Consider the following 57,671-nt stretch of genomic DNA (forward strand, 5'->3'; position numbering starts at 1 on the left):
GGTGAGCAGCTGTTCACCCCCAACGGCATGATCGACCACCCGGAGCCCCGGGAGATGACCGCCGAGGACATCACCACCACCATCGCCGACTTCGTGGCCGCCGCGCGCAACGCCATCGCCGCCGGCTTCGACGGTGTCGAGGTCCACGGTGCGAACGGCTATCTGCTGCACCAGTTCCTGGCCGACAACACCAACCTGCGCACCGACAACTACGGCGGCTCGATCGCCAACCGCATCCGCTTCGTCACCGAGGTGGTGGCCGCGGTCGCCGAGGCCATCGGCGCCGACCGCACCGGTATCCGGCTCTCGCCCGGCAACCCGTTCAACCACATCGTCGAGGCCGACCCGGCCCCGCTGTACGTCGAGCTGCTCACCAAGCTGTCCGACCTGGACATCGCCTACGTGCACATCATGGAGGGCGGCGACCGCGAGCTGACCACCAAGCTGCGCGCGGCCTTCTCCAACAGCATCATCCTCAACCCGCACGCCACCCCCGAGGCCTTCCCCGCGACGGTCGACGCCGCCAAGGAAGCGCTGGAATCCGGTGTGGCGGACGCGGTCGCGCTGGCCACCCTGTGGCTGGCCAACCCCGACCTGGACGCCCGCATCAAGGCCGGCGGCCCCTTCAACACCCCCGACGAGGCCACCTTCTACGGCGGCGACCACGTCGGCTACACCGACTACCCGACCCTGGGCTGAGTCACCCCATAACTGAATTCGCAACGGCCGCCCCGATTTCCGATCCCGGCCGGGACGGAATCGGGGCGGCCGTGCGCCCGGACCATATCCGCCGATCCCCTGAGAAGAGGAGCGCTGAAGATGAAGGCACTCGTCCACGACCAGGCCGCCCCGCACATGCTGCGCCTGGGCGACGCGCCCGCCCCGACGCCGGGCCCGTCGCAGGCGCTGATCGACGTCGCCGCGTTCTCGTTCAACTTCGGGGAGGTCGCCTTCCGGGTCCCAGACCTGCCGACCGGCACCATTCCGGGCTGGGACGCCGCCGGCACCGTCGTCGTCCCCGCGGCCGACGGCTCCGGTCCGCCCGCGGGCAGCCGCGTGGTGACCTTCGGCTGGGGCGGGGCCTGGGCCGAGCAGCGCGCGGTCGACACCGCGGAGCTGGCCCTGGTGCCCGACACCCTGGATCTCGGTGCGACAGCGGCGCTTCCGGTCGCCGCGGTCACCGCCCTGCAGGCGATCCGGCGGCTCGGTGACATCGCCGGCCGCCGGGTGCTGGTGACCGGAGCGTCCGGTGGCGTCGGCCGGTTCGCGGTGCAGCTCGCGCATCTGGCCGGTGCGGAAGTCGTTGCCTCGGTGGGCAGTCCGGCCCGCGGCGCGGGTCTGGCCGAGCTGGGCGCGACCGAGGTGATCCTCGGTCCCGCGGCCCTGCGCGGCCGGGTGTTCGGCGCGATCGACAATGTCGGCGGCCAGCAGCTGGCCGACGCCTATCTGCGGCTCGAGACCGGCGGCACCGTGGTGGCGGTCGGCAAGGCCTCCAAGCAGCCGACCCTCATCGATTTCGAGGAGGCGCGCATCCGGGTCGATCGCGCGCGGATCGAGACCTTCGTCATCGGCACCCCGCTCGGCGGCGAGCTCGCCGAACTGGTCGGCCTGGCCGAGCGCGGGCAGCTGGATCTGGCCATCGGCTGGCGCGGCGACTGGACCGACTACCTGCGCGCCGCCGACGCCCTGGTGAGCCGCCGCGTCCCCGGCAAGGCGGTGCTCGACGTGCGCCGCGCGGACTGAGCCGGATCCTCGAAAAGCCGCTCGTACCAGCACTATTCGTGCCCAGTGTCTCGACGATGACCGATCGGTGAGCCGCCCGTGGATACGTTCACCCCGTGGCCGCGCGCGAACGGGCGGAGAGCCACTGGCACGAGCGGTACGAGCAGAGGAGACAGGCCATGACCACCCGAGAGAACCGCGCCGTCGTATTGGGGGGTGGGCTCGCCGGTTTGTTCGCCACCCGCGTGCTCGCCGAGAAGTACGAGCGGGTAACCCTTGTCGACCGGGACCACCTGACCGGTCCGAACCTGCTGCGGCGCGGCCTGCCGCAGGGCCACCACCTGCACGGGCTGCTCTCGCGCGGCCAGCAGATCGCCGAGGAGCTGTTCCCCGGCGTGACCGACAAGATGGTCGCCGACGGCGCGGCCATCGGTGACGCGTCCAAGGACGTGCGCTGGATCATCAACGGCAAGAAGCTGGTTCAGGTCGACTCGGGCCTGGTCTGCCTGACCGCCAGCCGTCCGTTCTTCGAGGGCCACATCCGTGAGCGGGTGCTGGCGCTGCCGAACGTGGAGCTGGCCGAGCAGTCCGACATCAGCCGCCTCGAGGTGGTCGACGACGGCAAGCGGATCGCCGGTGTGTGGGTGTTCCCGGAGAACTCGCACGAGACCCTGATCCCCGCCGACCTGGTGGTGGACGCCTCGGGTCGCGGTTCGCGCGCCTCGGTGTGGCTCGACGACCTCGAGTTCGGCCGCGTCGAGGAGGAGAAGCACAAGATCGGCATGGGGTACGCCACCCGGTACTACCGCATCCCGGACGAGGCCTTCGGCGACGACATCTCGATCAACACCGTCGCCTCGGCCGGTGTGCCGCGCGGCTGCATCTGCCAGAAGATCGACGGCGGCCGCGCCATCGTGACCGCCTACGGCATCCTCGGCGACCACCCGCCGACCGATCCCGAGGGCTTCCTGGCGTTCATCAAGACCCTTGCCGCGCCGGACATCTACGAGACGCTGCAGCAGGCCGTGCCGCTCAACGACCCGGTCGCCTACAAGTTCCCCACCAACCTGCGCCGCCACTACCAGCGCATGACCGCCTTCCCGGCCGGCTTCCTGGTGATCGGTGACGCGGTGGCGAGCTTCAACCCCAGCTACGCGCAGGGCATGACGGTCGCCGCCATGGGTTCGGCCGTGCTGCGCAAGCACGTTCAGGCCGAGGGCGAGATCGACCCGCTGGCCTACTTCCGCGATCTGGCCGCCGAGGCCATCGACGGCTGCTGGGACATGGCGATCGGCGCCGACCTGAGCTACCCCGAGGTCCAGGGTGAGCGCACCCCGGAGATCCTCGAGGCGCACGCCTTCATCGCCAAGGTCCAGGACGCGGCCGCCCGCGACGGCGACGTGTCGCGTGCCTACCAGCGCGTCATCGGCCTGGCCGATCCCGCCACGGTGCTGCACGAGCCGGCCCTCGAAGCCAAGATCTTCGCGGAGTAGTCATGACCGTGGAACGAATCAGCCTGGGTGAGTTCACCTTCGACGTCGATGTCGCCGGTCCCGCCGACGGCCCCGCCGTGCTCCTGCTGCACGGTTTCCCGCACAGCCGCGAGTCCTGGAACGACGTGGCGCCCATCCTGCACGAGGCCGGGCTGCGCACCATCGCCCCGGATCAGCGCGGGTACTCCGACGGCGCGCGGCCGGCCGAGGTCGCCGACTACGCGCTGCCGAACCTGGTGGCCGACGCGCTCGGCATCCTGGACGCGCTGGGCGTCGAGTCCGCGCACGTGGTCGGTCACGACTGGGGCGCCGCGGTCGCGTGGTATCTCGGTGCGCGCCACCCGGATCGGGTGCGCAGCCTGGTCGCGCTGGCCATCCCGCACCTGGACGCTTACCAGCACGCCTACCGGGTCGACGAGGAGCAGCAGCACAGCTCGCAGTACGTCGAGTTCCTCATGTCGGCCGACTCGGGCGCGCAGTTCCTCGCCGACGACGCCGCCCAGCTGTGGGCGTGGTTCGCCCAGGCGGGGGAGGGCGTGCTGACCCCGGAACAGGTGAGCCGCTACGTCACCAAGCACAGCGACCCGGCCGTGCTCGAGGCCGCGTTGAACTGGTACCGCGCCAACAACCTGCTCGGTGAGCCGTTCGGCTTCGGCCCGGTGACCGTCCCGACGACCTTCGTCTGGAGCGTCACCGACACCGCCGTCAGCAAGCTCGCGGTCACCGAGACCGCCCAGCACGTGACCGGCCCGTACCGGCTGGTCACGCTGGAGAAGACCTCGCACTGGCAGCCGCAGCAGGCGCCGGAAACCGTTGCGGGAGAGATCTTGAACCTGGTGCGCGCCGGAGAGGTCCAGAGCCGATGACCACGATCGAGAACGCACAGGACTACGCCGAACCGTATCTGCTCGGGGTGCTGGCCACGGCCGGACTCGATGTCGAGTACACCCGCGGTGAGGGCGACACCCTGTACTACCGCAAGGACGGTCAGGAGATCGCCGTCCTCGACTTCGTCGGCGGCTACGGCTCGACGCTGCTCGGGCACAGTAATCCCGAGCTGATCGAGCACGCCCGCGGACTGCTGGCCGCGCAGACGCCGATCCACGCCCAGTTCTCGCGCCACTCGTACGCCAATCGCGTGGTGTCCCAGCTGAATTCGATCATCCGGCGGGAGCTGGACGATGACGAGAACTACTTCGCGATCTTCGCCAACAGCGGTGCGGAGGCCATCGAGGCCGCCATGAAGCACGCCGAGTTCGAACGCTTCGCGCGGATCGCCGGGCTGCGGGCCGAACTCGAGGCCAATGTCGAGGCCGCGCGCGCCGCCGTCGCGGACGGGCGGGCGTCGGGCGACATCGAGGCCCTGGTGGCCGCGGCGACCGCGCACAACGACGCGGTGTTCGCGAGCACGCCGCTGTTCCTGAGCCCCGTCGGATCCTTTCACGGCAAGCTCGCGGGCAGCGTCCAGCTCACCTACAACCCGATCTACCGGTCGGTGTTCTCGGCGCTGGCCGCCCAGGCCCGGTTCGTCCCGATGGACCAGCCCGGCGCGCTCGACGAGATCGTCGCCGCCGAGCGGCGCGACCTGCACGACCTGGAGATCGCCGACGGCCGGGTGCGGGTGACGCCGCGGTCGTTCCCGGTGTTCTGCGCCCTGGTGCTGGAACCGATCCTGGGCGAGGGCGGCATCCACGAGGTGCCGGTGGAATTCGCCAAGGACGTCAATCGGGTCGCCGCCGACCTCGGCATCCCGGTGGTCGTCGACGAGATCCAGTCCGGCATGGGCCGGACCGGCGCGTTCCTGTCCAGCAGCCACCTGGGCCTGCGCGGCGACTACTACGCCATGGCCAAGAGCCTGGGCGGCGGCATCGCCAAGGCCGCGGTGCTGCTGGTGCGCGAGTCGCGGTACCTGCGCGACTTCGAGATGATGCACAGCTCGACCTTCGCCAAGGACAGCTTCTCCTGCCTGATGGCGGAGAAGGTGCTCGGCGTGCTCGAGGCGAACGACGGCGAGGTGTATCGCACGGCGGCGCAACGGGGTTCGGAACTGCTGACCGCGCTGCGCGGGCTGCGGGACGAGTTCCCGACCGTGATCGCGGACGTGCGCGGCCGCGGCCTGATGGCCGGACTGGAGTTCGCGAACCTGGCCGAGGCGGACTCGCAGGTGCTGCGGGAACTCGACGGCAGCGGCTTCTTCGGCTACTACGTGTCGGGTTTCCTGTTGCGCGAGCACAACATTCGCACCTTCCCCACCTCGAGCGCGGTCTACACGCTGCGGTTCGAGCCGTCGGTCCACCTCACCACGTCCGACATCGAACGCCTGATCGTCGCCCTGCGCGACGTGTGCCTCGAGATTCGCGACGCGGAGGGCGCCCGCCTGGCGCCGATCGCCTGACCGGACAGAAGGAGAGACACCCCCATGAGCGAAACCTTCGACGTCGAACGGGTGACGCCGGACGATGAGCGCTACGGCGTACTCGCGGCCAGCTTCAACGGCCGATGGAGTGGCGCGCCCGAGTACGTGCTGCTGCCCAAGACGGCCGACGAGGCCGTGGCGGCGGTGCAGCACGTACTCGATCGCGGCGTGCGGTTCGCGCTGCAGAGCAGTGGCGCGTGCTACGAGGACCTGATCGTCAACGCCGACATCCAGGTCATCATCAGTGCGTCGCAACTGAATTCGGTCGAGTACGACGCCGAGCTGTCCGCGTTCGCGGTGGGCCCCGGCGTCAGCACCGCCGACCTGTACCAGAAGCTGTACGACGGCTGGCATGTCACCGTCCCGGCCGGGATCGGTCCGCCGGTCGCGCTGGGCGGGCAGATGACGAACGCGGGCTACGGTCCGCTGTCGCGTCAGTTCGGGCATCTCGTCGACTACCTCGAGGCCGTCGAGGTCGTCGTCGCGGACGCGGACGGCAAGGCCCACAAGGTCGTGGCGACCCGGCGGGCCGACGACCCGAACCGGGACCTGTGGTGGGCGCACACCGGCGGCGGTGGCGGCACCTACGGGCTGGCCACCAAGTTCTGGCTGCGCGCGCCCGGCGCGACGGGCGCCGAACCGGCCGGCCAGTTGCCCTCGGCGCCGCGGGAACTGATCGTCTCCGAGGTCGTCTGGTCCTGGGATCAGCTGACCGAGGACGCCTTCGGCAAGCTGCTCACCACCTTCACCGCCTGGCACGAGAAGCACGCGGGCGTCGACTCGCCGTACGTGAATCTGTTCAGCGCGCTGAAGCCGCGGCACATCTCGGCCGGCGAGTTCCTGATGTCCTCGCAGATCGACGCGGCCACCCCGGACGCCGACCGGCTGCTCGACGAGTTCCTGGCCGCCATGGCCGAGGGCGCCGGCATCACCTACCGGGTCGACGCGCGCAAGCGAGTCGAGTGGATCTCCCACGTCACCGCGTGGGCGGATCTGGGCGGCGGCGGCTGGGAAGGCAAGGGGCGCTTCAAGGCCAAGTCGGCCTACCTGCGCACCGCGCTGCCCGCCGACCAGGTGGCGGCGCTGTACCGCAACCTCACCGATCCGGCGTTCGGCAACCCCGCCACCCTGGTGGAGATCGCCGGGTACGGCGGCCACGTCAACACCGTCGAGGCCGCGGAAACCGCGTCCCCGCAGCGGGATTCGATCATCAAGATGCTCTACATCGTGATGTGGGCGACGCCGGAGGAGGACGCGGCCCAGCTGGCCTGGCTGCGTCGCTTCTACGCCGACGTCTACGCCGCGACCGGTGGCGTGCCGGGACGGGGCGGCGCCAACGACGGCGCGGTCCTGAACTACACCGACACCGATCCGCTGGACCCGGCGCTGCACACCGCGCCGATTCCGTGGCAGGAGCTGTACTTCGGCGCCGCCCTGCCGCGTTTGCGGGAGATCAAGGCGACGTGGGATCCGCGCGGCCACTTCACCCACGCCCTGGCCGTTCGCGGCGACAACTGACCGCACTACCGGATCACCCTGGAGGCATCCGATGACATCGCTCGAGAAGATCGAGTACTTCGACGACCGCTACCGCAAGGCCCGGGCCGGGCTGGGCGGCGCGCTGCCCGACGCCGACACCATCGGCGACTTCATGGGCGCTTGGTACAAGGCGGTCAACTCCGCCGACATCGACGCGCAGCTGGCCATGTGCACCGACGACATCCTGGTCGAGGACCCGGCCATGTTCGGCCGGTTCAGCAAGGGGCACGACGACTTCCGCCTCTTCGCCCAGATCACCTACAAGGCGTTCCCGGACATGCGGTTCGAGGCCACCGGCGCGCCGCTGGTGTCTCTCGACGGCAACCGCATCGTGGTGCCCTGGCACGGCACGGGCACCCTGTCCGGCGGCATCTCCGGCTGGCCGCCGGAGCACCCGGAGGAGCCGGTCGCGGCCACCGGGCGCAAGTTCGATCTGGAGGGCATGGACACCTACGAGTTCCGTGACGGCTTGATCAGCTACTGGCGCATCAGCTACGACAACTTCGAGATGTCGCAGCAGCTGGGCCTGATGGGCTGACACTCCTCCTGATCGGTTCGCGCCGGGCACCGGGTACCCCTCCCCGGTGCCCGGCGCGAAACCGTTCGGTATACGACAAGGGAATTCGTGTGATGGAAAAACGTCTGTCCGGCAACCCTTCTCCGAACGCGTGGATTCGCCGATTCGGTCCGGCGCCCGACGCCCCGCACCGATTGGTTTGCTTTCCGTACGCGGGCGGATCCGCGAGCTATTTCTTCAAATGGATGCAGGCCCTCGCGCCCGAAATCGACGTGCTCGCCGTGCAATATCCCGGCCGCCAGGAACGCCGCACCGAAACGGTCGTCGACGATATCGATCGGCTCGCCGATCACATTGCCGCGGAGTTGCTTCCGTGGCTGGACCGGCCCACCGCGTTCTTCGGGCACAGCATGGGAGCCATCCTCGCCTTCGAGGTCGCGCTGCGACTGGAACGGTCCGGGACCCGGCTCACCGAACTGTTCGTCTCCGGCCGGCGCGCACCCGCCACCAGCCGCGACGAGCGCACCTACCTGGCCGATGACGCCGAACTGCTCGACGATGTCGTCCGTCTGGGCGCGACCGACGCCGCCGCGCTCGCCGATCCGGAGATCGCCGCCATGGTGCTGCCGGTCATCCGCGGCGACTACCGCGCCATCGAACGCTACCGGTGGACCGGCGGGCCCCGGGTGCGCTGCGGGATAACGGCGTTCACCGGGGACCTCGACCCCAAGGCCACCGTCGCCGAGATGGCCGAATGGCGGGCGCACACGCACGGCGAGTTCGAGTTGCGCGAGTTTCGCGGGGGCCATTTCTTCCTCAACGAGCACGTCGCCGCGCTGCACGCGGAGATCCGGGACCGGGCCACCGGTACCGCGATGTGGTCGAAATAACTGAATTACCAACGGATTACCAACCTGTTCCGACCGCGCGGCTACGTTGAAATCACGCCTTCTGATGGCGTCACTTCCACACCACGTGCCGAATAGGCAAGGGGGAGAGCCGTTTTGAGTTCCATCAACGCCACCGATAATGCCGGGATCGCCGTCATCGGATTCGCGTGCCGCCTACCCGGCGCGGGCAACCCCGCCGAGTTCTGGGAACTGCTGAGCTCGGGCATCAGCGCCATCTCCTCCTGGCCCGACGACCGCGCCGCGTACGCCGGGGCGGGCGACCGTCCCGAGCGGCGCGGCGCGTTCCTGGCCGATGTCGAGGGCTTCGACGCGCCGTTCTTCGGGATCTCGCCGCGCGAGGCGGCCGCGATGGACCCGCGGCAGCGGCTGGTGCTCGAACTCGCCTGGGAGGCACTGGAAGACGCCGGCACCCGGCCCGAGCAGCTGCGCGGCGGCGACACCGCGGTGCTGGTCGGCACCCACCGCGACGACTATGCCGCCCTGCTCGGCACCCTGCCCGAGGACGCCATCACCCATCACAGCCTGACCGGCGCCAGCCGCGGCGTGATCGCCAACCGGGTCTCCTACTTCCTCGGCGTGCACGGGCCCAGCCTGAGCGTCGACTCGGTGCAGTCCTCGGCCCTGGTGGCGGTGCATCTCGCCTGCCAGAGCCTGCGCACCGGCGAGGCGTCCACGGCCCTGGTGGCCGGCGTCAACCTGAACCTGTCCGCGGCGACCGCGGTCGCGACCGAGCGTTTCGGCGGGCTCTCGCCCACCGGTACCTCCGCCGCCTTCGACGCGCGCGCCGACGGATTCGTGCGCGGTGAGGGCGCGGTCGCGCTGCTGCTCAAGCCGCTGGCCGACGCCATCGCGGCCGGTGACCGCATCCACGGCGTGATCCACGGCAGCGCGGTCAACAACGACGGCGCGACCGAGGGACTCACGGTGCCCGGGCAGGCCGCCCAGGAACAGGTCCTGCGGGAGGCGTACCGGCGGGCCGGGGTGTCCGTGGCGCAGGTCCAGTACGTCGAGACGCACGGCACCGGGACGCCGGTCGGCGATCCGATCGAGGCGGCCGCGCTGGGTGCGGTGCTGGGGTCGGGCCGGACCCGGCCGTTGCCGATCGGCTCGGTGAAGACCAATATCGGGCACCTGGAGGGCGCGGCCGGGCTGGCCGGACTGCTCAAAGTGCTGCTGTGCCTGCGGAACCGGCAGCTGCCGCCGAGCCTGAACTTCTCGGACCCGAACCCCGCGATCCCGTTCGACGAGCTGAATCTCGCTGTGCAGACGGAGCTTTCGGAGTGGCCCGAGCCCTACGGGCCGCTGCTCGCGGGGGTGAGCTCGTTCGGCATGGGCGGCACCAACTGCCACCTCGTGGTCGGCGAAGCGCCGGAGACCGAGCCGGCGGCCGAGACGGGCCGTCCGCTCGCGGTCGCGCCGTGGGTGCTCTCGGCGCGCACGCCCGAAGCGCTCGCCGACCAGGCGACCCGGCTCGCGGAACTCAACTCGCAGGATCCCGCCGATGTGGGCTGGTCGCTGGCCACCACCCGGACGACGTTCGACCACCGCGCCGTGGTCGCCGCGGGCGACGGCCCGGCCCGCAAGCGCGCGCTCGAGGCGCTCGCCGCGGGGCTGCCCGCGCCGGGGCTGGCGACCGGCTCGGTCGAGCCGGGCGAGCTCGCGGTGGTGTTCTCCGGCCAGGGCGGTCAGCGGATCGGGATGGGCCTGGAGCTCTACCGCGAATTCCCGGTCTTCGCCGCGGAATTCGACGCCATCGCCGCGCACCTGGATCCGGTCCTGGACCGGCCGCTGCGCGACCTCATCGCCACCGGCGCGGACCTGGACCGGACCGGCTACGCGCAGCCCGCGCTGTTCGCGCTGCACGTGTCGCTGTATCGACTGATCGAATCCTGGGGCATCGCACCGGATTTCGTCGCCGGGCACTCCATCGGTGAGATCGCCGCGGCGCACGTCGCGGGGGTGCTGTCGCGCGCCGACGCGGCCACCCTGGTCGCGGCGCGCGGACGGCTCATGCAGGCGCTGCCCAGCGGCGGGGCCATGATCGCGCTGGAAGCCACCGAGGACGAGGTCGCGCCACTGCTGGCCGGACTGCCGGAGCTGGGGATCGCCGCCGTCAACGGGCCGCGCGCGATCGTCATCGCCGGACAGGAGCGCGGTGCGGTCGAGGTCGCCGCCCTGGTGACCGCCATGGGCCGGAAGACCAAGCAGCTCAATGTCTCCCACGCCTTCCACTCGCCGCTCATGGAGCCGATGCTCGACGAGTTCGCGGCGGTGGTGCGTACCCTGACCTTCGCGCAGCCGACCCTGCGGGCGGTGTCCTCGGTGACGGGGGGACCGGCGCAGGAGTGGGCGTCGGCGGACTACTGGGTGGAGCACATCCGGCAGCCGGTCCGATTCGTGGACGCCGTCCGTGCGCTCGAAACCTACGGCGTGACAATGGCATTCGAGCTCGGCCCCGACGGGGTGTGCTCGGCCATGATGGCCGACGCGGCCCTCGACGCCGAGCGGATCACCGCCGTCCCGGCCCTGCGCCCGGACCGCGACGAACCCGCCACCATCGTGAACGCGGCGGGGCAGCTGTTCACCCGCGGCGCGCGGATCGACTGGACCGCACTGTTCTCCGGAGCCGGTGCGCGGGTCGTGGATTTGCCGACATATCCGTTCCAGCGCCGCCGGTATCCGCTGCTGGGCGGTGCGGTCGTACCAGCTGTCGCGTCGGCGGCGACCTCGCGGGCGACGGCCACCGCCGCGCCGGAGGGGGCGGCGGTCGCCGCTCGCGCCACGGCGGACATCGATGTGAATGCGCTGGTCACCGGCCACATCCGGGCCGTGCTCGGCTTCGACGCCACCGAACGCGTCGACACTCACGCCCGCTTCCGTGACCTCGGTTTCGATTCCCTGCTCGGCGTCGAGCTGCGCAAGGCCCTGGCCCGCGCCACCGACCTGAGCCTGCCCGGCGGACTGCTGTTCGACTACCCGACGCCCGCGGCCCTGATCGACTACCTGAACGCCGCGCTCACCGGCACCGCGAACGACGGTGCGGCCGAGGCGTTCACGGCCGCCGGTGACGAACCCATCGCCATCGTCGGCATGGCCTGCCGCTATCCCGGCGGCATCGCCGGACCCGACGACCTGTGGCGGGTGGTGGCCGACGGCATCGACGCCATCACCGAATTCCCGGCCGGCCGCGGGTGGGACGAGGCCCTCTTCGACGGGGACCGGCCCGGCGGCAGCTACGTGCGGCTCGGCGGCTTCCTGGAGCACGCCGACGAGTTCGACGCGGGCCTGTTCGGCATCTCGCCGCGCGAGGCGCTGGCCATGGACCCGCAGCAGCGGCTGCTGCTCGAAACCTCGTGGGAGGCCATCGAACACGCGAGCATCGATCCGCAGTCGCTCGCCGGTTCGCGCACGGGCGTGTTCGTCGGCGCGACCGTCTCGGACTACGGCCCGCGCATGCACACGCCCGCCGCGGGCACCGAGGGCTACGTGCTGACCGGTACCGCCAACAGCGTGATGTCGGGTCGCATCGCCTACCAGCTGGGCCTGCTCGGCCCGGCGCTGACCGTGGACACCGCGTGTTCCTCGTCGCTGGTCGCGATTCACCTCGCGGTGCGCTCGCTGCGGGCGGGGGAGTCCGCGCTGGCGCTGGCCGGTGGCGCGGCCGTGATGGCCAATCCCGGCATGTTCGTGGAGTTCTCGCGCCAGCGCGGCCTCGCGCCCGACGGCCGCTGCAAGCCGTTCGCGGCCGCCGCCGACGGCACGGCGTGGGCCGAGGGCGCGGGCGTGCTGCTGCTGGAACGGCTCTCCGACGCGCGCCGCCATGGCCACCGGGTGCTCGGTGTCATTCGCGGCACCGCCATCAACCAGGACGGCGCGTCCAATGGTCTGACCGCGCCCAACGGTCCCGCGCAGCGGCGCGTGATCGGCGCGGCCCTCGCCGACGCCGGGCTGACCGCCGGCGTGGTCGACGCGGTGGAGGCCCACGGCACCGGCACCGCGCTGGGCGACCCGATCGAGGCCGACGCCCTGCTCGCGACCTATGGCGCACAGCGTGACTCGGGCCGGCCCCTGTACCTGGGATCGCTGAAATCCAATATCGGCCACGCGCAGGCGGCCGCCGGTGTGGCCGGTGTGATCAAGATGGTGCAGGCCATGCGGCACGGCGTGCTGCCCGGCACCCTGCACCTCGACGCGCCCACCCCGCACGTCGACTGGTCGGCGGGCAGCATCGAACTGCTGGCCCAGCGGCGCGACTGGCCGCGCGGCGAGCAGCCGCGCCGGGCCGGCGTGTCCTCCTTCGGCATCAGCGGCACCAACGCCCACCTGGTGTTGGAGGAAGCCGAGTCCGAATCCGGCCCAACCACATTCCCCGGAACCAAGCCTGCCGCGTCCACGGCCGGTGCGGTCGTTCGGCCGGTGGCTTGGGTCGTGTCGGGTCGCGACCGTCAGGCCCTGCGGGGGCAGGCGGGGAAGCTGGACGAGTTCCTGGCCGCGCGGCCGGACGCTTCGATCGGCGCGTTCGCACACTCGCTGGTGCGGACCCGGGCGCTGCTGCCCGAACGCGCGGTCGTGGTCGGCCGCACCCACGCGGATTTCCGGGCCGGTCTGGCTGCCCTGCGCGATGGAACCGATGCGCCGCAGCTGGTTTCGGGACGGACCGCACGTGCCGTGCGCACGGCGTTCCTGTTCACCGGTCAGGGCGCGCAGCGTCTCGGCATGGGGCAGGAGCTCTATGCCGCCTTCCCGGCGTTCGCCGCCGCCTTCGACGAGGTGTGCGCGGCCTTCGACCCGTGGCTGGCGCTGCCGCTGCGCGAGGTCGTCCGCGACCACGCCGTCGCCCTGGACCGGACCGAGTACACCCAGCCCGCCCTGTTCGCGGTGGAGGTGGCGCTCGCCGCGCTGTGCCGTGAGCTGGGCCTGATTCCCGATGCGGTGGCCGGTCATTCGATCGGTGAGCTGGCGGCGCTGCACGTCGCCGGCGGCATCGGACTCGCCGACGCCGCGAAGCTGGTCGCCGCACGCGGTCGGCTGATGCAGGCGGCGCGCGCGGGTGGGGCGATGATCGCCATCGGCGCGCCCGCCGACGAGGTGGCCGCCTCCCTCGACGGGTACGCGGTGGATATCGCGGCGGTGAACGGACCCGCCTCCGTGGTGATCTCCGGTGACACCGACGCCGCCGAGGCCGTCGCCGAGCGCTGGCGGGCCGCGGGTCACCGCACCCACACGCTGCGGGTCAGCCACGCCTTCCACTCCGCGCACATGGATTCCGCGCTGGCGGAGTTCCGGGCCGTCGCCGAGTCGGTGTCCTTCACCGAACCCGTGATTCCCGTGGTGTCCGCGCTCTCGCCCGAGCAGGCCGACCTCAACTCGCCCGACTACTGGGTGCGTCAGCTGCGCGGCACCGTGCGCTTCCTGGACGCCGTGCGCCGGCTCGAGGACGACGACATCCGGCTGTTCGTGGAGATCGGCCCCGACGCGGTGCTCACCGCCATGGCCCGTGAGTCCTTCGCGACCCCGGCGTCGATCGCGGTGCCCCTGCTGCGCCGCGGCCGCTCCGAGGACGACACCTTCGTGACCGGTCTGGCCACCGCGCACGTCCACGGCGCGCCCGCCGACCTGACCGCCCTGGTCGAATCGCCTTCGGCCACGGTCGAATTGCCCACCTACGCGTTCCAGCGCGGCAGCTACTGGCTGCGCGGCGGTACCGAGCGGCCCGCCGCCGGGCATCCGATCCTCACCACCCGGGTGGATCGCGCGGACCGGGGCGAGGTGCTCTTCAGCGGCACCCTGACCACCGCCGAACACGGCTGGCTGCGCGACCACGTCATCGCAGGTGCGCCGATCCTGCCCGCCGCCGCCTTCGTGGACTTCGCGGTCGCCGCGGCGAATCTGCTGGGCGCCCAACAGGTCTCCGAAGTTGTGGTGGAAGCCGCACTGCCGCTCGACGGTTCGGTCGAGGTGCAGCTGATCGCCGGCACCGTCGGCGCGAACGAGCGGCGGCCCTTCACGATCCACGCCCGCACCGCCGAGGACGCGCCCTGGTCGCGGCACGCCTCCGGCTTCTTCGACCTCGCCGCCGCGCCCGCCCCCGGGCTCGGCGACGAGTGGCCCGCGCCGGATGCCGTCGAGGAGCCGATCGAGCACGCCTACGACCGGCTCGCCGGCCTCGGCTACCAGTACGGGCCCGCCTTCCGCGGCCTGACCCGCTGGTGGCGCACCGACGACGCGCTGTTCGCGGAAGTCCGGCTGCCCGATGCCCGCGTCGACGAGGCCGGTCGCTACGGCCTCCATCCCGCGCTGCTCGACGCCGTCCTGCATCCGCTGGTGCTGGATCTGGCCGATGCCGCCGGGCCCCGGGAGATGCTGCTGCCGTACGCGTTCTCCGCGGTGCGCGTGAGCCTTCCGGGCGCGAGCGCCCTGCGGGCCCGCCTGATCCGCACCGGCCGGACGTCGGCCGAGATCACCGTGACCACCGACGACGGCACCCCGGTCGCCGTCATCGGGGCGCTGGACTTCCGGCCCACCGCCGTCGAGGGCTTGGTCACCAGGCCGCCGCTCTACGCCCTGGCCTGGCAGCCGCTGCCCGAATCCGAGTCCACCGGAACCGAAGTCGAGACCCTGGTCCTCGAACCCGGAGACACCCCCGAACAGGTGCACGCGGCCACGATCCTGGCCACCGAATCGATCCAGCGCCACCTGGCCGAGGCGAGCTCGCCGCTCGTCCTCGTCACCCGTGGCGCGGTGGCCACCACCGCGGGCGAGCGGGTCGACGACCTCGCCGGCGCCGCCGTATGGGGCCTCGCCCGCGTCGCCGCCACCGAACACCCCGGACGGGTGCTGGTGCTCGACATTCCGGCGCGGGACGAGATCGGGGAGTGGCCGAACCGCGCCGCTGCCACCGGGGAGGCCCAGCTCGCCGTCCGCGACGGCGCGCTGCACATCCCCCGGGTCGCCACGCGCACAACCGAATTCACCGGCGCCCCGATCCGCACCGACGGCACCGCGCTGATCACCGGCGGCACCGGCGGACTCGGCGCGCTGTTCGCCCGCCACCTGGTCGCCGAACACGGTGTGCGCCACCTGTTGCTGGTCAGCCGCCGCGGCCCGGCCACCCCGGGCGCGGAGGACCTGAGCGCCGACCTGCGCGCCGCCGGTGCGACCGTCGAGGTGCTAGCCGCCGATATGGCCGACCCGAACGCCGTCGCCGGGGTCCTCGCCGCGATCCCCGCCGACCGTCCGCTTCGGGTGGTCGTGCACGCGGCGGGCACGCTCGCCGACGCCATGATCGACACCCTGACCGCCGAGCAGATCCACACCGTGCTGCGCCCGAAGGTCGACGCCGCCTGGCAGTTGCACCGGGCCACGGCCGCACTGGATCTCGACGCGTTCATCCTGTTCTCCTCGCTGTCGGGCACCATCGGCACGGCGGGACAGGGCAATTACGCCGCCGCCAACGCCTATCTCGACGGCCTCGCCGCCCATCGCGCCGCCGCGGGCCTGCCCGCGCGCTCCCTGGCGTGGGGTCTGTGGGACACCTCGGTCGGCATGGGGACGGGTCTGTCCGCCGCCGATATCGACCGCTGGAAGCGCCTGGGCGCACCGCCGTTGACGGTCGAGGCGGGTCTGGCGCTGTTCGACACCGCGCTCGGCAGCCCCGAACCGGTCGTGGTCGCGGCGACCATCGACTACGGCGTGCCCGCCGCGGCCGCCCCGGGCATCCTGCGCGCACCCGTGCGCCGGGGGAACCGGACCGCGGGCGGCACCTGGGCCGACCGCATGACCGCCTTCGCCGACGACCGGCGCGCCGACGCGCTGCTGGAGTACGTGCTGAGCGTGAGCGCCGCCGTGCTGGGCCATGATTCGGCCTCCGGCCTCGACGCCGACAGCGCCTTCCGCGAACTGGGCTTCGACTCGTTGGCCGGGCTCGAACTGCGCAACCGGATCGGCGCCGAGACCGGTTTCACCCTGGGCGCGACCGTCGTCTTCGACCACCCGTCGCCGACCGCGCTGGCCACCCACCTCGGGGAACTGCTGCGGCCGAAGCAGCCCGCCGCCGCCACGGTGGCGGTGAAAGCCCGCACCGCCCAGGACGATCCGATCGTGATCGTCGGCATGGCCTGCCGCTACCCCGGCGACGTCCGCACGCCCGGCCACCTGTGGCAGCTCGTCGCCGACGGCGTCGACGCCATCGGCGAGTTCCCGGTCAACCGGGGTTGGAACGTGGACGAACTCTACGATCCGCGCTCCGAACGGCCGGGCACCTCCTCGACCAAGAACGGCGGCTTCCTCTACGACGCAGACCTGTTCGACGCCGACTTCTTCGGCATCTCCCCGCGCGAGGCCACGGCCACCGACCCGCAGCAGCGCCTGCTGCTCGAAACCGCCTGGGAGGCCATGGAATACGCGGCCATCGACCCGGCGACCCTGCGCGGCAGCCGCACCGGCGTCTTCACCGGCGCCATGTACGACGACTACGCCATCCGGGTGCAGGGCGCGGCGGGCGAATTCGAGGGCCTGCTGCTGGCCGGCAACCTGTCCAGCGTGATCTCCGGCCGCCTGGCCTACACCTTCGGCTTCGAGGGTCCCGCGATCACGGTCGACACCGCCTGCTCGTCCTCGCTGGTGGCCATGCACCTGGCCGCGCAGTCGCTGCGCAGCGGCGAATGCGATCTCGCGGTCGCCGGCGGCGTCACCGTCATGTCCACCCCGAACACCTTCGTCGAGTTCTCCCGGCAGCGCGGCCTGTCCGCCGACGGCCGCTGCAAGGCGTTCGGCGCCGACGCCGACGGCACCGGCTGGTCCGAGGGCGTGGGACTGGTCGTGCTGCAACGACTCTCCGACGCCCGCGCCGCCGGTCACGAGGTGCTGGCCGTGCTGCGCGGCACCGCCGTCAACCAGGACGGCGCGTCCAACGGCCTCACCGCGCCCTCCGGCCCCGCGCAGGAGCGGGTGATCCGCGCGGCCCTGGCCGACGCCGGACTGTCCGCCGCCGAGGTGGACGCCGTGGAAGCGCACGGCACCGGCACCCGGCTGGGCGACCCGATCGAAGCGCAGGCACTGCTCGCCACCTACGGCAGCGACCGCGCGGACGACCGCCCGCTGTGGCTCGGATCGCTGAAGTCGAATATCGGTCACTCGCAGGCGGCTTCGGGCGTGGGCGGCGTGATCAAGATGATCGAGGCCATGCGCCGGGGTGTGCTGCCGCGCACCCTGCACGCCGAAACGCCCAGCCCGCACGTGGACTGGTCCTCGGGCGCGGTGCGCCTGCTGACCGAGGCCCGGCCGTGGCCGGAGACCGGGCAGCCGCGCCGGGCCGGTGTGTCGTCGTTCGGTGTCAGCGGCACCAACGCACACGTCATTCTCGAGCAGCCCGCCCCGCGGACCGCCGTCGCGGTCGCGCCCGAGCAGCCGGTGCCCTGGATCCTGTCCGCCAAGGACGACGCCGGACTGCGGGAGGTCGCCGCCCGGCTGCGCGACCACCTGGCCGAATCCGACGCCCGCCCGGCCGATCTCGGCCTCACCCTCGCGACCGGACGCGCGCGGCACGATGTGCGCGCCGCCATCACCGGTGACCCCGCCGAGCTGGCCCGGGCCCTCGACGACATCGCTCACGACCGGCCGAGCACCGCCGTCGCCCGGGCGCAGCGGGGATCGCGCGGGAAGCTGGGCATGCTGTTCACCGGTCAGGGCAGTCAGCGGCTCGGGATGGGCCGCGAACTGTACGAGACCTCAACGGTTTTCGCGGGCGTCTTCGACGAGATCTGCGCGCTGCTGGACCCCGGTCTGGCGCGCCCGCTGCGCGAGGTGCTGTTCGCTCCGGAGGACTCCGCCGACTCGGCGCTGCTCGACCAGACGCATTTCGCGCAGGCCGCGCTGTTCGCCGTCGAGACGGCCCTGTACCGGACCGTCGAAAGTCACGGTCTGCGACCGGATTACCTGACCGGCCACTCGATCGGCGAGGTCGCCGCCGCGCACGCCGCCGGGGTGCTCGACCTGGCCGACGCCGCGACACTGGTCTCGGCGCGCGGACGGCTCATGCAGGCGGCCCGCTCGCACGGCGCGATGATCGCCGTCGAGGCCACCGAGGCGGAGCTGGCCCCGGACCTGGCGGGATACGGCGACGCCGTGGTGATCGCCGCGATCAACGGTCCGCGTTCGACCGTCATCTCCGGTGACGCCGACGCGGCCGCCGCGGTCGCCGAGCTGTGGCGCGAACGCGGCCGCAAGGTGCGGCAGCTGCCGGTCAGCCATGCCTTCCACTCCCCGCACATGGACGACGTGCTCGACGAATTCCACCGCGCCATCGCGCATCTGGACTTCCGGCCGCCGACCATTCCCCTGGTCTCCAATGTCACCGGAACCCTGGCCACCGTGGAGGAGGTGACCGACCCCGGGTACTGGGTCCGCCACATCCGCCTCGCGGTGCGCTTCCTCGACGGCATCCGCTACCTCGAGAGCGCCGGCGTCACCGACTTCGTGGAGATCGGTCCCGACGGGGTGCTCTCCGCGCTGGCGCAGCAGACCCTCACCGCCACCGACGGTTTCGCCGCGCCCGTGCTGCGTCGTGGCCGTTCGGAGCGGCAGACCCTGACCGCGGCGGTGGCGATCGCGGGGATGCGCGGCCACCGCGTGGACTGGGACAGCCTGTACACCGGCGCGCGCCGAGTCGCCGCGCCCACCTATCCCTTCCAGCACAAGCGGTACTGGCTCGAACCCGCCGCCCGGACGCTGAATCTCGCCGGTCTGGGCCTGGGTGCCGCCGACCACGAGCTGCTGGGCGCGGCCGTCCCGATCGCGAATCGCGACGAGGTCCGGTTCACCACGCGCCTGAGCGTCGAATCCGTGCCGTGGCTGGCCGATCACGCCCTCGACGGCCTGCCGGTCGTGGCGGGCACCGCGCTGGTCGACATGGTCCTGCACGCCGCGGGCCGGGTCGGCTGCGACGAGCTGGCCGAACTCACCATCGGCGCGCCGCTGGTGCTGCCGCCGGGCGGCGCCACCGTCCAGGTCGGCATCGGGCTGCCCGACGAACTGGGCCGCCGCAGCGCCGAAGTCCACTCGCGTCGCACCGACGATGGCGAATGGGCCACGCACGCCAGTGGATTCGTGGTCGCCCGCACCGAGGACCGCACCGCGGGCACGGTCGGCGCGATCGACGACTCCGAGTTCGGCCTCACCGGTGTCTACGAGCGGCTGCACGACCTCGGCTACCAGTACGGTCCCGCGTTCCAGGGGCTGCGGCGGGTGCGCCGCACCGGCGAATCCCTGTTCGTCGCGGTCGAACTCCCGGAGGCGCGCCACGGCGATCACGTCGACCTGCACCCGGCCCTGCTCGACGCCGCGCTGCACGCGCTGCTGCCGGGCGTCACCGACGAGTCGGCCCGGTCGTGGCTGCCCTTCGCCTGGAGCGGCGTGCGGATCCACGCGACCGGAGCGACCGCGCTGCGGGTGCGCATCGACCTGGAGGACGCCGGCGCCGACGCGCTGCGGGTGTCGCTGCACGCCGACGATCCGGCCGGAGCGCCGGTGGCCACCGTCGATTCACTGGTCCTGCGGGCCCGCACGGCCGTCACGGCCGCCACCGAGGTGGACGGTCTGCTCGTGCCGCGGCTGCGGCCGGTGCGGACCGAGGGCGACGGCGTCGGGGTGCAGATCATCGAAGCGCCGACCGGCTCGCCCAAGGCCGTGCTGCACGCCACCCTGGAGACCATCCGCGACTGGCTCGCGCAGTCCGAGGGGCAGCGGCTCGCGATCGTCACCGCCGCGGGCGAACTCGGCCACGCGGGCATCCGCGGCCTGGTCCGGTCGGCGGAGGCGGAGAACCCGGGCCGGGTCACCGTCGTCGAGATCGACGAGTCCGAACGCTCACGCGACGTCCTGGACCGGGCCGCCGCCACGGGTGAACCGCACGTCGTGGTGCGCGACGGCGAACTGTTCGCGCCCCGCCTCGAGCGGATGCGGCAGGTGGCGGGGGAGACCCCGGACTGGTCGCGGGGCACGGTCCTGATCACCGGCGGCACCGGCACCCTGGGCGCCCTGCTGGCCCGCCACCTGGTGGCCGAGCACGGCGCCCGGGACCTGCTGCTGCTCAGCCGCCGCGGCCCCGCCGCTCCCGGCGCGGCCGAATTGAGCTCGGAACTGGCCGAATTCGGGGCACGGGTCGCCATCGTCGCCGCCGACGTGACCGACCGCGCCGCGCTCGCCGCCGCCATCGGCGACCGCACCATCGGCGCGGTCGTGCACACCGCGGGCCTCACCGAGGACGGTGTCGTCACCGCCCTCACCCGCGAACAACTCGACCGGGTGCTGCGGCCCAAGCTCGACGCGGCCTGGCACCTGCACGAACTCACCCTCACCCACCAGCCCTCGGCCTTCGTCCTGTACTCCTCGGTGGCGGGCCTGCTCGGCACCGCCGGCCAGGCGAACTACGCGGCCGCCAACACCTACCTGGACGGTCTCGCCGAACACCGGCACGCCCAGGGCCTGCCCGCGACCTCGCTGGCGTGGGGCCTGTGGGCCGGGAGCAGCGAACTCAGCGGCCACCTCGAGGACGTGGACCTGCGGCGGCTCGCCCGCTCGGGCCTGCTGCCCCTCGACCCGGCCGAGGCCCTGGAGCTGTTCGACGCCGCCGTCCGCACCGGGGAACCGGTGCTCGCGGTGACCCGGATCGACCAGGAAGCCCTGCGCGCCAACGAGTCCGGGGTGCCCGCACCGCTGCGGGACCTGGTGCGCACCAAGGCGCGCCGCGCCGCCGCGGCGGCCTCGGCCGCACCGGATCTGACGGCCCGGCTCGCCGGACTCGACCCCGACGCGCGCATCCAGGCGCTCGCCGATCTGGTCCGGGCCCGCGCCGCCGCGGCCCTGGGCCACGCCGACGACTCCGCCGTCACCCGGGACCGGTCCTTCCAGGAGCTCGGTTTCGACTCGCTCATGGCGGTCGAGCTGCGCAACGACCTCGGCAAGGCGCTCGGCCTGGCGCTGCCCGCCACGCTGATCTTCGATCACGCCAACCCGGCGGCCCTGGCCGAACACCTGGCCGGACAGCTCGGATTCGACACCGGCACCACCGAAGTGCCGGTCCTCGAATTGATCGACGGCCTGCGCCCGTCCATCACGGCCGCGCTGACCGACACCGCCACCGGCCAGGCCGCGGCCATCGCGGCCCGGCTGCGGGAACTGCTGAGCCTGGTCACCGCCGACACCGGCTTCGAGGGCGATCTCGACGCGGCGACCGACGACGAGCTCTACGCGCTCATCGACGAGCTCGACTGAATTCCCCTACCTCCCTTCCTCTTCCGACCTCAACCGAAAGGCGGCGGCCGATGTCCGACCAGGCGAAGCTGCGCGAATACCTCAAGCGTGCGATCGCGGATTCCCACCAGGCCCGCAAGCAGCTGGCCGCCGTCGAGGAATCGATGCGCGAGCCGATCGCCGTCGTGGGACTGGGATGTCGCTACCCGGGCGGGGTCGTGAACCCGGCGGGACTGTGGGACCTCGTCACCCGGGGCGCGGACGCGGTCTCGGAATTCCCGACCAACCGCGGCTGGGACCTGGGCTCGCTGTTCGACAGCGACGCCGCGCAGGCGGGCCGGTCCTACAGCCGCGGCGGCGGATTCCTCCTCGACGCGGACCGGTTCGACGCGGGCTTCTTCGGACTGTCCCCGCGCGAGGCGCTGGCCATGGACCCACAGCAGCGGCTGCTGCTCGAAACCGGCTGGGAGGCATTGGAATCGGCGGGACTGGTGCCGCGCGCGCTGCGCGGCACCCAGACCGGTGTGTTCGCCGGGCTCATGTACTCCGACTACGGCGCGCGGCCCGGAGTGGGCGGGGAGTTCGAGGGGTATCTGTTCGCCGGTAGCGCGGGCAGTATCGCCGTGGGCCGCCTGGCGTACCTGCTGGGCCTGGAGGGTCCGGCGATCTCCGTCGACACCGCGTGCTCGTCCTCGCTCGTGGCGCTGCACCTCGCGGCGCAGTCCCTGCGGCGCGGGGAATGCGACCTGGCGCTGGCCGGTGGCGTCACGGTGATGTCGACGCCGCAGGCGTTCGTGGAGTTCTCACGCCTGCGCGGTCTGTCGGAGGACGGCCGCTGCCGCTCCTACGGCGCCGGCGCCGATGGCACCGGCTGGGCCGAAGGCGCTGGTTTGCTGGTGCTGCAACGCTTGTCGGACGCGGTGGCCGCGGGGCGTGAAGTCCTGGCGGTCATCCGCGGCAGCGCGATCAATCAGGACGGCGCCTCCAACGGACTGACCGCGCCGTCGGGCCCCGCGCAGGAGCGCGTCATCCGGGCGGCCCTGGCCGACAGCCGCCTGTCGGCCAGTGAGGTCGACGCCGTGGAGGGCCACGGCACCGGCACCCGGCTCGGCGACCCGATCGAGGCGCGGGCCCTGCTGGCCACCTACGGCAGCGATCGGGCCGGCCGGCAGCCGCTGCTGCTGGGCTCGCTGAAGTCCAACTTCGGGCATTCCCAGGCCGCCGCGGGCGTGGGCGGCGTGATCAAGATGATCGAGGCCATGCGGCACGGCGTGCTGCCCCGCACCCTGCACGCGGAAACCCCCACCCCCGAAGTGGATTGGTCCTCGGGGGAGGTGGAGCTGCTCGTCGAGCCGCGGGACTGGCCCGAGACCGGGCAGCCGCGCCGGGCCGGTGTGTCGTCGTTCGGTTTCGGTGGCACCAACGCGCACGTGATCGTCGAACAGGCTCCGGTACTGGAAACCGCTGAGCCGCAACCGGTCACGGTGGAACTGCCCGTCGTGCCGTGGCTCGTCTCGGGCCGCACCCCCGAGGCTGTCGAAGCGCAGACCGCCAGACTGCGTGAGTACGTGGCGGGTTCGACCGCCGGTGAACTGGATATCGCCTACTCGCTGGCCACCGCGCGCACCGCCTTCGAGCACCGCACCGTGCTGTGGCCCGGCGCGGACGCCGCCGACACCGCGCCCATCATCGCCGGTGACGGCGGGCTGGGCGTGGTCTTCACCGGTCAGGGCGCGCAGCGGATCGGCATGGGCGCGGAACTGGCGGCCCGCTTCCCGGTCTACGCCGAGGCCCTGGACGAGATCGCGGCCCTGCTGGATCCGCTGCTCGGCCGCTCGCTGCGGGAACTCATCACGAGCGGTGAGGGACTCGACGGCACCGGGATGGCTCAGCCCGCGCTGTTCGCCGTCGAGGTCGCCCAGTGGCGGCTGCTGCGCTCCTGGGGCGTGAATGTCCGTGCGGTGGCTGGCCATTCGGTGGGTGAGTTCGCGGCCGCGCACGTGGCCGGTGTGCTCTCGCTCGCCGACGCCGCTCGCCTGGTGGCCGCGCGTGGCGCGTTGATGCAGGCGCTGCCGACGGGTGGTGCGATGGTCGCCGTTTCGGTGTCCGAGGCGACGGTTCTGCCGTTGCTGGGCGATCTGGTGTCGATCGCGGCGGTGAACGGTCCAGAATCGGTCGTCCTGTCCGGTCCCGAGGACGCAGTCCTGGCGGTCGTGGACCGGTTGGATTGCCGTCACAAGCGTTTGACGGTGAGCCACGCCTTCCACTCGGCCCTGATGGACCCCATGCTCGAGCAGTTCCGCGCGGCCGCCGCGACCATCACCTACTCGCCGTCCACCATCCCGTTCGTCTCCACGCTCACCGGCCAGGTCACCGAGCCTGCGGGCGCGGACTACTGGGTGGACCAGGTGCGCGGGGCCGTCCGCTTCGCCGACGCCGCCACGACGCTCGCCGGACTCGGCGTCAGCGCCATCGCCGAGATCGGCCCCGACGCCGTGCTCACCCCGCTGCTGGAAGCCGTCGCCGACACCCCCGCGATCGCGCTGCAGCGCCGCGACAGCGCCGAAGCCGACACCCTCGTCCGCGGCCTCGCCGGCCTGCACACGCACGGCATCGGCGTCGACTGGGAGGCGTTCTTCGCCGGCACCGGCGCCCGCCGGGTCGCGTTGCCCACCTACGCGTTCCAGCGCGAGCGGTACTGGCTGCACCCCAATACGGCTTCGGCCGCCTCGGGTTTCGATCCGGTCGACCACCCGATCCTCACCGGCGTGCTGCACCTGTCCGACATCGACGGCGCGCTGCTCACCGGTGTGCTCGACCCCAATACCCAGCCCTGGCTGACCCAGCACACCATCGACGGCGCCACCATCGTCCCCGGCACCCTGCTGCTCGAGCTGGCCTTCCGGGCCGCCGCCGAAATCGCCGAAGAACCCTCCCGGGTCGAGGAATTCACCATCGCCGCGCCGCTGGAACTCACCGATCAGCCGGTGACGATCCGGGTCAGCATCGCCGCCGCCGACGGCGACGGCAAGCGACAGGTGGAGATCCGCTCCCGTGTTGCGGGCGGCCAGGACTGGCGACTGCACGCCACCGGCCTGCTGGATGGGGCCGACCCGAGCATCGCCCCCGGCGCCATCGGCGAGTGGCCCCCGCGCGGCGCGCAGGAGGTCGACCTCACCGGGGCCTACGATCGCGCGGCCGACCACGGCTACGAATACGGCCCGGTGTTCAACGGCCTGCGCAAGCTGTGGCGGCGCGGCGAGGACCTGTTCGCCGAACTCGCCCTCGGCGAGGAGTACGCCGCCGGGGCCGACCGGTTCACCGTGCACCCCGCCCTGCTCGACGCCGCCGCGCACGCCCTGGTCCCGGGCATCTCCGACACCGATCGGCCCGCGCTGCTGCCGTTCTCGTGGTCCGGCGTCACGATCCCCGAATTCCCGGCGACGGCGCTGCGGGTCCGGATCACCCCGGCCGGGCGCGACGCGGTCGCCATGCTCATCGCCGACGAATCCGGCGCGACCCTGCTCGCCGTGGACGCCTTGGCTCTGCGCCCGCAGGCCGCGGCCGGCGCGGACCAGACGCTGTTCGAACTGGAGTGGAGCGAAATCCCCACTCCCGCCGAGACATCCGATCGCACCGGGTGGGTGGCGGTCGGCGAGGTGCCGGGCGTGGACACCCGATACGCCGAGCTGGACGAGGTCACCGGCACACCCGCCGTGGTCGTGGTCAGGCTGCCCGCCGCCGACCGGGACGCGGAGATTCCCTGCGCCGCACACGATGTCGTTCACCGCACCCTCGCGGTCGTGCGCACCGCCATCCTCGACGAACGGTTCGCGAATTCCCGGCTGGTGTTCCTCACCGAGTCCGCAGCCGGTCCCGCCGCCGCGAACCTGCCGCAGGCCGGAGCCGGGGGCTTGGTCCGCGCGGCCCAGACCGAACACCCGGACCGCTTCACCCTCATCGACGTCGACGCGGAACCCGGTTCGTGGGACGCCCTCGACGCCGCCATCGCGAGCGGTGAGCCGCAGGTGGCGATTCGCGCCGGGGCGCTGCGTGTCCCGCGCCTGATCCGCGCCCGCGCCGCCACCGTCGACACCGACCCGTGGACGCAGGGCACGGTACTGATCACCGGCGGCACCGGCACCCTCGGCGCGGCCCTCGCCCGGCACCTGGTCGACACCCACGGCACCCGCTCGCTGCTGCTGCTGAGCCGCCGCGGTCCCGACGCGCCCGGCGCGACCGACCTGCGGACCGAATTGACCGAGCGCGGAGCGGAAGTCGCGATCCTCGCCTGCGACGTCACCGATCCGGCCGAGCTGGCCGCCGTCGTCGCCGCGCACCCGGTGCGCGCGGTCGTGCACACCGCGGGCGTGCTCGCCGACGGCATCGTGGAATCGCTGACCCCCGACCAGGTCACCGGTGTGCTGCGGCCCAAGGTCGACGCGGCCTGGGCGCTGCACCGGGCCACCCGCGACCTGGATCTCGGTGCGTTCGTGCTGTTCTCGTCGCTGGCCGGTCTGGTCGGCACGGCGGGCCAGGCGAACTATGCCGCCGCCAACACCTTCTTGGACGCGCTCGCCGAGCACCGCCGCTCGCTCGGGCTGCCCGCGGTGTCCATCGCCTACGGCCTGTGGGAGCAGGCCAGCGGCATCACCGACGAGATGAGCGCCGTCGACCGCGAGCGCATCCGCCGCATCGGCGTCCTGCCGCTGCCGACCGCCGCCGGGCTGCACGCCTTCGACGTGGCCACGGCCCTCGACGCCCCGCTGCTCGCGGTCACCGGCCTCGACACCGCCGCCCTGCGGTCCTCCGGCGACGTCCCGACGATGTTCCGCCGCCTGGCCCCCGTGACCCGCGCCCGCAAGGCTCCCCGCGACGGGTTCGCCGCCCGCCTGGCCCAGCTGTCCGAGACCGAGCGCGCCGCGGCCCTGCTGGACCTGGTCCGCACCAATGCCGCCGCGGTCCTGGGACATTCGGGCTCCAGCGCCGTCGGCGCGGACCGCTCCTTCCAGGATCTCGGGTTCGATTCGCTGACCGCGGTCGAACTGCGCAACCGGCTGACCGAGGCCACCGGCGTGCGTCTGCCCGCCACCCTGGTCTTCGACTACCCGACGCCCGCCACCCTGTCGGATCGGTTGTCCGGTGAGCTGGTCGGCGCGAAGCCGCAGGCCGTGGCGACGGCCACGGTGGCCGCCCGGGACGACGAACCGATCGCCATCGTCGGCGTCGGCTGCCGCTACCCCGGCGGCGTCACCGATCCGGAACAGCTGTGGGACCTCGTGTTCCGTGGCGTCGACGCGGTCTCGGAATTCCCGACCAACCGCGGCTGGGATCTGGGCTCGCTGTTCGACAGCGACGCCGAACAGGCCGGCCGGTCCTACAGCCGCGGCGGCGGATTCCTGATGGACGCCGACCTGTTCGACGCGGGCTTCTTCGGACTGTCCCCGCGCGAGGCCCTGGCCGTCGACCCACAGCAGCGCATGCTCCTCGAAACCGGCTGGGAAGCACTGGAATCCGCGGGCATCGTGCCCCGCAGCCTGCGCGGCTCCCGGACCGGCGTATTCGCGGGCGTGATGTACTCCGACTACGGCGCTCGCCCCGGCGTCGGCGGCGAACACGAGGGCTACCTGTTCGCCGGCAGCGCGGGCAGCATCGCGGTGGGCCGCCTGGCCTACTCGCTGGGCCTGGAAGGACCCGCGATCTCGGTCGACACGGCCTGCTCGTCGTCCCTGGTGGCGCTGCACCTGGCCGCGCAGTCCCTGCGCCGCGGTGAATGCGATCTGGCCTTGGCCGGCGGTGTGACCGTCATGTCCACGCCGCAGGCGTTCGTGGAGTTCTCCCGCTTGCGCGGGCTGTCGGTGGACGGCCGGTGCCGGTCCTTCGGCGCGGGCGCCGACGGCACCGGCTGGGCCGAAGGCGCGGGACTGCTCGCGCTGCAACGACTCTCCGACGCGCGCCGCGAGGGCCGCGAGGTGCTGGCCGTGCTGCGCGGCTCGGCCGTCAACCAGGACGGCGCCTCCAACGGGCTGACCGCGCCCAACGGCCCCTCCCAGGAACGCGTCATCCGCGACGCGCTCGCCGACGCCGCCCTGCTCGCCTCCGAGGTCGACGCGGTCGAGGGCCACGGCACCGGCACCCGCCTCGGCGACCCGATCGAGGCCCAGGCCCTGCTCGCCACCTACGGCAGCGACCGGGCGGGGGACCGTCCGCTGCTGCTGGGCTCGCTCAAGTCCAACTTCGGGCACTCGCAGGCGGCCGCGGGCGTGGGCGGCGTGATCAAGATGATCCAGGCCATGCGCCGGGGCGTGCTGCCGCGCACCCTGCACGCGGAAACCCCATCGCCCGAGGTGGATTGGTCCGCCGGGTCGGTGGAACTGCTGAACGAGGTGCGGGACTGGCCCGAGACCGGGCAGCCGCGCCGGGCCGGTGTGTCGTCGTTCGGGTTCGGCGGCACCAACGCGCATGTCATCGTCGAACAGGCCCCGGAGCCGGAAGCGGCCGAGCCGCAGGCGGTCTCGCTGGAACTGCCCGTGGTGCCGTGGCTGATCTCCGGCCGCACCCCGGCCGCGGTCGACGCCCAGGCGGCCCGGCTGCGGGAGTTCCTCGCGAATTCGACCGTGCGGGAACTGGATATCTCGTACTCGCTCGCCACCGCGCGCACCCCCTTCGAGCATCGGGCCGCCGTGGTCGGCGGCGACACCGGGGAGCTGGTCGCCGCGCTCGCCGACGCCCAGCCGGTCACCGCGCGATCGGGTGGCACCGCCTTCGTCTTCACCGGCCAGGGCGCGCAGCGCCTCGGTATGGGAATGGGCCTGTACGAACGCTTCCCGGTCTTCGCCGCCGCGTTCGACGAGGCCGCCGCGCACCTCGACCCGCTGCTGGGCCGGTCGTTGCGCGAGCTGATCACCACCGGTGACGGTCTCGACGGCACCGGGATGGCCCAGCCCGCACTGTTCGCCGTCGAGGTCGCCCTGGCGCGACTGCTGGCGCACTGGGGGATTCGCTGCGACTACCTCGCCGGGCATTCGGTGGGTGAGTTCGCGGCCGCGCATGTGGCCGGTGTGCTCTCGCTCGCCGACGCGGCCCGTCTGGTGGCGGCCCGTGGCGCGCTGATGCAGGCGTTGCCGACGGGTGGTGCGATGGTCGCGGTCTCGGTGTCCGAAGCGACGGTGCTGCCGCTGCTCGGTGAGTCGGTGTCGATCGCGGCGGTGAACGGTCCGGAGTCCGTTGTCCTGTCGGGCCCGGAGGACGCCGTCCTGGCGGTTGTCGCTCAGCTGGACTGCCGTCACAAGCGGCTGACGGTGAGCCACGCCTTCCACTCGGCCCTGATGGACCCCATGCTCGACGAATTCCGCGCTGTCGCGGAATCGGTCACCTACTCCGCACCGGCCATCCCATTCGTCTCGACCGTCACCGGTCGGATCGCCGAGCCCACCACCGCGCAGTACTGGGTCGACCAGATTCGCCGGCCGGTCCGGTTCGCGGATGCCGCGACCACTCTGGCCGCCCTCGACGTCACCGTGCTGGCCGAGGTCGGACCCGACGCGGTGCTCACGCCGCTGGCCGACCAGGTCACCGACACCGCCGCCATCGCCCTGCAACGCCGCGACACCGACGAGGCCCGCACCCTCGTCGCCGGTGTGGCGCAGCTGCACTCCCTCGGCGCGGCCGTCGACTGGGAGGCGTTCTTCACCGGCACCGGCGCGCGCCGGGTCGCCCTGCCCACCTACGCGTTCCAGCGCGACCGGTACTGGCTGCACCCGACCGCCTCCACCGCCACCTCGGGTTTCGACCCGATCTTGCACCCCGTGCTGACCGGCGTCCTGCACCTGCCCGACGCCGACAGCGTCCTGCTCACCGGCGGCCTGAACCCGAACGCGCTGCCCTGGTTGGCCTCCCACACCACACCCGCGACCACCCTGGTCCCGCCCGCCGTCCTCATCGACCTGATGCTCCGGGCGGGCGACGAAGTCGGCGCGGACCACATCGAACAGCTCGAACTGACCCGGCCGCTCACCGTCCCCGCGGGCCAGGAGGCCCAGCTGCACGTGGTCATCGGCGCGGCCGACGACACCGGCCGCCGCACCGCCGGAATCCGGGCCAGATCCGCGGGCGGCACCTGGACCGCCATCGCCACCGGCGCCCTGGCCCGCGGCGGCGATCCGGGCACCCCGGTGCTGGCCGACCAGCCCGCCGAGCACCACCTGCCCGCCGAATCGGCCGTGCAGGCCACCGGATTCGCCCTGCATCCGGAACTGCTGGACGCGGCCCTGCCGAGCACCCTCGGCACGGATTCGCTGCTGGCCCCGGTCATCTGGCGCAACGTACGCCTGTACGCCACGGGCGCGGACGCCGTCCGGGCCCACGTGCGACCGGTGGACGGGGACACGGTCACCGCGTATCTGACCGATCCGGCCGGGAACCCGGTGTTCAGCGCCGAAGCGGTCGAATTCCGGACCCTGGAACTCGGTATCGACAGCGAAACACCGGGCGACACCGGCCGATCCGCGCCCGTTCGCCCGGCCGCCGTCACCGCCGACACCGCCGAGGTCCTGCGGGCCCGGCTCGCCGATCTCGACGAGACCCAGCAGCTCGACGCCGTGGTGGACACGGTTCGCGCCCAGCTGGCCGCGGTGCTCGGCATCGCCGACCCGCTGAGCATCGAGGCCGACCGCCCGTTCCAGGAACTCGGCATGGACTCCATGACCGCGGTGCAGCTGCGCAACCGGCTCTCCCTGGCGACCGGAACCACGCTGCCCGCCACCGCCGTCTTCGACCGGCCCACCCCGGCCGACCTGGCCGCGTTCGTCCTCGACGCCCTGCGCCCGCCCGCCCCCGCCGACGTGCTGTGGGCCGAACTGGACCGCTGGGAACGCGTCGCCGACGACCTGGGCGAGGCCGACCGCGACCGGATCGCCGACCGGCTGCGCGAGCTGGCCGGCCGCTGGGCGGCGACCCCGGCCACCGCGAACCCCGCGACCGAGGCCGTCGACGCACACCTCGCCACCGCCTCGGCCGAGGAACTCCTGAGCTTCATCGACGGCGAACTCGGCCGCATTTCCGACCACGAGCTGGGCTGAAAAGAGGACACCGGCAATGCCTGAAGACAAGAAACTGGTCGAGTACCTGCGCTGGGCCACAGCCGAACTCACCAAGGCCAAGGGCCGCATCACCGAACTCGAATCGGCGTCGGCCGAACCCATCGCGGTCGTGGCGCAGGCCTGCCGCTACCCGGGCGGCGTGAACTCCGCCGCCCAGCTGTGGGACCTGGTCGACACCGGCACCGACGCCATCACCGAATGGCCCGCCGACCGCGGCTGGGACGTCGCGGCCCTCTACGATCCCGACCCCGAGCACATCGGCACCTCGACCACCCGCCACGGCGGATTCATCGACCACGCCACCGATTTCGACGCCGGACTGTTCGGCATCTCCCCGCGCGAGGCCCTCGGCATGGACCCCCAGCAGCGGGTCGTGCTCGAAACCGCCTGGGAACTCTTCGAATCCGCGGGCATCGACCCGACATCGCTGCGCGGCAGCGGCACCGGCGTCTTCGTCGGCGCCGGCGAGCAGAGCTACCTCGACCTGGCCGCGCCGCCGGACCTCGAGGGCTACGCGATGACCGGGCGACTGGGCAGCGTGGTCTCGGGACGGCTGGCCTACACCTTCGGATTCGAGGGGCCCGCCCTCACCGTGGACACCGCGTGCTCGTCCTCGCTGGTCGCCGTGCACCTCGCGGCGCAGGCGCTGCGCCGGGGTGAATGCGACCTGGCGGTGGCCGGTGGCGTCACCGTCTACGGACACCCCGGCGGCTACATCGAATTCTCGCGGCAGCGCGGCCTGTCCGCCGACGGCCGCTGCAAGTCCTACGGCGCGGGCGCGGACGGCACCGGCTGGTCGGAGGGCGTGGGTCTGCTCGCGTTGCAACGCCTCTCGGACGCCGTCGCCTCCGGTCGCGAGGTGCTCGCCGTCCTGCGCGGGTCCGCGGTCAACCAGGACGGCGCGTCCAACGGGCTCACCGCGCCCAACGGCCCCTCCCAGGAACGCGTGATCCGCGCGGCCCTGGCCGACGCCGGACTCTCCGCCGCCGAGGTGGACGCCGTGGAAGGCCACGGCACCGGCACCCGGCTGGGCGACCCGATCGAGGCCCAGGCGCTGCTGGCCACCTACGGCCGGGAACGCACCTCGGCGCGGCCGCTGTGGCTGGGATCGATGAAATCCAATATCGGCCACACCGTCGCGGCGGCGGGCGTCGGCGGCGTCATCAAGATGATCGAAGCCATCCGCCACGGCGTGCTGCCCAGGACCCTGCACTCGGAAACGCCCAACCCGGACGTGGATTGGTCATCGGGCACGGTGCGCCTGCTGAACGAAGCGCAGCCCTGGCCCGAGACCGGGGCTCCGCGCCGGGCCGCGGTGTCCTCGTTCGGCGTCAGCGGCACCAACGCCCACGTCGTCATCGAACAGGCTCCCGCACCGGAAGCTGTGGAATCGCAGCCGGATTCGGCGGATCCGCCGGAATCCACCGCGCCGCAGCCGGTTCGGCTGCCGGTGCTGCCCTGGGCGGTGTCCGGCAAGTCCGCGGCCGCGGCCCGGGCCCAGGCGGCCGCGCTGGCGGATTTCGCCGCCGGCACCGACGCCCGCGACCTGGACATCGCGTACTCGCTCGCGACCACCCGCACCCAGCTGGAGCACCGGACCGTCGCCGTCGGCCGCGACCGCGCGGAACTGCTCGCCGGTCTGACCGCCGACCCCACCGCCACCCGAACCGGCAAGACCGCCTTCGTCTTCACCGGTCAGGGCGCCCAGCGCCCGGGCATGGGTCTGCGCCTCTACGACACTTTCCCGGCCTTCGCCGCCGCGTTCGACGAGGTCTGCGGCCACCTGGACCCGCTGCTGGACCGACCGCTGCGCGACGAGATCACCTCCGGCGAGCGGCTCGACGAAACCGCCGTCACCCAGCCCGCCCTCTTCGCCGTCGAATACGCGCTGGCGAAGCTGGTGGCGTCCTGGGGCATTCGCGCCGACTACCTCACCGGTCACTCGGTCGGCGAACTCGTCGCCGCCCAGCAGGCGGGCGTGCTGTCGCTGGCCGACGCCGCCACCCTGGTCGCCGCGCGGGCCCGCCTCATGAACTCGCTGCCGCGCGGCGCCATGCTCGCGGTGCGCGCGGGCGAGGACACCGTGCGCGACCAGCTCTCGGACCGCGTGAGCCTCGCGGGCGTCAACGGACCCGCGTCGGTGGTGCTGGCCGGATCGGCCGCGGACCTGGAGGCCATCGCGGAGACCCTGGGACAGCGCGGGATCCGCTCCCGCCGCCTGGCCGTCAGCCACGCCTTCCACTCCCACCACATGGACCCGATCCTCGACGAGTTCGAGGCGGTGGCCCGCGGACTCACCTTCCAGCCCGCCCGCGCGCCCATCGTGTCCAATGTGACCGGCGCGCTCGCCGCCCCCGGCGACCACGCCGATCCCGCGTACTGGCCGCGCCACATTCGCGGCACCGTCCGCTTCTCCGAGGGCATCGCCGCCCTGGCCGCGGCCGGGGTGACCAAGTTCGTGGAGATCGGGCCCGACGCCATCCTCAGCGCCCTGGTCGACGAAACCCTCCAGGACCGCCCGCACATCTCCATCCCCGTGCTGCGCCGCACCGCCGAGGACGACGAGACCGCCCTCGCCGCCGTCGCCACCCTGCACGCCAACGGCGTGCGCGTCGACTGGGAACAGGTGTTCGCGGGCACGGGAGCGCGCCGAATCAGCCTGCCCACCTATGCCTTCCAGCGCACCAGGCACTGGGCGGGCGACACCGCCATCGGGGCCGCGGGCACCGGATCAGCCCTCGGCCACCCTGTCCTCGAAGTGGCGGTAGACCTGGCCGACAGCGCCGCCGACGGCGTCGTCGCCACCGGCCGCCTGTCCCGGCGGCAGCGCTGGATCGAACCGGGCGCGCCCGTCCCCGCCGCCGTCCTGGTGGAACTCGCCACCCGCGCCGCGGACGAACTCGGCTGTACCGAACTGTCCGCCTTGACCGTTCGTACCCCGCTGACCATGCCCGCCGGGGCCGATCTGCACATCCAAGCCCGTGTCGGCGGTCTGCTGGACAATGGCGACCGCACGGTGTCGATCCACTCCCGGGCCTCGGGCTCCTCGGGACCGTGGATCCTGCACGCCCGCGGCACCGTCCGATTGCGCATCGGCGCACCGGATTTCGAGCTCACCGAATGGCCGCCGGCGGCAACCGACTGCGAGGCCCACGCCGAGGTCGCTCTGCCGGACGAATTCGCCGCCGAGGCGGCCGCTTTCGGGGTGCACCCGGTGCTGCTGCACGCCGCGCTGGCCGCCGTCGCCCCCGGGACCGTGCGCGAGCTGCGGGACGTCCGGCTGTTCTCCACCGGTGCGACCGCCCTGCGGGTGCTGGCCCGCACGGGCGGCGACGGATCGACCACGCTGCTGCTCGCCGACCGGGCGGGCGTGGCCGTCGCCACCGTGCGCGCGGTGACCGCACCGGCGGAATCGGTTGCGGCGCGGCCGGATATCGACGAGATGTCCGTCACCGTGGACTGGATGCCCGCCGCCGTCAGCGGTCGCGCCATCCGCTGGGGCGCGGTCTCCGGCACCGAGTCGTTGCCCGAGGTGGGGGAGACCACTCTGTTCGCGGACCTGGCCGAGGCCGTCACCGCGGACAAGCCGGTCGACGCCGTCCTGGCCCCGATCGGCGCCGCGCCGACCGGCGACCCGGTGCTCGGCGCGCACGAACTCACCCGCCGCGCACTGACTCTCGTGCAGCAGTGGATCGCCGTCGAGGACCGCACCGCCGCACCGCTGGTCGTGGTGACCGAGCGGGCCATGGGATCCGGGGCCACCGACATCGCCGCCGCGAGCGTGTGGGGTCTGCTGCGCTCGGCCCAGTCGGAGCTGCCCGGCCGCATCGTGCTCGCCGACATCGACGACGACCCGGCCTCGGCCGCCGCCCTGTCCGCGGTCGTCACGGCCGGGGAACCCCAGGTCGTCATTCGCGAGGGCCGCGTCTTCGTGCCACGACTGCACCGCGTCGCCCTGCCCGCCCCGGCCCACTGGGCGGGGGAATGCGTGCTGATCACCGGCGGCACCGGCTCGCTGGGCGCGATGCTCGCCCGCCACCTGGTCACCGAGCGTGGCGTCGACCGGCTCGTGCTGCTCAGCCGCCGCGGCTTGGAAAGCCCGGGGGCGGAGGCGCTTCGGGCCGAACTGACGGCGGCCGGCGCACAGGTCGACATCGTCGCCTGCGATGCCGCCGACCGCGACACCCTGGCCGCCGTGCTCGCCGAGCATCCGGTGACCGCGGTCGTCCACACCGCGGGCGCCACCGACGACGGCCTGCTGCGCGACCTCGACCCGGACCGCCTGACCGCGGTCCTGCGCCCCAAGGCCGACGCCGCCTGGCTGCTGCACGAACTCACCCTCGACCGCGAACTCACGGCGTTCGTGCTCTTCTCCTCGGTCGCCGGGATCATCGGCGGCCCGGGCCAGGGCAACTACGCCGCGGCCAATGTCTTCCTCGACGCGCTCGCCGCCCATCGCGCCGGACTCGGCCTGCCCGCCACCTCCATCGCCTGGGGCCTGTGGGAACAGGAGGGCGGCATCAGCGGCCACCTCGACGACGCCGACAAGCAGCGCATCGCGCGCGGCGGCTTCCCGGCCCTGCCCGCTGAATCCGGTCTGGCCCTGCTCGACGCGGCCGCCGGATCGGAACGGCCCCTGGTCGTGGCCACCCCGCTGGAACTGTCCGCCATCCGGTCCCGCCCGACCCGGCTGCTCTCGGGCCTGCTGCCCACTCAGCGCGCGGTGGCGGGCAATGCCGAGGCCGCCGTCTCGATCACCGAACTGCTGCGCGGCCGCACCCCGGCCGAACAGCACGCCCTGGTGCTCGACCTCGTGCTGCGCGAGGCCGCCGCCGTCCTCGGCCACCAGGGCACCGAAGCCCTCGACAGCACCCGGGAATTCAGTGAAGCGGGCTTCGACTCGCTGGCCACCGTCGAATTCCGCAACCGGCTCCAGGCCGCGTTCGGAACCCGGCTGCCCGCCACCGTCGCCTACGACCACCCGACTCCCGAGGCGCTGGCGGCGTTCATCCTCGCCGAATCCGGCGATGGCGCAACCGGGGCCATCGACTTCGCCGCCGAAGTACGCCTGGCCGACGACATCCGCCCCGCGGACACCGTCATTCGCGTCGCCACCGACCCCGACCACGTATTGCTCACCGGCGCTTCGGGATTCCTCGGCGCGTTCATGCTGCGCGACCTCATGGCGACCACCACGGCCATGGTGCACTGCGTGATCCGTGGCGCGGACGAGGCCGCCGCGACCGAGCGGCTGATCGCCAACCTGGAGTTCTACCGGGTGTCGGGCGAGGTGGACCTGAACCGGGTCCGGGTCATCGTCGGCGACCTCGCGGCCCCGCGACTCGGCCTGTCCGAGAACGACTTCGACGACCTCGCGAAGCTGGTCGACGTGGTGTTCCACGCGGGCGCGACCGTGCACTGGCTGCAGCCCTACCCGCTGCTGCGCGACGCCAATGTCGGTGGCACCGAAGAGATCCTGCGCCTGGCCGCCCGCCACCGGACGGTCCCGGTGCACTACGTGTCCACCGTCGGCGTCTTCCCCGGCGCACCCGCCGACGGCGCGCCGCTGGCCGTGGACGACCCGACCGGTCCGCCCGAGGTGCTGCCCAGCGGCTACCTGCGCACCAAATGGGTGGCCGAGCAGAACATCGGACTGGCCCGCGACCGCGGCCTGCCGGTCTCGGTGTACCGCGTCGATGTGATCTCCGGCGACCAGCGCCATGGCGCCTGCCAGACCCGCGACTTCGTCTGGCTCACCCTCAAGGGCATCATCCAGGCGCGGGCCGTGCCGCCGGTCGGCGACGGCTACTTCCACCTGGCCCCGGTCGACTATGTCAGCGCCGCCATCGTCGCCCTGGCCGCGAAGCCGGACGCCGCCGAGCGAACCTTCCACCTGCACAACCCGCTTCGGGTCGCACTGCCCGAACTGGTCGAGCGGCTGCGGGCCATGGGCTATCCGATCGAGGACCGCGACCGGGCCGACTGGCTCGCCGAGATCGGCGCGAACACCGACAACGCCCTGGTCCCGCTGCTGGACGCCTTCGAGGCCATGATCGGCGACACCGCGGCCTTCTACCCGGCCATCGACGTGTCCGCGACCGAGACCATGCTGACCGGCACCGGCATCGTGTGCCCGCCGGTGTCCGGCGACCTCTTCCGCACCTACGTCCAATTCTTCATCGAGTCGGGCCATTTCCCGGCGCCGGAACGGAGTGAGCACTGATGACCGAACTCGTCGAACGGCCCGTCGCCATCGCGCCCGCGCGGCTGCGATCCCGGGTCGAGGAAATGCACGGCGTCAAACACGAAGCCGTGCACGGCATCCCGTCGAGCGCCACCGAACGGCAGCACTCGATCGGGAAGCTCACCGTGCGCGAGCGGCTGGAGCTGCTCTTCGATCCGGGCACCTTCCGCGAGGTCGACCAGCTGCGCCGGCACCGGGCCACCGCCTTCGGCATGGCCGACCGCAGACCGCACACCGACGGCGTGGTCACCGGCTGGGGAAAGGTGCACGGCCGCACCGTCTTCGCCTACGGCCACGACTTCCGGATCTTCGGTGGCTCGCTCGGCGAGGCGCACGCGGAGAAGATCCACAAGCTCATGGACCTGGCCGAGGCCGCGGGCGCGCCGCTGGTCGGCCTCAACGACGGTGCGGGCGCGCGCATCCACGAGGGCGTGACCGCGCTGGCCGGATACGGCGGCATCTTCCGCCGCCACGTGCGCGCCTCCGGCGTCATCCCGCAGATCAGCGTGATGCTCGGCCCGTGCGCGGGCGGCGCGGCCTACTCGCCCGCCCTCACCGACTTCGTCTTCATGGTGCGCGGCATCTCCCAGATGTACGTCACCGGACCGGATGTGGTGCGCACCGTCACCGGCGAGCAGGTGTCCCACGACGAACTCGGCGGCGCCGACGTGCACGGCTCCGGTTCGGGCGTCGCGGGATTCGTGTACGACACCGAGGAGGAGTGCCTCGAGGAGGTGCGCTACCTGATCTCGCTGCTGCCCGCCAACAATCGCGAACGCCCGCCCGCCGTGGAGACCGCCGACGCGCCCGACCGGCGCAACGACGCGCTCGCCGACCTGGTGCCCGCCGACTCCACCCAGGCCTACGACATGCGCGCCGTCATCGAGGAGATCGTCGACGACGGTGAGTATTTCGAGGTGCACGCGCACTGGGCCCGCAATATCCTCTGCGTCTTCGCCCGCCTCGGCGGCGAGGTGGTCGGCATCGTCGCCAACCAGCCCTGCGTGCTGGCCGGCGTGCTCGACATCGAAGCCTCCGAGAAGGCCGCGCGTTTCGTGCAGACCTGCGACGCGTTCAACATCCCCATCGTCACCCTGGTCGACGTGCCCGGCTTCCTGCCCGGCACCGGCCAGGAACACGCGGGCATCATCCGGCACGGCGCGAAATTGCTCTACGCCTACTGCAACGCCACCGTCCCGCGGGTGCAGGTGATCCTGCGCAAGGCCTTCGGCGGCGCGTACATCGTCATGGACTCCCGATCCATCGGCGCGGACCTGTCCTTCGCCTGGCCTTCCAACGAGGTCGCCGTCATGGGCGCGGAGGGGGCCGCACAGGTGATCTTCCGGCGGGAGATCGGTTCCGCACCCGACCCGGATCTGGTTCGGGCGCAACGGATCAAGGAATATCAGCAGGAGCTGATGCATCCCTACTACGCCGCCGAACGCGGCCTGGTCGACGATGTCATCGACCCCGCCGACACCCGGGCCGTGCTCATCGACAGCCTGGCCATGCTCGCCGCCAAACACGCGCCCATCCCGGCCCGCAAGCACGGGAACCCGCCCGCGTGAGCGGCGGGACGGGGGTACTCGCGGGCGAGACCGGGGTGCTGGCGGTGGAATCGGGCCGGCCGGGCGACGACGAACTCGTCGCCCTGGTCCTGGCCCTGACCGCCGTCACCCGACCGGCGCGGCGGAAGGCGGAGTTCCGGGCGGCGGCCTGGACCCTGCCCGCGCCCGCACAGCAGCCGCCCATCTCGTGGCGGCATCGGGGTCAGTCCCGCTGACCCGGGGTCCCGATGGGCGGCAGCGTGGCCGCCCATCGGGACCTTTTTTCATGCCCGGATGGACAGGCCGTGCGAGAACACCTCGCGCGGATCCCATTTCGCCTTCGCGGCCTGCAAGGCCGGGTAGTTGTCCTTGAAGTACAGGCGGTGCCACGGCACGCCCGAGTCGTTCAGGGCCGGGTCGGCCAGATCGGCGTCGGCGTAGTTGATGAAGCAGCCGTCGGTCACCTCACCGGGCACCGGCACGCCGCCGGTCGCCGCGTACACGTCGGCATAGCATTCGCGGATCCAGCGATCGTGCCGCTCGTCCTCCGACGGATCCGTCCACAGGGTCACGTACAGCATCTTGATGATCGAATCCCGTTGCGCCGCCGCGGTCGCGTCCGACTCCACCGCATTGATCCGGCCGCCGTAGCTGACCAGGGCCACCATGGCGAACGGGTGCGGGTAGTCCTCGCGGGTCAGCTGCCGGTACAGCGCGTCCAGCTGCGGCTCGGGCAGCGACCGGCGCATATAGGTGGACTTCACCTTCCAGCGCGCCACCGCGGCCTCCACGAAGCCGAACCACTCCTTCACCGCGTAGAACCACGGCACCCGGCTGCGGTCGTTGACCGTGTAGGTCGCGCCCGTGCCCTCGGCCATCGCGGCCAGGAACGCGTCCATGGTCTGCTCGGCGTCGGGCTCGTCGGCGTCGATCTGGGTGCTCATCCGGAACGAACCCGCCGACCGGTGCTGGAGCTTGAGCTGGCTGTACAGGCTCAGGTGCGCGGAGTCCGGACCCGAGTGGCGCTCGTGCCAGGCCCCGAAATTGCTGACCAGGCGGGCGAATCCGGCCTCGTCCAGCTCGTCCCACGACCACGAGACATCGGAGACGATGAGCTCGGCGGGCGGGGCTGGCAGCAGGCGCGCCGGGTCGTCGCCGGTGGCCTCCGGGGAGCGGAACCAGTACCGGGTCACGATGCCGAAATTGCCGCCGCCCGCACCGGTGTGCGCCCACCACAGGTCGCGGTGGGGGTCGTCGGCCGCCCGGGTCGCGACGACCGGACGCACCCGGCCGTCGGAGTCCACCACCACCACCTCGATGGCGTACAGATGATCCACGATCAGCCCGTGCAGCCGCGACAGCGCGCCGTAGCCGCCGCCGGCCACATGCCCGCCCGCGCCGACCGTCGGGCAGGTGCCGCCGGGCAGCGTCACGCCCCAGCGCTTGTAGAGCGTCGAATAGACCCGGCCCAGGGTCGCGCCCGCGCCGACCGAGAACGCGCCCATCTGCGCGTCGAAATACACGGCGTCCAAAGCGGATACGTCGATGACGGCCCGCACCTTGCCATTGGCGGTGAAGTCCTCGTCGCAGTGGCCGCCGCTGCGCACCACCACGCGCAGCTCGTCGTCGACCGCCTGCTGCAGGGCCTCGACGACCTGCTCGGTGTTCAGGGCCAGGCGGATGTAGTCGGGTGTGCCCACCCATCGGGTATTGGAACCGGAGATCAGCCCGCGATAGCGCGCGTCGTCCGGGCGGATCAACAGCGATTCGGTCATCAGGTCACTTCCTCGTCGAATGTGGTTGCCGCGGAGGGCAGGTCGGATCAGCTGGCGGCGAAGGCCGCCGGATGCCGGTCGGCGGTGGCGGTGAGCAGCGCGGCCGGACGCCGCCGCTGCGCGGGCCGGCGACCGGGCCGCAGATCGGAGGTGATGAGCGTGGACTCGCGGGTGCCCGCGATACGGGCGAAACGGCCGTGCGCCAGCGAACCCTCGCCGGTGAGCACCACCAGCAGCGGCGCGCACTCGGCACTGTCGAGCAGGGTCTCGAGGAAATCCAGATTGGCGTGGTCGGCCAGATGGGCGTCCTCGAAGATCAGGGTCATCGGACCCAGACCCGCCTTGGCGCACAGCAATTCGGTCCAGGCGGTGAGCATCTGCCGGACCTGCGCCGGATCGTCGTATTGGGTTCCGGTGGCCAGCGGGTACAGGGCCTCGGCCAGCTTGCGCGCCGCCACCGGCGGACGCAGCGGATGACCCGCCGCCTCGGCCAGCCGCGCCGCGATGCTCGCGGGCGCGTCACCCACCTGGAAACCGCACGCGGCGGCCAGCATCGCGCGATGGGTGTCGAGCCGATCCCCGTCACCGAAACGGGCGCACAGGATCAGCTCGGCATCACCCTGTGCGCGCACGGTGGAGCGGAACGCGCGCGCCACCCGCCGGGCACTGGTGGCGGCCGGAGCCACCACCGCCACCAGATGCGAGGCCGCCCGATGCTGAACCCGCTCGCGCAGGCCCAGCAGCATCCGCACATCCGGATCGGTTTCGGCACCGGAATCGTTCGCGCCCTCCAAACCCGCCGCGTACCAGTGCCCGGTCGGGCGTTGCCGATAGCGGATCACGGTCTCCGACTCGCGACGGGTGCGATCGCACACGGTCACCGAGCCGATGGGCGCGTCGAGCAGCAGCCGGTCGCACGCGTCGAACAGGTCGGCGTACCGGTTCGAGGTGCGCAGATCGGAATACGCCCGGGGGACACGGCCTTCGGCCTCACCGGTCACGACCGCGGCCCGGAACCGCGGCTCCAGCCGCGACCCGAACTCGGTGCGCGCCCCGGTGATCCACTCGTGCGGCCGGATCGCGGCGGCCACCACCTCGGCCACCTCGCACGGCTCCGGGAACGCCGTCATCACCGTGGAGCCGATGACGCCGACCACCGTGCCGCCCAACGACTCCGCGGTCGCCCGGATCGCCGGAAGATAGCGCTCGCCCATGGTCGGGTTGTCCTCGGACGCGTCCGGCCCACCCGCCTCGATCCGGACCGACAGCACCGTGGAGCGGGTCACCCGGTCGGCCGGGGCGACCACCACCACCGGCGCGGGCCGCGCCGGTTCGGTGTCCGGCAGCAGCAGCGACGGGCTCTGGTTCAGGATGGCCTGCTGCAACGTCTGCAGCTCCGAACCCGGTTCCAGCCCGTAGTTCTCGATCAGGGCATTGCGCCAGGCGGTGTAGACGGCCAGCGCGTCCGAGGGGCGGCGGCCACGGTACAGCGCCAGCATGAGCTGCCCGCAGGAGCGTTCCCGCAGTTGCCCGGAATCGGCCAGCGCGCTGAGCGCGTCCACCACCCGGGCGTGGTTGCCGCGCGCCAGCTCGATCTCGAACAGGTCCTCCGACACCGACATCCGGGCGTCCGCGGCGGCGGCGAGCTCGGGCCAGTCGACCCCGTGCTCGGTGAGATCGGACAGCGGTGAACCGCGCCACAGCGACAGCGATTCGGTCAGGCGAGCGGCGGCGGTGTCCAGGTCCTCGGCCAGGGCCGCGGCGCGTCCGCTGTCGGCCAGGCGATAGAAGCGATGCAGGTCGATGAGGTCGGTGTCGACCTCGAGCACGTACCCCGGCGGGCGCCGGATCAGCGCGACCGGTCCACTGTTGTCCTCCGGGAACAGATTTCGCAGCGACCACACGGCGTTGTGCAGGATCTTGCGGGCCGAGGTGGGCATGGTTTCGGTGGGCCACAGGGCGTCGAGCAGTCGGCTGGCCGGGACGACGGTATTGGGATGCAGAAGTAGGTACGCGAGGGTTGCCCGCTGTTTCACGCCACCGAGTCGCAATGGCTGGTTCTGGTGCCGGACCTCGAGCGGTCCGAGAAGGCTGAACAACACGATATCCCCTGGTACTTTGGTCCCTGACGGTGCTGAATCACGGACGTCCGGTTTCCGGACGCGCACGGCGCCAACCAATTTCGGCGGTCGGCGGGGGTGCGCGGCGGAGCGGCAGGGGTCCTGGGACACTGGCGGAACCCTGTTGTCCGAGCGCCTACGGCAATGGAGGCGCTGGTGCGGTGTCGGTCTCGGCCTCGGAGTCCTCCCCAGGCCCGAGCGGCCAGACCTGACCGGCGCGCATTAACGCCGATCGTGACACGCACGACATGAACAATCGGGCCCCTGGCGGCGATCCCTTCCCTCGCCGTCGTGGCCTTGGTCGATCGTTCGGGACCATTCTGTCGGAAGGTCCTTCGGGTTCGCTTCGGGCCCACTTCCGCAGGGGCCGTGAGGGTTTCCGATCACCTGATTGAAAAGTGAATTAGATAGGATCGAGTCGTGCAGTTCGCGGTATTGGGGTCGTTGGAGGTCGCTACGGATCTGGGCGACCCGGTGTCGATACCGGAGTCGCTGGTGCGGGCGCTGCTCGCCGATCTCATCGCCCATGTCGGGGTCCCGGTCTCCACCGACCGGCTGATCGAGGACCTGTGGCCCGAATCCACGCCCACCAATCCGACCAGATCGTTGCACACCAAGGTTTCTCAGCTCCGCCGGGCCCTCGAACAGGCCGAGCCGGGTGGCCGGGAACACATCGTCACCACCCCCGCCGGCTACCTGTTCCGGGTAGAACCGCACCGGCTGGACTCCACCCGATTCCTGGACATCGTTGCGCGCGCCCAGCATTCGACCGACCTGCGGGTACGGGCCGACCTGCTGCGCGAGGCGCTCGCGCTGTGGCGCGGACCCGCCTTCGCCGACTTCATCGACCTGCCCTTCGGTGAGGAGAGCTCGGCCTCGCTGAACGAGACCCGCATCGCCGCCCGCAGCGAACTCGTCGAAGCCCGCCTCGAACTCGGCGAACACCGCACGCTCATCGCCGAGATCAACGAACTGGTCCGCGAACACCCGCTACGGGAACGCCTGCGGTCCATCCAGATGCGCGCGCTCTACCGCTCCGGCCGCGCCGCCGACGCCCTCGACAGCTTCAACGAACTGCGCGCCCTGCTCGCCGAGACCCGCGGCGCCGACCCCAGCCGCGAACTCGTCGACCTGCACCGCGCCATCCTCGAACAGCGCGCCGACCTGCAACCCGAACCGGTCCTGGTGGCGGGCCGCACCTTCGGGCACAACCTGCCCTCCCCGCCCAACGCGCTGATCGGGCGGGACACGGCGGTGCACGAGGTGCGGGCCGACATCGCCTCGGATCGGCTCGTCACCCTGGTGGGCCCCGGCGGCGTCGGGAAGTCCCGGCTCGCCCTGGCGGTCGCGCACAGCCTGGTCGACAGCTTCGTGGACGGCATCTGGCTGGTCGAATTCGACGCCCTGGACCGCTCGCACGGGCCGGAAGTGCTGGCGGACGCGGTGCTGTCGGCGCTGACCATAGACGTCAACGCGCCACCCGGATCGGGCGGCAAGTCGCTGTCGGGCCTCAACTCGGTGGACCGGGTGGTGGCGTTCCTGCGGGCGCGCCGCGCCCTGCTGGTGCTCGACAACTGCGAGCACGTCGTCGAGGCGGCGGCCCATCTGGTGGAGGCGATCCTCGCCGAATCGGCGAACTGCCGGATCCTGGCGACCAGCCGCGCGCCCCTGGCCGTCCGCGGCGAGCGGATCAGCGCCGTCGAACCTTTGGACCTGCCGCCCGCCGACACCACCGGACCCGAATCGCTCGCCACCGCCAGCGCGGTCCAGCTCTTCGCCGCCCGGGCGACCGGCCTGCGGGTCGACGCGTCCAATATCCACGACATCATCGCCATCTGCCGTCGCCTCGACGGCATCCCGCTCGCCATCGAACTCGCCGCGACCAAGGTTCGTGTACTCGGGGTGCACGAACTGCTCGTCCAGCTCGACCGGCGCTTCCAGGTCCTCGAAGGCGGCTTCCGGGACTCCCCGGACCGGCACCGCACGCTGCGTGCCGCCATCGACTGGAGCTGGGCGCCGCTGTCGCGCGTCGAACGAAATGTGCTGTGCTGGCTGGCCGTTCACGCCGAGGACTGCTCGCTCGCGGCCACCCGCGCGCTCATCCGCGATCCCGGCGAGGACGGTGAGATCCTCGCCGTGCTCACCCGGTTGGTCGACCAGTCCCTGGTGGTCATGCAGGAATCGCGGCACGGCCCCCGCTACCGGCTGCTGGAATCGATCGCGGCCTACTGCGTCGAATACCTCGAGGCCACCGGCACCCTGCTGGAACTGCGACTGCGGCACGCCATGCACTACGCCGACCGCGGCGAGCACGCCAGCGCCGAACTGCACGGGCCCGACCAGCGCCGCTGGCTCGAACAGCTCGACGTGGAGTCGCCCAATATCCGCAAGGCCGCCGACTTCGCCATCGTGTGCCGCAACGCCCGGCTCGCCATGCGACTGGTCAACTCGCTGATCTGGTTCGGCTTCCTGCGCGGACGGCTCATCGAGGCGCACCGCTACCTGTCCGCGGTCAGCGCCATGGCCGGGCAGCTGCGCCCGGTCGAACGCGCGACCATCCTGCGCTGGCGGGCCGGCATGGCCCTGCTCATCGGGGAGGCCGGGCAGCTGGTCAGCCCCTCACCCGCCCTCGACGGCGACGAGAGCGACACCGAACTGCGGGCGCTCGCGCGCAGCGAATGGTTTCTCGGCTACGCCCAGTGGTATTCCGGCGCGCTGCCCGAGAGCCAGGACCGGGTCGGCCGGGCCCTGGCCGCCTTCCGGACCCTCGACGACAACTGGGGCATCGCGGCCTCGCTGAGCCTGCGCGCCGCCCAGAACACCGCCCGCAGCGACCTCGCGACCGTCCGCGACCACGCGCAGCTGAGCGCGGCCATCTTCGACGAGGTCGGCGACCGCTGGGGCCGGCTCAAGGCCATCGAGGCGCTGGCGGTGCTCGCCGAATTCGAGGGCCGCTACGACGAGGCCAACGACCTGCACTACGAGGGACTGCAGATCGTGGAGGAACTCGGGCTCTGGACCGAGACCTCCCACAAACTCGCGCTGCTGGGTCGAATCGCCTTGCTGCGCGGCGAATTCCGGACCGCCGACGAACTCCATCACCGGGCCATGCGGCTCGCGGTGAGTCACGCCAACCGGCTGGGGGAGGGGTTCGCCGAGATCGGTCTGGGTCTGAGCGCGCGGCGGCAGGGCCGGTTGGAGGACGCCGAGAAGCACCTCAACCGGTGGCTGGGCTGGCTCGCCGCCATCGAGGCCCACAATGGCGTCGCGCTGGTGCTGGCCGAACTCGGCTTCATCGCCGAACTGCGCGGCGACGCCGACGCCGCCCGCACCCTGCACACCGAGAGCCTGTCGGCCGCCTCCGTCGCCGGTGACATCCGGGCCGTCGCACTGGCCGTCGAGGGACTGGCCGGGGCCGCGGTGATGGTCGAGGACTACGAGCGGGCCGCCCGCCTGCTCGGCGCGGCGACCAAGGCCCGGGCCTCCACCGGCGCGCCCCTGGCCAGCGGTGAGAGGATGGACGTCGACCGCATCACCGCCCGGGCCCGCACCGCGCTCGGCCCCGAACGGTTCGCCGCCGAATTCGACCGCGAGGGCGCCATCACCGACACCGGCCATCGCGTGTCGGTGGCCGAGTTCGCCCGCATCACCACGGACCGGCAGACCCGGCAGGTCATCGACGAGGCGGTGGCCGAGGCCATGCTGCTCAGCGACGGCACCGGACTGTGGCCCGAGAAGATCGTCTGAAACGCGGAATGCCCACGGACAGTGGGGCGTTGACCGTCATGGATCGAACCGACCCACACCTCGCAAGGAGACCGCATGTCCGCTTCCTCGCCGCTCATCGACACCGACACCGAATTCGGTGCCCTGGTCACCAAACGTCTGGCGGAGGATGGCATTGTCTGGCTGACCACCGTGAGCCCCAGCGGTACGCCGCAACCCAACCCGGTCTGGTTCCAGTGGGCCAACGGTGAGTTCCTGATCTTCACCCAGCCCGGCACGCCCAAGCTCCGCAATATCGCCGCCGACCCGCGGGTGTCGCTGAACCTCAACAGCACCGCCAGCGGCGGCCAGGTCGTGGTCTTCAACGGCCCCGCCCGCGTCGACACCACCGACCCGACCCCCGCCGAGCTCGACGCCTACGTCGAGAAGTACGCCAAGGGCCTGGTCGAGATCGGCATGACCCGCGAAGAGTTCTTCGCCGACTACTCCGTCCCGGTCCGCATCACCCCGGACCGCCTGCGCGGCTTCTGAGCTTCCTGATCGAACGAGAAACGCCCCGGCAGTCGGACTGCCGGGGCGTTTCGCGTCTCATCGATCAGTGGCGGGCGAGCCCGGCCTCGATGGCGGCGATGATGCGCGGGCGCATCTCGACGGTGCTGATGATGGCGTCCACCGAACCCACCTCGACGGCGCGCTGGATGTTGTGCACGCGGTCGAACTCCGCGGCCACCTCACCCAGCTTCTCCGCCCGCACCGAGAAGCGCAGGTCGTCGCGCTCCGCGGTCAGGGTGGCGCGGTCGGTGCCGGAGGCGTTCGCCGCGCGCAGCTCGAAGTCACGCACCCGCGGGTCGGCCTCGGTGCGCGCGCTGACCTCGCCCGAGAACACGACCGCCGCGGCGGGGGCGCCGCCCAGCACGGAGGCGAACGAGCCCTCCAGCGCCAGCACGGTCATGCTCGGGTTCAGGGTCTTCGAGAACACCACGAAGGCGCCGCCGTGGTAGCGGGAGATCACGCAGAACACGATCGGACCGTCGAAATTGACGATGGCCCGGCCGATCTCGGCGCCGTACTCCAGCTGTACCTTGCGCATCGACTCCGGCGAGCCGTCGAAGCCGGACAGGTTGGCCAGCACCACCAGCGGGCGGTTGCCGCTGGCCGCGTTGATCGCCCGCGCCGCCTTCTTCGACGACTGCGGGAAAAGCGTTCCCGCCGTGTAGGTGTCGGGTCCGTCGGTGGCGGGGAAGCCGCGCCGCCCCACGTTCTTGGACTCGATGCCCAACAGGCACACCGGGATTCCGCCCAGCCGCGCGTCGAAGACGACGGAGGTCTCGGCGTCGGCCATGCCCGCCCACCGCTCCAGCACCTCGTGGTCCTGGTCGGCCAGCGCCCGCATCACGGTGCGAATGTCGAACGGCTTCTTGCGATCCGGGTTCGCGGCGGACGAGAAGATCTCCCCGACGGTCGTGAAGTCGCTGCCCTCCTGCACGTGCGGGAAGTCGGAGACGTCACGGTCGATCGGGTCGGCGGTCGGGCCGCGGCGCGGACCGTCCTCGCCGGGCACCACGTACGAGAAGTCGTAGTGCGCCATCAGGATGTCCCGCGCGGCAAGCAGATTCGGCGCCCAGTACTGGGCCTGGCCGTTCGGGCCCATCACGCGGTCGTAGCCGCCGATGCCGAAGTTGTCCTCGGCCGAGACCGCGCCGGAGAAGTCCAGCGCCTGCTTGCCGGTCAGCACCATCGCCGACTCCGGCGTCATCACCAGGATGCCCTTGGTGTGCATGAGCATGGTCGCCTCGGCGTTCCAGTACGGCTGCGCACCGACATTGATGCCGTTGACCACGATATTGATCTCGCCGCCGGCCTGGGTGAACTCGACGATCCGCTTGAGCGCGGCCGCCACCCAGTCCATGTTCTCGGTGCCCGACTTCATCGAGATGCGGGCGCCCGAGGACAGCGCGTACCACTCCAGCGGCACCCGCAGCGACTCGGCCAGATCGATGGCCGCGATCACCCGGCGGCACTCCGGCTCCGACAGCGCGCCCAGCGACTTCGTCGGGTCACCCAGCAGGGCGACACGCATGACACCGGCCGGATGCTGCGGGGTCGGGGTGGTGACCACACCGGCCACCAGCGCCGCGCTGTTGCGGCCCTTGGGCCGGTCCACCGGCACCAGGGTGTGCGAGGCGTCGAGGTCGTACTCGGTGAAATCACCCAGCAGACCGGTCAATTCGTACGGGTAGACGGTGTTGCGGCTACCCGCGCGCAGCACCTTCTGCCGGTACTCGTCGAGCGGCTCGACCGCGTCGTCGGTGCGCTCACCGACGCTCACCTGGACACCGCCGGTCGCGTCGAAGGAGACGCGCACCGCGATCTTCTCCAGCTGACCGGTCTGCGGATCACGCTGGCGGGCGATGAGCAGGATCTCCTCGAGGCCCGCGCCCGCCGTCATCGGCAGCACGTGCCCGGCGATCACCGTCTCCAGCTCGCTGCGGGTCACATCCACCACCGGCCAGATGTACATGACGATCCGGTTGGTGTTGAACCGCTTGTTCGACGGCCGCTGCGCCTGGGCGCGGCGGATGGAGTCGAGGCAGGTGGCGATGGTGCTCTCCGCGGTGGGCAGCACCAGCAGGCGGCCGTCGTGCTCGCGCAGCGCGGCCAGGTCGCGCACCTGCGCGAACGCGATCAGGCGGTCGTCGGCCGGGTTCTCCTTGGCCACCGCGCGGAACAGGTACACCTCTTCGTCGTCCGAGGACGGCAGGCGGGTGAGGTCGAACTTGCGCAGCCGGCGCATCTGCATGCGCTGGGCGATGTACGGGTGCAGACCGCGGATCAGCCGCTCCTCCGACATCCCCGTGGTCGCGGGCCGGAAGGTGAAGTGGTGGTGCATGACCGCGCCACCGCTGCCCGCCACCGTGCAGGTGATCCGGTGCACCTGGCTCGGAAGCGGCTGTCCGGCAAGCGCTTCCTGCAGCGCCACCGCCATCGCCTCGAAGTCCTCCGGCTGCTTCTCCCAGCTGAGGTAGACGTCGGCCTCGACGGACGAGCAGTCACGCGCCACCTCGGCCAGCCCGCGCAGCACGGTGTCGAGCGCGTCGAAGCTCACCGCCGACGACACCAGGTTCACGCCCCGGCGCTCGGCGATGACGAAACGCTGCCCGTTCGACTCCTCGGTCCGCACATCGGTGAGGTCCTTGTTGCCGTAGTAGCGCCGCGTCAGCACCTCCAGCATGGCGGTGTTGTCGGTGCTGCCGCGCACCAGGCGCTGACCCAGCAGACGCACCAGCGGCTCGGTCGCCCGCACCATGTCCGCGATGCGGTCGGTGCGCTCGGCCGTATCCGGCTGGGCGTCCAGGAAACTCAGGTGCTTGCGCACGGTGGTGTACACCCGGGCGCGGTTGCGGCGCAGCAGCGGGTGGGCGTACCAGGCGTACGCCACACCACGCGCGAGGTCGGCCAGACCCGGGAACCGGAACTGCGTCGCGGTCACCAGGCGCTCCAGCGCCAGACCGGCGGGCTCGCGCAGCGCGCGGTCCGGCACCGGCTCGCTCAGCCACTCGCGCAGCAGCGCGGTGATGACGGTGACCGTTCCGGCCGGCCGCTGCTGGGCCAGGAAGATGCGGAAGACCGCCGCCTCCAGGTCGGACGAGCGATCCAGCTCGGCGACACCGTAGTGCGCGAACGCCGCGCGCAGATCCGCCCGATACGACTCGGGCAGCCCGGCCCGCTCCACATCGAGGCTCTGCATATAGGTGTGGAAGAACTCGCGGGCGCTGTGCACGTGGCCCTGCGAGCCGTTGTCCTCCCAGGACCGGTTGTGGCTCAGCTCGGCCAGATCCGCGAAGACCTGCACCAGCTCGACTTCCTCGGCCAGCGGCCGGCGGTTGTCGGCGACGGCCGCCCGGCGCACGGCCAGGTAGTCGTCGAGCACCCGCTGCTCGTCGTGCGGGTCCACATCGAAGCCCAGCAGCAGGCTGCGCAGATCCTGCAGGCTGCGGGTCAGGCCCTCGTGCGGCAGGACCGGCGCGGGCGCGCCCGGCAGATCCAGCTCGACGGTGGCGGCCGGAGCGGCGGTCTCGGTCTCGGCGTCATCGGCGATCGGCTCCAGCCGCAGCAGCGGCGCGCCGGTCTCCACCTGAGAGCCGACCGCGACCGCGCTCTCCTTGAGCCGGGCCCGGAACGGCGCGCGCAGTACGGTTTCCATCTTCATGGACTCCAGCACCAGCACGGGCGCGCCCGCCTCGACCTCGTCGCCGACGGCCAGCGGGGTGGCGACCACCAGCGCCGGCGCGGGGGAGCGGACCACGCCGCCCTCGTCGCGGCTGATCCGGTGCGTCACACCCTCGACGTCGACCAGGGTGACCGGTCCGTGGGTGCCGGTGACGACCCGGAAACGGCTGCCGTTCACCACGATCTGGCCGGTGTGCCGGTCGAAACGCTCCAGATCCACATCGGCCGAACGCATATCGCCGCCGGCTTCGATCCCGATCCGGAAGCGGTGCGCGCCGATGCGCGCGACTCGCACCCGGTAGGCGGCGCCGCGCAGCTTCAGGTCGTGCGGTCGGCCGCTCTCGTGCTGCACCTGCGGACGGCCACCGGCCGCGGTGGACAGCAGGCGCTCGCGCTCGGCCCGCTCCTCCTCCTCGTAGGCGTCGATGGCGGCCACGGCCACCGCGATCGCCGAGTGGCGATGCGAGACCAGGCGGCCCTGCGCGCGGACGCGGTCGATCCAGCCGGTGTCGGCGCTGCCGTCGATCACCTCGGGCTGCTCGAGCAGATCGAGCACGAAACTCTTGTTGGTGGAACCGCCTTCGATGACCACGCGGGTCTGCGACATGGCGCGGCGCAGGCGGCCCAGCGCCTCGTCGCGGTCACGGCCGTAGGCGATGATCTTGGCGATCATGGAGTCGAAGTCGGCGGGGATCGTATCGCCCTCGCTGACACCGGTGTCCACGCGAATGCCGGGGCCGGCGGGCAGATCCAGGCGGGCGATCCGGCCCGGGGCGGGCGCGAAGTCGCGGTCGGGGTCCTCGGCATTGAGCCGGGCCTCGATGGCGTGGCCGCGCTCGGCGGGCGGCTGACCCTCGAGCTTGCCGCCGGAGGCCACGTGCAGCTGCGCGCGCACCAGGTCGAATCCGGTGGTGGACTCGGTGATCGGGTGCTCGACCTGCAGACGGGTATTGACCTCGAGGAACGCGAACAGCTCGTCGCCCGGGTGGTACAGGAACTCGACCGTCGCCGCGCCGCGGTAACCCACCGCGATCGCCAGCCGCTCGGCCGAGGCCTTCAGCTCGGCGGCCTGCTCGGGACGCAGCACCGGCGAGGCCGACTCCTCGATGACCTTCTGGTTGCGCCGCTGCACCGAGCAGTCGCGCACGCCCAGCGCCCACGCGGTGCCCTGACCGTCGGCGATCACCTGCACCTCGACGTGACGGGCGCCGGTGACCAGACGCTCCAGGAACACCACACCGCTGCCGAAGGCGCGCGCGGCCTCCTGCCGGGTCCGCTCGTAGGCGTCGACCAGCTCGTCGGCATTGGTGATCATGCGGATACCGCGACCACCACCACCGGCGGTGGCCTTCAACATCAGCGGGTAGCCGATGTCCTCGGCCGCCGCCAGCGCGGCCTCCACGGTATCGACGCCGCCGCGGCTCCACGGCGCGACGGGCACGCCGACCTCCTCGGCGATCAGCTTCGCGCCGATCTTGTCACCGAGCTTGCGCATGGCATCGGGGCTCGGACCGATGAAGGTCACCCCGATCTGCTCGCACAGTTCGGCGAAGGCCGGATCCTCGGCCACGAAACCCCAACCGACCCACGCCGAATCGGCGTTGGTCGCCTTGAGCGCCTGCTCGAGCGCCTTCAGATCCAGGTACGGGCGCGCCGAGGCGGGCCCGAGGTCGTAGGCGACGTCGGCTTCACGGACGAAGGTCGCGTTGCGATCCACATCGGTGTGCAGCGCGATCGTCTGGATCTGCAGGCCGGTCTCGGCCGCCAGATCCCGCACAGCGTGAATGAGGCGTACCGCGGCTTCACCGCGGTTCACAATGGCAATACGGCTGAACACCCGTCAGCTCCTTTATGTTGCGAAGGCCCGGTCGGGCAGCGTTTGGACTGCCGGTCACCGGTAGTGTGCACGTCTGCTGCTCTCGATACCACCGCGGTAGGGGGTTACTCGTACGTATCGTGGGCAAAGCGTCATTTGGGGCCGTGACTGTGGGAGGCGATCAGAGTGGCCGACATCCTCGACGTACTGCACTCGCGTTGGGCGGAATCCGCGGCGGAGGCCATCCTGACCGGCCAGGAACACCCGACCCTGACCCTCACCACCCACGAGGTGGTTGACCTGATCGCCCAATTCGCGGCCCTGCGGCACGCGGTCGACGGCGCCGCCGCGTCCTTCGAACGAATTCGCGCCGCGCTGGACCAGCGCACCGCGCACCCCGAAGCCCAGGCTCGCCAAGCCGCCAGCATCGCGCGGCACGCCGCCGAAACCCTGGCCCGCCGCGATCGGGACGTGGCCTGAACCGGAGTCGGGATCCCGAACCGGTCTGGTGAGGCCGGGCGACCCGGCGGTCATCGCGGGGTCGCACTCCAGGAGAGCGCGCGCACCAGGGCGTCGAGCGCGGCCGGGTAGGCGCTCTCGGAGGGCGCCGCGAATCCCACGACGAGTCCTTGCGGCCGGTCGGGTCGCGCCTCGTGGGAGAGCCACATTCCGGACAGGCCCTCGAGCGCCAGGCCGTACTCGCGTGCGCGGGACAGGACTTCGGCCTCGGTCAGGCCGGCGGGCTCGAGCCGGATCAGCGCGTGCAGTCCGGCGGCGATCCCGGACAGGGCGAAACCGGTCAGCGGTCGCCCCGCCCGGGGTTTCAGGCGATCCGCGAGCAGGTCGCGGCGGCGGCGATAGCGCAGCCGCGAGGCGCGGATGTGCCGGTCGTAGGCGTGCGAGGTGATCAGTTCGGCCAGAGTCAGCTGCCCCAGCGTCTCGGAGTGGTGGTCGGCCAGTCGCTTGGCCTCGGCGACCGGGCCGACCAGATGCGGCGGGAGCACCATCCAGGCCAGGCGCAGTCCGGGGCCGAGCGTCTTGGACGCGGTGCCGAGGTACACGACGTGGTCGGGCGCGATGCCCTGGATCGCGCCGACCGGTTGCCGGTCGTAGCGGAATTCGCCGTCGTAGTCGTCCTCGATGACCAGCCGCCCGGCCCGGGCCCAGTCGGCGAGGTGCTGCCGTCGCGCCGGGCCCAGCGTCGAACCGATCGGGAACTGGTGACTCGGCGTGACGACCGCGGCTGTGACGCCGTCGAATTCGCCCGTGCCGAGCAGGTCCACGCGCGCGCCGTCGCCGTCGACCGGCAGCGGCCGCACTACGGGTCCGGCGGCTCGCACGGTGTCGCGGAAGGACGGGATGTAGGGGTCCTCCATGGCGATGGCGGTCGTGCCGGATGCGGTCAGCACCGTGCTGAGCAGCGCCAGCGCCTGCTGGACGCCGGTGGTGACGATGATCCGGTCCGGCGTGGCCAGCACGCCGCGGGTGCGGCCCAGGTAGTCGGCCAGCGCGGATCGCAGTTCGATCCGCCCGCACGGATCGCCGTACCCGAACGCGTCCGCGGGTGCCGCGCCCAGGGCCTTCCGGGCCGCGCCCAGCCAGGCGGTGGTGGGAAAACGGCTGATGTCGGGACTGCCCGCCCGCAGATTGTGCCGTGGCGCAGCGGGTTTCGGGCGGCCGACGACGGGCGGAGTGGCGGGGCCGGGTGTGGCGACAGCGTCGGCGACGCGCGTGCCCGAGCCCTGCCGCGCGATCAACAGCCCCTCCGCGATCAACTGGTCGTAGGCCGCGCTGACCGTCCCGCGCGAGAGCCCGAGTTCGACGGCCAGGGTTCGGCTCGGTGGCAGGCGCTCCCCGGCGGCGAGACGGCCGTCCCGGATCGCCTCGCGCAAGGCCTGCTCCACACCGACCCGCCGCCCCGGCCCCGGCTCGACGAGCAGATGCAGATCCACACCGGAATTGGACCAGGAATTCGCCATCTGATTGGCTCCTAACATTGGTCCATTATCGGCCTACCGTTGAAGCATGACAACGAAAACCAGCGCTTACGTCCAGCCGACCACCCGCCTCGCCATCGACGACCTGACCCCCGAGATCGCCAAGGCCATGAACGGCCTCGAGCGGGTCGCGCAACGGTCGTCCCTGGAGAAGCCGCTGCGCGAACTGGTGAAGCTGCGCGTGGCCCAGATCAACGGCTGCGTCTACTGCGTCGACATGCACTCCCGCGACGCGGTGGCCGCCGGGGACACCGCGCGCCGGGTGAACCTGGTCGCGGTGTGGCGCGAGGCCCCCTTCTTCACCCCGCGCGAGCGTGCCGCCTTCGACCTCGCCGAGGCCATGACCCGGATCGCCGACAGCGAGGTCGGGGACGCCGTCTGGCAGGAAGCCGCGGCCAGATTCTCCGAATCGGAACTCGCCGAACTGGTCTGGCACATCGCGATCATCAACACCTGGACCCGGCTGGGTGCGACCACCCGCGCCTGGACCCTCCCCGGCGACGAGAACGACTGAACCCCAACCCATCCGACACCCGCACCGTGAGGAGTACGACCATGCCCGCCGTCGTCATCACCTACTGCAAACCCTGCGGCTACCTGAAGCGCGCCCGCGCCGCCGCCGACGCCCTCGACACCGAGCTCGGTATCGCACCGGAACTGGTCCCGGGCTCGGGCGGTGTGTACCGCGTCACAGTGGATGGTCAGACCGTGGCCGCCAAGACCCGCCAGGGTTTCCCCACCCCGGAGGACATCGTCAAAGCCGTTGCCGAGCACGGGAAGTAGCCGAGAACGAACGAAGCCCCCGACCGGATTGCCTGGTCAGGGGCTTCGTATTGTGCGCCATCAGGGACTCGAACCCCGAACCCGCTGATTAAGAGTCAGCTGCTCTGCCAATTGAGCTAATGGCGCGTGTTACTCCGCCGGGGGCCTCGGTCTTGCGCTCCGGGCTCTCTGCGGTGCGGATAGAACATTAACAGGGATGGTCGCGGAAAGTGAAATCGCCCCTCTGAGCTGGTGGTCTTTCGAGTTGTTGAGGGTTGTTAACACGGCGGGGGCGATCTCGGATGTTGTGGGGGAAGCCTTTGGTGGGTGGCCGGCCGCGCGCCGAGACGTGAAGTGGGGATGCGATGGGTGAGAGGCACGGCGGACGGCGGACCGGGAAGCTATGGGGGGCCGGGGTGGTGCTGTCCGTGGTGGCGCTGGCACTGGTCGGATGTTCCTCCGGTGGTAGCGGCCAGAAGTCCTCGGTGGCAATCGATTCCAACCCGATCAGCGAACTGATGAAGCCGAAGCTGCTTTCCCCGGTGAAGGACGGCGACAAGGGCGTGGCGCCCGGCGAGCTGAACCTGAAGGTGGAGGACGGCAAGTTCACCGCTGTCGTGCTGAGCAATCCGGACGGCAAGCCGGTGCCGGGTGAGCTCGCCGCCGACGGCCGCTCGTGGAAGTTGGCCGAGCAGCTGGGATTCGGGCGCACCTACAAGCTGGCGGTCGAGGCCATCGGCCTGGGCGGGGCGACCACCTCGGTGATGAGTTTCACCACGATCTCCCCGAACAACCGCACCCACCCGTATCTGCTGCCCGCCGAGAACGACGTGGTCGGCATCGGTCAGCCGGTGGCCGTGCAGTTCGACGAGAACATTCCGGACCGCAAGGCCGCCCAGAACGCGATCAAGATCACCACGACGCCGGCGGTCGAGGGCGCGTTCTACTGGGTCAACAATCGCGAGGTGCGGTGGCGGCCGCAGAACTTCTGGACCCCGGGCACCAAGGTCGACATCGCGGTCAACGCCTACGGCCACGACCTGGGCGGCGGCCTGGTCGGCGACAGCGACCTCCACTCCAGCTTCACCATCGGCGACGCCACCGTCTTCACCTCCGACGACAACACCAAGATCGTCACCGTGGAACGCAACGGCGAGGTGATCAAGACCATGCCCACCTCCATGGGCAAGGACTCCACCCCCACCGACAACGGCGTCTACATCGTGGGCGACAAGTTCGACCGCATCATCATGGATTCCTCCACCTACGGAGTCGCGGTGAACTCGCCCAACGGCTACAAGACGCCCGTGGACTGGGCGACCCGAATCTCGTACTCGGGCATCTTCTTCCACTCGGCCCCGTGGTCGGTGGGCGCGCAGGGCTATTCGAACACCAGCCACGGCTGCCTCAACCTCAGCCCGGCCGACGCCAAATGGGTCTACGACAACGTGAAACGCGGCGACATCACCATCGTGAAGAACACCGTCGGCGGCACGCTGTCCGGTGTGGACGGGCTGGGCGACTGGAACATTCCGTGGGAGCAGTGGAAGGCGGGCAACGCCGACCGCGGCTGACCGCGGGCATCACGGACACGGCAGAAGGGGCATCAGCAGTGCGCTGATGCCCCTTCGACCATGCTCGACCGGTGGGGGTCGGACTCAGCCGATCTGGCCCGGACCGTTGGGGCCGCAGCCCAGGGCCGCCATGCCGGACAGCGCGGAGGCGGTGCCCAAGACGGTGCAGGTGCCGGGTTCGGCGGAGTTGGTGTTCGACGAACCGAGCGCCCCGCCCAGCTTGAAGCCGGAGGAACCGGTGACCAAGGCCTCGATCGGGCTCTTCGGCGCCGGGTCGGTATTGGTGGGGCAGGGGGTGGTGGTCGTGGCCGTGGCGGGGCCCGCGGTGACGGTGCAGCCCGGCGTGGTGCCCGGAGTATTGGTGCCCGGCGTCGTGGTCGGCGTCGTCGTGGTCGGCGACGTGGTCGACGGAGTCGTCGTGGTGGTGTCGATGAGGGCGATCTCCGCCATGGCGGCGGGCGCGGCGGGCAGCAGTGCCGCAACGGCTAGCAAAGTGGTTACGGCGTAACGGTTCACGTGCGAAAATCCTTCGGATCGAGCGTGGTCGGGGCCCCGACTCCCCAGATGGTCCTGAGCAGTCTAGGGACATCGCGTGACCTGCGCCGCAAAATGCGACACACTGACGTTTCTCTCACATTCCGACGCGCGCCACCGCCCGCACCGGAGCCCCGTCCGCCCCGGGCAGCCGCAGCGGGAACAGCGACACTTCCACCCGCTGACCGGCCTCCTGCGCCGCCAGCACCGCCGCCAGACCGGTCAGATTCTCGGCGATCACGGCGTGCGCCCCGCACAGGATCCGATGCACCGGAATCTCCTCGGCGGGGGTCGGGTCCACGCTGAGCGCGTCGATGCCGACCGTCCGCACCCCCGACGCGACCAGATACTCGGCGGCCGCCACGGTCAGATGCGGATGGTTCAGGTACTCGTGCG

Annotated in this window: 24 protein-coding genes, 1 tRNA gene and 1 pseudogene (2 of these 26 running past the window's edge); 19 read left to right on the plus strand and 7 right to left on the minus strand. The window is 71.8% G+C overall.

Translation table 11 applies throughout. The features are described from left to right. The 13 genes and pseudogenes from ACQP06_RS07485 to ACQP06_RS07545 form a co-directional block, all read left to right on the plus strand. A protein-coding gene (locus ACQP06_RS07485) for an alkene reductase (RefSeq protein WP_433671473.1) crosses the window boundary here: on the plus strand, nucleotides 1-699 show its 3' portion. It extends 375 nt beyond the left edge of the window; only the last 699 of its 1,074 coding nucleotides appear in the window; its start codon lies off the left edge, out of view; it ends in the stop codon at nucleotides 697-699. Nucleotides 700-819: 120 nt separating this feature from the next. Next, entirely contained in the window at nucleotides 820-1,743 is a 924-nt protein-coding gene (locus ACQP06_RS07490) for a zinc-binding dehydrogenase (protein WP_433671475.1), read from the plus strand. A 158-nt stretch (nucleotides 1,744-1,901) separates the two neighbouring features. Beyond that, entirely contained in the window at nucleotides 1,902-3,215 is a 1,314-nt protein-coding gene (locus ACQP06_RS07495) for an FAD-dependent oxidoreductase (RefSeq protein ID WP_433671477.1), read from the plus strand. 2 nt (nucleotides 3,216-3,217) lie between these two features. Then, a complete protein-coding gene (locus tag ACQP06_RS07500) occupies nucleotides 3,218-4,081 on the plus strand; it encodes an alpha/beta fold hydrolase (protein WP_433671478.1) in 864 nt (287 codons plus the stop codon). Continuing rightward, nucleotides 4,078-5,610 (plus strand): aspartate aminotransferase family protein, encoded by a 1,533-nt coding sequence (locus ACQP06_RS07505; protein ID WP_433671479.1) that lies wholly within the window; start codon nucleotides 4,078-4,080, stop codon nucleotides 5,608-5,610. The genes ACQP06_RS07500 and ACQP06_RS07505 overlap by 4 nt, the downstream gene beginning before the upstream one ends. Nucleotides 5,611-5,634: 24 nt before the next feature. Continuing rightward, a complete protein-coding gene (locus ACQP06_RS07510) occupies nucleotides 5,635-7,149 on the plus strand; it encodes an FAD-binding oxidoreductase (protein ID WP_433671481.1) in 1,515 nt (504 codons plus the stop codon). A 31-nt stretch (nucleotides 7,150-7,180) separates the two neighbouring features. Then, a complete protein-coding gene (locus ACQP06_RS07515; RefSeq protein ID WP_433671483.1) occupies nucleotides 7,181-7,708 on the plus strand; it encodes an ester cyclase in 528 nt (175 codons plus the stop codon). A gap of 92 nt (nucleotides 7,709-7,800) precedes the next feature. Next, on the plus strand, nucleotides 7,801-8,577 hold the full coding sequence (locus ACQP06_RS07520; RefSeq protein ID WP_433671485.1) for a thioesterase II family protein: 777 nt from the start codon (nucleotides 7,801-7,803) through the stop codon (nucleotides 8,575-8,577). Nucleotides 8,578-8,691: 114 nt separating this feature from the next. Further along, nucleotides 8,692-21,870, plus strand: a complete 13,179-nt coding sequence (locus ACQP06_RS07525) for an SDR family NAD(P)-dependent oxidoreductase (RefSeq protein ID WP_433671487.1) — start codon at nucleotides 8,692-8,694, stop codon at nucleotides 21,868-21,870. Between the two features lie 50 nt (nucleotides 21,871-21,920). Continuing rightward, the gene (locus ACQP06_RS07530) at nucleotides 21,921-30,929 is read left to right on the plus strand and encodes an SDR family NAD(P)-dependent oxidoreductase (RefSeq protein ID WP_433671489.1); all 9,009 of its coding nucleotides are present in this window, start codon (nucleotides 21,921-21,923) and stop codon (nucleotides 30,927-30,929) included. 19 nt (nucleotides 30,930-30,948) lie between these two features. Next, a pseudogene (locus ACQP06_RS07535) lies at nucleotides 30,949-37,173 on the plus strand (type I polyketide synthase); the annotation flags it as partial. Then, a complete protein-coding gene (locus ACQP06_RS07540; protein WP_433671491.1) occupies nucleotides 37,173-38,762 on the plus strand; it encodes an acyl-CoA carboxylase subunit beta in 1,590 nt (529 codons plus the stop codon). The pseudogene ACQP06_RS07535 and the gene ACQP06_RS07540, both read left to right, overlap by 1 nt. Next, nucleotides 38,759-38,977 carry a hypothetical protein gene (locus ACQP06_RS07545; RefSeq protein ID WP_433671492.1) on the plus strand — a complete coding sequence of 73 codons (219 nt, stop codon included), beginning with the start codon at nucleotides 38,759-38,761 and terminating at the stop codon, nucleotides 38,975-38,977. Before ACQP06_RS07540 ends, ACQP06_RS07545 begins: the two co-directional genes overlap by 4 nt. 48 nt (nucleotides 38,978-39,025) lie before the next feature. Here ACQP06_RS07545 and ACQP06_RS07550 read toward each other — a convergent pair whose 3' ends face one another. Together ACQP06_RS07550 and ACQP06_RS07555 are read right to left on the minus strand one after the other, a co-directional pair. After that, nucleotides 39,026-40,516 carry an FAD-binding oxidoreductase gene (locus ACQP06_RS07550; protein ID WP_433671494.1) on the minus strand — a complete coding sequence of 497 codons (1,491 nt, stop codon included), beginning with the start codon at nucleotides 40,514-40,516 and terminating at the stop codon, nucleotides 39,026-39,028. Nucleotides 40,517-40,563: 47 nt separating this feature from the next. Beyond that, complete coding sequence (locus ACQP06_RS07555) at nucleotides 40,564-42,618, minus strand: BTAD domain-containing putative transcriptional regulator (RefSeq protein WP_433671496.1); 2,055 nt, start codon at nucleotides 42,616-42,618, stop codon at nucleotides 40,564-40,566. A 438-nt stretch (nucleotides 42,619-43,056) separates the two neighbouring features. On the opposite strand from ACQP06_RS07555, the gene ACQP06_RS07560 reads away from it, so the two are divergent. Next, nucleotides 43,057-46,383 carry a BTAD domain-containing putative transcriptional regulator gene (locus ACQP06_RS07560; protein WP_433671497.1) on the plus strand — a complete coding sequence of 1,109 codons (3,327 nt, stop codon included), beginning with the start codon at nucleotides 43,057-43,059 and terminating at the stop codon, nucleotides 46,381-46,383. A gap of 75 nt (nucleotides 46,384-46,458) precedes the next feature. Continuing rightward, complete coding sequence (locus tag ACQP06_RS07565; RefSeq protein WP_357090493.1) at nucleotides 46,459-46,893, plus strand: TIGR03667 family PPOX class F420-dependent oxidoreductase; 435 nt, start codon at nucleotides 46,459-46,461, stop codon at nucleotides 46,891-46,893. Between the two features lie 64 nt (nucleotides 46,894-46,957). Here ACQP06_RS07565 and ACQP06_RS07570 read toward each other — a convergent pair whose 3' ends face one another. After that, complete coding sequence (locus ACQP06_RS07570) at nucleotides 46,958-52,429, minus strand: carboxyl transferase domain-containing protein (protein WP_433671500.1); 5,472 nt, start codon at nucleotides 52,427-52,429, stop codon at nucleotides 46,958-46,960. 165 nt (nucleotides 52,430-52,594) lie between these two features. Between ACQP06_RS07570 and ACQP06_RS07575 the strand changes: the two genes are divergently transcribed. Further along, nucleotides 52,595-52,888: a hypothetical protein gene (locus tag ACQP06_RS07575; protein ID WP_433671502.1), complete on the plus strand. Its 294-nt coding sequence runs from the start codon at nucleotides 52,595-52,597 to the stop codon at nucleotides 52,886-52,888. A gap of 50 nt (nucleotides 52,889-52,938) precedes the next feature. Here the strand turns inward: ACQP06_RS07575 and ACQP06_RS07580 are convergent, their stop codons facing one another. Beyond that, nucleotides 52,939-54,387 carry a PLP-dependent aminotransferase family protein gene (locus ACQP06_RS07580; RefSeq protein WP_433671504.1) on the minus strand — a complete coding sequence of 483 codons (1,449 nt, stop codon included), beginning with the start codon at nucleotides 54,385-54,387 and terminating at the stop codon, nucleotides 52,939-52,941. Between the two features lie 46 nt (nucleotides 54,388-54,433). Between ACQP06_RS07580 and ACQP06_RS07585 the strand changes: the two genes are divergently transcribed. Both ACQP06_RS07585 and ACQP06_RS07590 read left to right on the plus strand, forming a co-directional pair. Continuing rightward, complete coding sequence (locus ACQP06_RS07585) at nucleotides 54,434-54,919, plus strand: carboxymuconolactone decarboxylase family protein (RefSeq protein WP_433671505.1); 486 nt, start codon at nucleotides 54,434-54,436, stop codon at nucleotides 54,917-54,919. Nucleotides 54,920-54,960: 41 nt separating this feature from the next. Then, nucleotides 54,961-55,188 carry a SelT/SelW/SelH family protein gene (locus ACQP06_RS07590; protein WP_433671507.1) on the plus strand — a complete coding sequence of 76 codons (228 nt, stop codon included), beginning with the start codon at nucleotides 54,961-54,963 and terminating at the stop codon, nucleotides 55,186-55,188. A 53-nt stretch (nucleotides 55,189-55,241) separates the two neighbouring features. Here ACQP06_RS07590 and ACQP06_RS07595 read toward each other — a convergent pair. Next, a tRNA-Lys gene (locus ACQP06_RS07595) sits at nucleotides 55,242-55,314 on the minus strand. A gap of 218 nt (nucleotides 55,315-55,532) precedes the next feature. On the opposite strand from ACQP06_RS07595, the gene ACQP06_RS07600 reads away from it, so the two are divergent. Continuing rightward, complete coding sequence (locus ACQP06_RS07600) at nucleotides 55,533-56,741, plus strand: L,D-transpeptidase (RefSeq protein ID WP_433671508.1); 1,209 nt, start codon at nucleotides 55,533-55,535, stop codon at nucleotides 56,739-56,741. Between the two features lie 84 nt (nucleotides 56,742-56,825). On the opposite strand, the gene ACQP06_RS07605 is transcribed toward ACQP06_RS07600, so the two are convergent. Both ACQP06_RS07605 and ACQP06_RS07610 read right to left on the minus strand, forming a co-directional pair. Then, nucleotides 56,826-57,257, minus strand: a complete 432-nt coding sequence (locus tag ACQP06_RS07605; protein ID WP_433671510.1) for a hypothetical protein — start codon at nucleotides 57,255-57,257, stop codon at nucleotides 56,826-56,828. Between the two features lie 115 nt (nucleotides 57,258-57,372). Then, nucleotides 57,373-57,671: the 3' end of a cyclase family protein gene (locus tag ACQP06_RS07610; RefSeq protein WP_433671511.1), read on the minus strand. It continues 349 nt past the right edge of the window; 299 of the gene's 648 nt are visible here — the last part of the coding sequence; its start codon lies off the right edge, out of view — the gene reads right to left on this strand; its stop codon occupies nucleotides 57,373-57,375.

This window comes from Nocardia sp. CA-136227 (genome assembly GCF_050955695.1).
Classification (GTDB): Bacteria; Actinomycetota; Actinomycetes; order Mycobacteriales; family Mycobacteriaceae; genus Nocardia.

What these genes read in the sequence shown, in the direction of transcription:
- ACQP06_RS07490 (WP_433671475.1), top strand. Translation starts at nt 820, where the DNA reads ATGAAGGCACTCGTCCACGACCAGGCCGCCCCGCACATGCTGCGCCTG.
- ACQP06_RS07495 (WP_433671477.1), top strand. Translation starts at nt 1,902, where the DNA reads ATGACCACCCGAGAGAACCGCGCCGTCGTATTGGGGGGTGGGCTCGCC.
- ACQP06_RS07500 (WP_433671478.1), top strand. Translation starts at nt 3,218, where the DNA reads ATGACCGTGGAACGAATCAGCCTGGGTGAGTTCACCTTCGACGTCGAT.
- ACQP06_RS07505 (WP_433671479.1), top strand. Translation starts at nt 4,078, where the DNA reads ATGACCACGATCGAGAACGCACAGGACTACGCCGAACCGTATCTGCTC.
- ACQP06_RS07510 (WP_433671481.1), top strand. Translation starts at nt 5,635, where the DNA reads ATGAGCGAAACCTTCGACGTCGAACGGGTGACGCCGGACGATGAGCGC.
- ACQP06_RS07515 (WP_433671483.1), top strand. Translation starts at nt 7,181, where the DNA reads ATGACATCGCTCGAGAAGATCGAGTACTTCGACGACCGCTACCGCAAG.
- ACQP06_RS07520 (WP_433671485.1), top strand. Translation starts at nt 7,801, where the DNA reads ATGGAAAAACGTCTGTCCGGCAACCCTTCTCCGAACGCGTGGATTCGC.
- ACQP06_RS07530 (WP_433671489.1), top strand. Translation starts at nt 21,921, where the DNA reads ATGTCCGACCAGGCGAAGCTGCGCGAATACCTCAAGCGTGCGATCGCG.
- ACQP06_RS07540 (WP_433671491.1), top strand. Translation starts at nt 37,173, where the DNA reads ATGACCGAACTCGTCGAACGGCCCGTCGCCATCGCGCCCGCGCGGCTG.
- ACQP06_RS07550 (WP_433671494.1), bottom strand. Translation starts at nt 40,516, where the DNA reads ATGACCGAATCGCTGTTGATCCGCCCGGACGACGCGCGCTATCGCGGG.
- ACQP06_RS07565 (WP_357090493.1), top strand. Translation starts at nt 46,459, where the DNA reads ATGTCCGCTTCCTCGCCGCTCATCGACACCGACACCGAATTCGGTGCC.
- ACQP06_RS07580 (WP_433671504.1), bottom strand. Translation starts at nt 54,387, where the DNA reads ATGGCGAATTCCTGGTCCAATTCCGGTGTGGATCTGCATCTGCTCGTC.
- ACQP06_RS07585 (WP_433671505.1), top strand. Translation starts at nt 54,434, where the DNA reads ATGACAACGAAAACCAGCGCTTACGTCCAGCCGACCACCCGCCTCGCC.
- ACQP06_RS07590 (WP_433671507.1), top strand. Translation starts at nt 54,961, where the DNA reads ATGCCCGCCGTCGTCATCACCTACTGCAAACCCTGCGGCTACCTGAAG.
- ACQP06_RS07600 (WP_433671508.1), top strand. Translation starts at nt 55,533, where the DNA reads ATGGGTGAGAGGCACGGCGGACGGCGGACCGGGAAGCTATGGGGGGCC.